Source organism: Rhodanobacter sp. ANJX3 (assembly GCF_014200755.1).
Lineage (GTDB): Bacteria > Pseudomonadota > Gammaproteobacteria > Xanthomonadales > Rhodanobacteraceae > Rhodanobacter.
This window is the reverse complement of the sequence record NZ_JACHCM010000003.1, coordinates 686908-736705: the sequence shown is the minus strand read 5'-3', so window position 1 is coordinate 736705 and position 49798 is coordinate 686908. Positions and strand designations below refer to the sequence as shown.

44 protein-coding genes, 1 tRNA gene and 1 riboswitch (1 of these 46 cut by a window edge) are annotated in these 49798 nt (G+C 62.7%); of the genes, 24 read left to right on the top strand and 21 right to left on the bottom strand.

What is annotated here, in order from left to right:
• Positions 1–216: 216 nt before the first annotated feature.
• Entirely contained in the window at positions 217–891 is a 675-nt protein-coding gene (locus HDE76_RS11790; RefSeq protein ID WP_179477900.1) for a hypothetical protein, read from the bottom strand.
• Between the two features lie 68 nt (positions 892–959).
• Positions 960–3488: a penicillin-binding protein 1A gene (locus HDE76_RS11785; protein WP_179477899.1), complete on the bottom strand. Its 2529-nt coding sequence runs from the start codon at positions 3486–3488 to the stop codon at positions 960–962.
• Positions 3489–3736: 248 nt separating this feature from the next.
• On the opposite strand from HDE76_RS11785, the gene HDE76_RS11780 reads away from it, so the two are divergent.
• The 11 genes from HDE76_RS11780 to HDE76_RS11730 all read left to right on the top strand — a co-directional run bounded on the left by HDE76_RS11780 (position 3737) and on the right by HDE76_RS11730 (position 16189).
• A complete protein-coding gene (locus HDE76_RS11780) occupies positions 3737–4795 on the top strand; it encodes a pilus assembly protein PilM (protein WP_179477898.1) in 1059 nt (352 codons plus the stop codon).
• Complete coding sequence (locus tag HDE76_RS11775; RefSeq protein WP_179477897.1) at positions 4795–5439, top strand: PilN domain-containing protein; 645 nt, start codon at positions 4795–4797, stop codon at positions 5437–5439. The genes HDE76_RS11780 and HDE76_RS11775 overlap by 1 nt, the downstream gene beginning before the upstream one ends.
• Positions 5436–6101, top strand: a complete 666-nt coding sequence (gene pilO, locus HDE76_RS11770) for a type 4a pilus biogenesis protein PilO (RefSeq protein ID WP_179477896.1) — start codon at positions 5436–5438, stop codon at positions 6099–6101. The genes HDE76_RS11775 and pilO overlap by 4 nt, the downstream gene beginning before the upstream one ends.
• Complete coding sequence (locus HDE76_RS11765) at positions 6098–6640, top strand: pilus assembly protein PilP (RefSeq protein WP_179477895.1); 543 nt, start codon at positions 6098–6100, stop codon at positions 6638–6640. Before pilO ends, HDE76_RS11765 begins: the two co-directional genes overlap by 4 nt.
• A gap of 55 nt (positions 6641–6695) precedes the next feature.
• Positions 6696–8855 carry a type IV pilus secretin PilQ gene (pilQ, locus tag HDE76_RS11760; RefSeq protein WP_179477894.1) on the top strand — a complete coding sequence of 720 codons (2160 nt, stop codon included), beginning with the start codon at positions 6696–6698 and terminating at the stop codon, positions 8853–8855.
• 173 nt (positions 8856–9028) lie between these two features.
• Entirely contained in the window at positions 9029–10024 is a 996-nt protein-coding gene (locus tag HDE76_RS11755; RefSeq protein ID WP_179477893.1) for a MoxR family ATPase, read from the top strand.
• An 8-nt stretch (positions 10025–10032) separates the two neighbouring features.
• Positions 10033–10953 carry a DUF58 domain-containing protein gene (locus HDE76_RS11750; RefSeq protein ID WP_184507669.1) on the top strand — a complete coding sequence of 307 codons (921 nt, stop codon included), beginning with the start codon at positions 10033–10035 and terminating at the stop codon, positions 10951–10953.
• Positions 10950–11501, top strand: a complete 552-nt coding sequence (locus HDE76_RS11745; protein ID WP_255457686.1) for a DUF4381 domain-containing protein — start codon at positions 10950–10952, stop codon at positions 11499–11501. The genes HDE76_RS11750 and HDE76_RS11745 overlap by 4 nt, the downstream gene beginning before the upstream one ends.
• Entirely contained in the window at positions 11498–12487 is a 990-nt protein-coding gene (locus HDE76_RS11740) for a VWA domain-containing protein (RefSeq protein WP_179477891.1), read from the top strand. Before HDE76_RS11745 ends, HDE76_RS11740 begins: the two co-directional genes overlap by 4 nt.
• The gene (locus tag HDE76_RS11735; protein WP_184507666.1) at positions 12480–14489 is read left to right on the top strand and encodes a tetratricopeptide repeat protein; all 2010 of its coding nucleotides are present in this window, start codon (positions 12480–12482) and stop codon (positions 14487–14489) included. The genes HDE76_RS11740 and HDE76_RS11735 overlap by 8 nt, the downstream gene beginning before the upstream one ends.
• Positions 14489–16189 (top strand): BatD family protein, encoded by a 1701-nt coding sequence (locus HDE76_RS11730; protein WP_179477889.1) that lies wholly within the window; start codon positions 14489–14491, stop codon positions 16187–16189. The genes HDE76_RS11735 and HDE76_RS11730 overlap by 1 nt, the downstream gene beginning before the upstream one ends.
• Here HDE76_RS11730 and HDE76_RS11725 read toward each other — a convergent pair.
• Positions 16176–16697 (bottom strand): O-acetyl-ADP-ribose deacetylase, encoded by a 522-nt coding sequence (locus HDE76_RS11725; RefSeq protein WP_179477888.1) that lies wholly within the window; start codon positions 16695–16697, stop codon positions 16176–16178. The genes HDE76_RS11730 and HDE76_RS11725 overlap by 14 nt on opposite strands.
• 56 nt (positions 16698–16753) lie before the next feature.
• On the opposite strand from HDE76_RS11725, the gene HDE76_RS11720 reads away from it, so the two are divergent.
• A complete protein-coding gene (locus HDE76_RS11720) occupies positions 16754–17215 on the top strand; it encodes a MarR family transcriptional regulator (RefSeq protein WP_255481553.1) in 462 nt (153 codons plus the stop codon).
• A 93-nt stretch (positions 17216–17308) separates the two neighbouring features.
• Here the strand turns inward: HDE76_RS11720 and HDE76_RS11715 are convergent, their stop codons facing one another.
• The 3 genes from HDE76_RS11715 to HDE76_RS11705 all read right to left on the bottom strand — a co-directional run bounded on the left by HDE76_RS11715 (position 17309) and on the right by HDE76_RS11705 (position 20109).
• Positions 17309–18748 carry a M20/M25/M40 family metallo-hydrolase gene (locus HDE76_RS11715; RefSeq protein WP_184507663.1) on the bottom strand — a complete coding sequence of 480 codons (1440 nt, stop codon included), beginning with the start codon at positions 18746–18748 and terminating at the stop codon, positions 17309–17311.
• Between the two features lie 143 nt (positions 18749–18891).
• Complete coding sequence (gene mscL, locus HDE76_RS11710; protein WP_343205696.1) at positions 18892–19311, bottom strand: large-conductance mechanosensitive channel protein MscL; 420 nt, start codon at positions 19309–19311, stop codon at positions 18892–18894.
• A 111-nt stretch (positions 19312–19422) separates the two neighbouring features.
• Entirely contained in the window at positions 19423–20109 is a 687-nt protein-coding gene (locus HDE76_RS11705) for a fumarylacetoacetate hydrolase family protein (protein ID WP_184507800.1), read from the bottom strand.
• A gap of 271 nt (positions 20110–20380) precedes the next feature.
• Here HDE76_RS11705 and HDE76_RS11700 point away from each other — a divergent pair, with 271 nt between their 5' ends.
• The 4 genes from HDE76_RS11700 (at position 20381) to HDE76_RS11685 (ending at position 24930) form a co-directional block, all read left to right on the top strand.
• Entirely contained in the window at positions 20381–21640 is a 1260-nt protein-coding gene (locus tag HDE76_RS11700; protein ID WP_184507660.1) for an efflux RND transporter periplasmic adaptor subunit, read from the top strand.
• A gap of 71 nt (positions 21641–21711) precedes the next feature.
• Positions 21712–22413: an ABC transporter ATP-binding protein gene (locus HDE76_RS11695; RefSeq protein WP_179477884.1), complete on the top strand. Its 702-nt coding sequence runs from the start codon at positions 21712–21714 to the stop codon at positions 22411–22413.
• A 10-nt stretch (positions 22414–22423) separates the two neighbouring features.
• Positions 22424–23590 carry an ABC transporter permease gene (locus HDE76_RS11690; protein WP_184507657.1) on the top strand — a complete coding sequence of 389 codons (1167 nt, stop codon included), beginning with the start codon at positions 22424–22426 and terminating at the stop codon, positions 23588–23590.
• Between the two features lie 11 nt (positions 23591–23601).
• On the top strand, positions 23602–24930 hold the full coding sequence (locus HDE76_RS11685; protein ID WP_184507655.1) for an ABC transporter permease: 1329 nt from the start codon (positions 23602–23604) through the stop codon (positions 24928–24930).
• Positions 24931–25016: 86 nt separating this feature from the next.
• Here HDE76_RS11685 and HDE76_RS11680 read toward each other — a convergent pair whose 3' ends face one another.
• The 3 genes from HDE76_RS11680 to HDE76_RS11670 form a co-directional block, all read right to left on the bottom strand.
• A complete protein-coding gene (locus tag HDE76_RS11680) occupies positions 25017–25388 on the bottom strand; it encodes a hypothetical protein (RefSeq protein WP_184507652.1) in 372 nt (123 codons plus the stop codon).
• Positions 25389–25589: 201 nt separating this feature from the next.
• The gene (yedA, locus tag HDE76_RS11675) at positions 25590–26507 is read right to left on the bottom strand and encodes a drug/metabolite exporter YedA (protein WP_184507647.1); all 918 of its coding nucleotides are present in this window, start codon (positions 26505–26507) and stop codon (positions 25590–25592) included.
• A 130-nt stretch (positions 26508–26637) separates the two neighbouring features.
• The gene (locus HDE76_RS11670; protein ID WP_184507644.1) at positions 26638–26916 is read right to left on the bottom strand and encodes a hypothetical protein; all 279 of its coding nucleotides are present in this window, start codon (positions 26914–26916) and stop codon (positions 26638–26640) included.
• Positions 26917–27016: 100 nt separating this feature from the next.
• Here HDE76_RS11670 and HDE76_RS11665 point away from each other — a divergent pair, with 100 nt between their 5' ends.
• Positions 27017–27373 carry a Rieske 2Fe-2S domain-containing protein gene (locus tag HDE76_RS11665; RefSeq protein WP_184507640.1) on the top strand — a complete coding sequence of 119 codons (357 nt, stop codon included), beginning with the start codon at positions 27017–27019 and terminating at the stop codon, positions 27371–27373.
• 24 nt (positions 27374–27397) lie between these two features.
• On the opposite strand, the gene HDE76_RS11660 is transcribed toward HDE76_RS11665, so the two are convergent.
• Both HDE76_RS11660 and trmB read right to left on the bottom strand, forming a co-directional pair.
• The gene (locus HDE76_RS11660) at positions 27398–29215 is read right to left on the bottom strand and encodes an SLC13 family permease (RefSeq protein ID WP_184507796.1); all 1818 of its coding nucleotides are present in this window, start codon (positions 29213–29215) and stop codon (positions 27398–27400) included.
• Positions 29216–29409: 194 nt separating this feature from the next.
• Positions 29410–30123 carry a tRNA (guanosine(46)-N7)-methyltransferase TrmB gene (gene trmB, locus HDE76_RS11655; protein WP_184507637.1) on the bottom strand — a complete coding sequence of 238 codons (714 nt, stop codon included), beginning with the start codon at positions 30121–30123 and terminating at the stop codon, positions 29410–29412.
• Between the two features lie 230 nt (positions 30124–30353).
• Here trmB and HDE76_RS11650 point away from each other — a divergent pair.
• Positions 30354–30427: transfer RNA gene (locus tag HDE76_RS11650), tRNA-Gly, on the top strand.
• A gap of 175 nt (positions 30428–30602) precedes the next feature.
• On the opposite strand, the gene HDE76_RS11645 is transcribed toward HDE76_RS11650, so the two are convergent.
• Positions 30603–31205, bottom strand: coding sequence for a hypothetical protein (locus tag HDE76_RS11645; RefSeq protein WP_184507635.1), 603 nt, complete (start codon positions 31203–31205; stop codon positions 30603–30605).
• A 498-nt stretch (positions 31206–31703) separates the two neighbouring features.
• Here HDE76_RS11645 and HDE76_RS11640 point away from each other — a divergent pair, with 498 nt between their 5' ends.
• From HDE76_RS11640 to HDE76_RS11625, 4 genes are all read left to right on the top strand, one after another.
• Positions 31704–32219 carry a RimK/LysX family protein gene (locus HDE76_RS11640; protein ID WP_184507632.1) on the top strand — a complete coding sequence of 172 codons (516 nt, stop codon included), beginning with the start codon at positions 31704–31706 and terminating at the stop codon, positions 32217–32219.
• Positions 32216–33097 (top strand): 30S ribosomal protein S6--L-glutamate ligase, encoded by an 882-nt coding sequence (gene rimK, locus HDE76_RS11635; protein ID WP_179477854.1) that lies wholly within the window; start codon positions 32216–32218, stop codon positions 33095–33097. Before HDE76_RS11640 ends, rimK begins: the two co-directional genes overlap by 4 nt.
• 325 nt (positions 33098–33422) lie before the next feature.
• Positions 33423–34109, top strand: a complete 687-nt coding sequence (locus HDE76_RS11630) for a response regulator transcription factor (protein ID WP_179477853.1) — start codon at positions 33423–33425, stop codon at positions 34107–34109.
• Positions 34093–35379, top strand: a complete 1287-nt coding sequence (locus HDE76_RS11625; RefSeq protein WP_184507629.1) for a HAMP domain-containing sensor histidine kinase — start codon at positions 34093–34095, stop codon at positions 35377–35379. The genes HDE76_RS11630 and HDE76_RS11625 overlap by 17 nt, the downstream gene beginning before the upstream one ends.
• 87 nt (positions 35380–35466) lie before the next feature.
• Here HDE76_RS11625 and HDE76_RS11620 read toward each other — a convergent pair whose 3' ends face one another.
• The 5 genes from HDE76_RS11620 to ahcY all read right to left on the bottom strand — a co-directional run bounded on the left by HDE76_RS11620 (position 35467) and on the right by ahcY (position 40246).
• Positions 35467–36384 carry a branched-chain amino acid transaminase gene (locus tag HDE76_RS11620; protein ID WP_184507626.1) on the bottom strand — a complete coding sequence of 306 codons (918 nt, stop codon included), beginning with the start codon at positions 36382–36384 and terminating at the stop codon, positions 35467–35469.
• Between the two features lie 97 nt (positions 36385–36481).
• Positions 36482–37078 (bottom strand): DUF4124 domain-containing protein, encoded by a 597-nt coding sequence (locus HDE76_RS11615; RefSeq protein ID WP_184507623.1) that lies wholly within the window; start codon positions 37076–37078, stop codon positions 36482–36484.
• Between the two features lie 22 nt (positions 37079–37100).
• Complete coding sequence (gene metF / locus HDE76_RS11610; RefSeq protein WP_179477847.1) at positions 37101–37925, bottom strand: methylenetetrahydrofolate reductase [NAD(P)H]; 825 nt, start codon at positions 37923–37925, stop codon at positions 37101–37103.
• Between the two features lie 125 nt (positions 37926–38050).
• Positions 38051–38578, bottom strand: coding sequence for a DUF4142 domain-containing protein (locus tag HDE76_RS11605; RefSeq protein WP_184507619.1), 528 nt, complete (start codon positions 38576–38578; stop codon positions 38051–38053).
• Positions 38579–38803: 225 nt separating this feature from the next.
• Positions 38804–40246, bottom strand: coding sequence for an adenosylhomocysteinase (ahcY, locus tag HDE76_RS11600; protein WP_184507616.1), 1443 nt, complete (start codon positions 40244–40246; stop codon positions 38804–38806).
• 36 nt (positions 40247–40282) lie between these two features.
• Positions 40283–40356, bottom strand: a riboswitch (S-adenosyl-L-homocysteine riboswitch).
• A 78-nt stretch (positions 40357–40434) separates the two neighbouring features.
• On the opposite strand from ahcY, the gene ppc reads away from it, so the two are divergent.
• Positions 40435–43179, top strand: a complete 2745-nt coding sequence (gene ppc / locus HDE76_RS11595) for a phosphoenolpyruvate carboxylase (protein ID WP_184507613.1) — start codon at positions 40435–40437, stop codon at positions 43177–43179.
• Between the two features lie 113 nt (positions 43180–43292).
• Here the strand turns inward: ppc and HDE76_RS11590 are convergent, their stop codons facing one another.
• Both HDE76_RS11590 and HDE76_RS11585 read right to left on the bottom strand, forming a co-directional pair.
• Positions 43293–44657, bottom strand: coding sequence for an ectonucleotide pyrophosphatase/phosphodiesterase (locus tag HDE76_RS11590; protein WP_184507610.1), 1365 nt, complete (start codon positions 44655–44657; stop codon positions 43293–43295).
• Between the two features lie 116 nt (positions 44658–44773).
• Positions 44774–46654, bottom strand: a complete 1881-nt coding sequence (locus tag HDE76_RS11585; RefSeq protein WP_184507607.1) for an ATP-binding cassette domain-containing protein — start codon at positions 46652–46654, stop codon at positions 44774–44776.
• 268 nt (positions 46655–46922) lie between these two features.
• On the opposite strand from HDE76_RS11585, the gene HDE76_RS11580 reads away from it, so the two are divergent.
• Entirely contained in the window at positions 46923–48131 is a 1209-nt protein-coding gene (locus tag HDE76_RS11580) for a D-alanyl-D-alanine carboxypeptidase family protein (protein WP_255481548.1), read from the top strand.
• A gap of 103 nt (positions 48132–48234) precedes the next feature.
• Here HDE76_RS11580 and metK read toward each other — a convergent pair whose 3' ends face one another.
• Both metK and metE read right to left on the bottom strand, forming a co-directional pair.
• Positions 48235–49461 carry a methionine adenosyltransferase gene (gene metK / locus HDE76_RS11575; RefSeq protein WP_184507604.1) on the bottom strand — a complete coding sequence of 409 codons (1227 nt, stop codon included), beginning with the start codon at positions 49459–49461 and terminating at the stop codon, positions 48235–48237.
• A 291-nt stretch (positions 49462–49752) separates the two neighbouring features.
• Positions 49753–49798, bottom strand: the final stretch of a protein-coding gene (metE, locus tag HDE76_RS11570; protein WP_184507600.1) for a 5-methyltetrahydropteroyltriglutamate--homocysteine S-methyltransferase. The gene runs 2246 nt beyond the window's last position; 46 of the gene's 2292 nt are visible here — the last part of the coding sequence; the start codon falls outside the window, past its right edge — the gene reads right to left on this strand; its stop codon occupies positions 49753–49755.

Genomic DNA, 49798 nt, shown 5'->3' with positions numbered 1-49798 from the left:
GCGCGACTGGCTGAACTCAGGGCCGGAATCGGCAACCTGTTTCTGGATAGACGACCTCGGCCTTCCACGCCGAGGTCCGTCAAAATATCCAAGACGCGCTACCCCGTGAATCGAAAGGCTGCTCCGCTTAAGTGAACAGCATTACGGGTTCGCCCGGGCTTTTTTATGCCGCTTTCCAGTTGATGGGTTTCTTCGATAGGCAGCCGGTTCAGCGGCTCAACGCAGGGCAGCAGAAAGCCGCTGCTCGAATGCATCGTCGTCGTTTTCCGCCAGCAGCATCTCGACCTGCGTTAGCGTGGCGCGCCGCATCGGCGTGTCGTCGGCGCGGCGGTCCAGCGGCGCCTGCCGCAGCGAGTCGCGGGGCAGTACCGTCAGATCGAACGGCAGCTCGTCGGCGGCAAACAGCAGCACGGGAAATTCCGACTGCTCCTCGCGCGTGGTGCGCAGCCGGCGCGTCTGGGTTTCGATCGGCACGCCGTTGTCGAACAGATAGCGGCCTACGGCCTCGGGATCGTCGCTGAAAACGTGCAGGCAGACGGCCGAATGGGTGTCGGCCGTGCCTTCGAGCACGGCACCGACAAGGCGTGGTTCGAAGGCGGAGAGAAAGCGCATGGCTTCCACCGCCGCCTCGCGGCGTTGCCGCAGCGATTTGGGCTGGCTATCGCCCAGAAACAGCCGCTGGTGTTCGCGCAACGCTTCCTCGATTTCCAGATTGCGCGGTAGTGCCTGGGTATCGAGAATGCCGAGCCGTTCGGCTGCTTTGAGTTTGGCGTGGTGAAAATCGCGGATGCCGTGCTCGCTCATCAGGCGAGCGGCTTCCTGGGCTATGCGCAGACGGGTGCGCTGCAGCCGGTCGTGCGCGTGGATGCGGTGGTGTTCGCCTCGGGACATGACACGCTCCTCATCGTTGGATGGCCTGCCGCTCGGCGCCGATGGCATGGCGCAGGCAGCATGGCGATTTAGAAAATATCGTAGGCGTGCTGCTGGTCCTCTTCTTTCTGCTGTGTGGCCTGCGTGCGCAGGCGGTCGACATCCTCCACCTTGAAAATCTCGTTCATGCCGTTGGGGTCGTCCGGCGTGGTCGGCAAGCCGCTGTCGCGGTTGATGAATACCGTACTGATCCCTGGCGGCATTGGCAACGTGTTCATCGGCAGGCCTTTGAGCACCTCGCCCATGTAGTCCATCCAGATCGGCAGCGCGGCCTTGGCGCCGAATTCGCCGTGGCCCAACGAGGCGTAATCGTCGAAGCCCACCCATACCGCCGTGGAAAGGTCGCCGTTGAAGCCGACGAACCAGGCGTCGCGGTGATCGTTGGTGGAGCCGGTCTTGCCGGCTAGATCGGTGCGGTTGAGCGATCTGGCCGCCGAGCCGGTGCCGCGCAGGATCACGTCCTTCATCAGCGAGGTAAGCAGATAGTCATTGCGGATGTCGATGACATGCGGTGCCAGCACCGGCGGGTGCGCGTTCTGGTTGTGTACGTCGGCCGGCAGCACGGCGATGCCCACGCCGTCCACGCTGCTGCCCGAGGCGGGCGCTGCGCTGGTCGCCACGGGAACATCGTTGGCCGGCGTCTTGAGCATGTCGGCCGGCGGCGGTCCGGGCGGGCTGGTGTCGAGCAGGCGTTCCTGGCAGCCGCCGCAGGCGCGGGCCGGATTGGCCAGGTACACCGGTTTGCCGCTGCGGTCGTCGATTTCGCTGATGAAGTAGGGCGTGACCAGATAACCGCCGTTGGCGAACACGGCATAGCCGCGCGCCATGCTCATTGGCGACACCGAGGCCGTACCCAGGGCCATCGACAGATTGGGTGGAATCGCGTCGAGCGGGAAGCCGAAGCGGGTCACGTAGTCGCGCGCATAGCGCACGCCGATGGCGTCCAGCAGGCGCACGGAAACGAGGTTCTTGGACTGCACCAGCGCCTCGCGCAGGCGCATCGGGCCGGCAAACTTGCCGTCGTCGTTGGACGGCGTCCAGATGCCGCCGGGGCGAGAGGGATCGGGCAACGCCAGCGGTGCGTCGTTGATGATCGAGGACGGGGTGAAGCCACGTTCGAAGGCGGCAGAGTAGAAATAGGGCTTGAAGCTGGAGCCCGGCTGGCGCGCTGCCATCACTGCGCGGTTGAATTTGCTCAGCGAAAAGTTGAAGCCGCCGACCAGCGCACGAATGGCACCATCTTCCGGACTGATCGAGGTCAATGCGGCCTGCGCGCGGGGAATCTGGTCCAACTGCCATTCGCCCTTGTCATTGCGCGACAGGCGGATCACGTCGCCGCGCTTGAGCACCTTGCTGACGGTGGTGGGCGCCGCGCCGACGCGATCGTCGTCAATGTGTGGGCGAGCCCAGCTCATCGCGGCCAGATCGAGTTTGACGTTCTGGTGGTCGGCTAGATACACGGTCGCTTCGGTCGCGTCCGCGGCGGTGACCAGGCCCGGCTGCATGCCGGAGATGCTGAAGTAACTGGACAGCACACGGTCGTAATCGGCCTGGCCGGCATCGGCGGCCAGATCCTGGTGCGCCTCGGGTCCGCGCCAGCCGTGGCGATGGTCGTAGATGCTCAGTCCATCGCGCAGCGCGTCCACAGCCGCCTTTTGGCGATCGCTTTGCAGGGTCGTTTTGACCACGTAACCTTCGGTCAGCGCCTCGTTGCCGAGCCGGTCAAGCGCCTGTCGGCGCACCATTTCGGCGAGGTAGGGCGCGTCGACCTCGATGGTCTGCTCGTGCGGAAAGGCGTGATTCGGTTCGTTGATGGCCTGCTCGTAAACTGGCTGCGTTATGTAGCCGTGCTTGAGCATCTCACCCAGCACCCAGTTGCGTCGGGCAATGCCACGGGCGGGGCTGTTGATGGGGTTGACCACGGAAGGCAGCTGAAAGGTCGAAGCGAGCAGGGCGCACTCTGCGACGGTCAGCTGATCCAGCGTCTTGCCATAGTAGTACTCGGCGGCAGCGGCCACGCCGTAGGCGCGATGGCCGAGAAACATCTTGTTGAGGTACAGCTCGAGGATTTGATCCTTGGTCAGCTCATGCTCGATACGCAGCGCGATGAAAATCTCGGTCAGCTTGCGCGAATACAGCTTTTCGGGGCTCAGAAAGATATTGCGCGCCACCTGTTGGGTGATGGTCGAGCCGCCCGGGCCCTTGTCACCGCCGGTGGCGATCACGTGCCAGCCGGCGCGGGCCAGGCCGTGCCAGTCCACGCCGGGATGATGGTAAAAATCCGCATCCTCGGCCGACAGCACGGCGTGCTTGAGCTGGTCCGGCACATCGGCGATGGCGACCGGGATGCGTCGCGTCTCGCCGAAGCTGGCGATCAGCTTGCCGTCGGCGCTTAGCACGCGCAGCGGCACCTGCATGTGGTAATCCTTCAGCACCGCCACCGCCGGCAACCGCGGCGCGATCAGCCAATAGGCCACGCCCACGGCGAGGACGGCAAGCAGCAGGCCGGAAAAAGCCAGGATCAGTGCCCAGCGCAACAATCGCTTCAGAATTCGCATGGTCGGATGGCGAGACCTAAGTCAAAACGTGCCAGAGTATAGATGTAGCGGTATTGTCTGGACGCGCAGGGCTCGGACCCGGCGGGGTTCGTCCCGGATAGCCCCATCCCGCCATTGTGGTGGACATCACGACAATTAGTTGAGAAAGTTCACGTAGACCGTTGCCATTGCGTTAATTTTTCGATTTAATGCCATTGCGCATCCCTCCAGGTTTCTGGTCAGGGGCGCCAGGGTCAGGGGGAAACACCGTGGGGCTTTTTACACCCAAGAAGCCGGCACTGATTGGTGTCGACATCAGCTCGACCGCCGTCAAGCTGCTGCAGCTCAGTCAGGCGGGCGGGCGTTTTCGCGTGGAACACTACGCCGTCGAGCCTCTGCCTCCCAATGCCGTCGTTGAAAAGAACATCGTCGAGGTCGAGGCGGTAGGCGACGCCATCCGCCGCGCGCTGGCCCGCTCCGGCTCCAAACTCAAGTTCGGGTCGGCCGCCGTGGCTGGCTCGGCGGTGATTACCCGCATCATTCCGATGGCCAGCGATCTGTCCGAGGACGACCTCGAAGGTCAGATCCAGATCGAAGCCAACCAGTACATTCCCTATCCGATCGAGGAAGTCAGCCTCGATTACGAGGTGGTCGGCCCGGTACGCGACAACCCCGATATGAACAACGTGCTGCTGGCCGCGTCGCGCACCGAGAACGTCGACATGCGCGTGGCGGCGCTCGAGTTGGGCGGTCTGACCGCCGGCGTGATCGACGTCGAGGCCTTCGCGATGGAAAACGCCTTCGCCATGGTCGCCGACCAGCTCAGCGTCGGTCGCGATGCATTAGTGGCGGTAGTGGACATCGGCGCCACCATGACGACGCTCTCGGTTCTGCGCAACCAGCGCACCATCTATTCGCGCGAGCAGGTCTTCGGCGGCAAACAGCTGACCGACGAGATCATGCGTCGCTTCGGCCTGTCCTACGAGGAAGCCGGCCGCGCCAAGCGCAAGGGCGGCCTGCCGGAGTCCTACGAAAGCGAGGCGTTGGAGCCGTTCAAGCAGTCGCTGACTCAGCAGATCAGCCGCCTGTTGCAGTTCTTCTTTGCCGGCAGCGAATACAGCAAGGTCGATCAGGTGGTGCTGGCCGGTGGCTGTGCCTCGATCGAAGGCTTGGGCGCCATGCTGGAAGAACAGCTTGGCGTGCCGTGTATCGTCGCCAATCCGCTGGCGCGCATGTCGCTGTCACCGCGCGTGCAGGCGCAGTCGCTGGCTCAGGATGCGCCGGCCTTGATGATTGCGGTCGGTCTCGCGCTGAGGAGCTTCGACTGATGGCACACGTCAACCTACTCCCGCATCGCGCTGCGCGACGCAAACAGCGCGAACGCGAGTTCTATATCCAGCTGGGCGTCGCATTTGCCGCGGCCGTCGTCTTTCTGCTGCTCTGGGGCTTCTGGATGGGCGAGCGCATCGACAACCAGAACGAACGCAATACCATGCTGCAGAACGAAATCACCCAGATCGATGTGCGGATCACCAAGATCAAGGATCTGGAAAAAGTGCGCGATCATCTTTTGGCGCGCAAGCAGATCATCGAACAGCTGCAGGCCGATCGTTCGCAGATGGTTCACCTGTTCGACGAGCTGGTCAAAACCATTCCCTCGAGCGCGCGCCTGACTGGCGTCAAGCAGGATGGGCAGTCGATGTCGCTCGACGGCGTATCGCAGTCCAACGCCAGCGTCGCCGAGTACATGAAAAACATCGAGGCCTCGCCATGGCTCGGTCATACCGAGCTGCGCAAGACCGAGAAAAGTGCGGAGGCCACGCGCATGCCTTACACGTTCGGCCTGGATATCGCGCTCAGCCGTCCCAAGGCCGATCAGGTGGCCGATTCCGGCGCTCCTGCTGGTGCGAGCACCGCGGCAACGCCGGCCAAGCCTGCCAGTACACCGGCGCAGGCGGGAGCGAAGCCATGAGTTTCTTCAATGACCTGCGCAATCTCGACCGCAACAACGTCGGCGGCTGGCCGCAGTCGGTCAAGTTGTTTTTCACCGGGCTGCTGTTTGCCGTCATCGTGCTGATCGGGTGGTATTTCTTCATCGGCGATCAGCAGGACAGCCTCACCACGCTGGCCGCCAAGGAAGACGCGCTGAAGCAGGAGTTCTCGACCAAGCAGGCCAAGGCGGTCAATCTCGAGGCGCTGCAGCAGCAGCTCGACGAAATGCAGGACATGTTGCGTCAGCTGCTGCGCCAGCTGCCCGGCAAGACCGAAATGCCCGAACTGCTGGTCGATATCTCGCAGACCGCGCAGAGCGCTGGCCTGGTGAACGAGCTGTTTCAGCCGGGTCCGGAAACACCGAAAGACTTCTACGCGGAAAAGCCCATCACCCTGCGCATGACCGGCACCTATCATCAGTTCGGCGCCTTCATCAGCGGTGTGGCTTCGCTGCCGCGCGTGGTAATTCTGACTCTGCATGATGTGTCGCTGACGCCGAAGAACGCGGGCAAGGCGGGTGCCGCGGGCGACGGCCAGCTGGTGCTGCAGGGCACGGTGAAAACTTATCGCTATCTTGACGACGAAGAGAGCTCCACCACCATCAAGGCTTCAGGCAGTACCCCGCCGGGAGCACAGAAATGAAAAAGTTCGCTGCCCTCAACTCGACCCGGACGGCGCATATTCTGCTGATGCTGGGCATTGCCCTGGTCGTCAGCGGCTGCACCCGCGGCACGTCCGATCTGCGCGACTGGATCGCGCAGGAGAAGGCCAAGAAAGGTGCGCCAATCACGCCGCTGCCGGTCATCAAGACCTTCGAATCGTTCAAGTACGACGATCAGGACAAGCGCGACCCGTTCAGTCCGAGCCTGGCCGAAAGCGAACCCAGCACGGCCAACAGCGGTCCGCGGCCGGATGCCAATCGCGCCAAAGAACCGCTGGAGATGTTCTCGCTGGATAGCTTGAAGATGGTCGGTACCGTCGGCACAGGTGCCGGCACCGAGGTGCTGATCAAGGATCCTGGTGGCGTGATCCACCGTATCCACAAGGGCGAATACATGGGCCAGAACTATGGACACGTCATCGCAATCAGCGATGACCATATCGATCTGGTCGAGCTGGTATCTAACGGTAATGGTGGCTGGATGGAACGTCCCGCCAGCATCGCCCTTGCCGGGCAATAGGAACACAGGGGCTGATGCAATGACCAATCCAATCCAATCTTTCCGGGGCCGTGTCATGCGCCATGCAAGTCACTACATCCTGATGGGCTTGCTGCTCGCCGGCGCCAGTTGGACCGGCGCTGCCTCTGCCGCCGGCACCACGCTGAAAAACATCAGCTACGAAACGCGGCCCGGCGGCAATGTCGAGCTGAAAATGGATTTCGGCAACGGCCCTGTTCCGCAACCGAAGATCTTCACTACGGGCACCCCGCCGCGCATCGCGGTGGATTTTGCCGATACCGACAATGCTTCGGCGCGGCACATCACCATCGGTCAAGGCTCCACCGCCGGCGTCTCGGCCGTTACCGCCGGTGGCCGCACCCGCGTGGTGGTCGAACTGATGCGCGAGTCCACCTATCGCTCGCGCGTCGAAGGCCACAGCCTGCTGTTGACCATCAACAACGGCACGGCCGACCAGTCGGTGACCACGGTCGCGACGATCGATCCGTCGAAGGCGCTGCCGTCGTCGATGAATGGCCCGGCCATTTCCAATATCGATTTCCGTCGCGGTCCGAACGGCGAGGGCCGCGTGCTGATCAGCTTCAGCGGTAGCGGTGCGAATGCCCAGATGACGCACAAGGGCGACCTGATCACCGTCAATATCGATCACGCTAACCTGCCACCGAATCTTGCGCAGCGCCTGGATACGCTGGACTTTGCCACGCCGGTGCAGTCCATCGTCACCAAGGTTGGCATGGGTGGCGGTGCGCATATCGAGATTGCCGTCAAGGGCAGTGTGGACACGTCGGGCTATCAGACGCCCGATCAGTACGTCGTCGAAGTATCGGCCAAGAAATCGGACGACAAAGCCGAGCGCCTCACCAAGGACGGTCAACAGCTGCCGGTCTACAGCGGCAAGCGCGCCACGTTCAATTTCCAGGACATTCCGGTGCGTTCCGCGCTTCAGCTGATCGCCGACGAATCCGGCCTCAATCTGGTCGCTTCCGACAGCGTCACCGGCGGCGTCACGCTGCGGCTGGACAACGTGCCATGGGATCAAGCGTTGGACGTGATCCTGCGCGCCAAGAGCCTGGACAAGCGTCGCGACGGCAACGTGGTGTGGATTGCGCCGCAGGCCGAACTGGCGAAGTACGAGCAGGATATCGCCGACGCGAAGCTGAAAGCGCAGGATACGGCTGAACTGATTACCGATTATGTGCCCATCAGCTATGGCAAGGCCTCAGATATTGCCAAGTTGCTGACTACCGGTAGTCTTCAGTCAACGGGTGGCGGCACCAGTACCAACGCGCAGCACGGCTTTCTGTCACCCCGTGGCAGCGTGGCTTTTGATGTCCGCACCAACACGCTTTTGTTGAATGACACGCCCGAAAAGATCAAGCAGCTACGCGATCTGATTGCCGTCTTGGACAAGCCTGTACAGCAGGTATTGATCGAATCGCGTCTTGTCGTTGCGAACGATAGCTTTACTCGCGATCTAGGTGCTCAATTCGGTATCACTGGCTCACGCCAGGTGGGAAATAAACAGGTGATCGTTGGCGGAGGCATTCCAACCACCAGCAGTGGTCAGGATTTCAATAGTGCTCCAGGTACCACTTACACCACAAACGGGCTCAACGTAAACCTTCCTCTATCCAATCCTGCCGGTAGCCTTGGTATTGGAATCATTGGAAAGAATTTTGCACTTGATCTGGAACTACAGGCAGCGCAGACCGAAGGCCGCAGTGAAGTGATTTCCAGCCCACGCGTGATCACTGCAAACCAGCAAGAGGCTGTGATCCGCCAGGGTCAGGAGATTGGCTACGTGACCTATCAGAATTCCGTCGGCGGCGGCGCTAGCGGTACTGCAACGGTGGCTTTCAAGGATGCGGTTTTGGAGTTGAAAGTTACTCCGACGATTACCGCAGACAATCGCATCTATTTGCTGATCAACGTGACCAAGGATGCGCTTGCTGGCTACATCACCGTGCCTGGTAGCGGCCAAGTGCCGACCATCAATACCAGCTCGGTGAACACTTCCGCCCTGGTCGACAACGGTCAGACTGTTGTGCTTGGCGGCATATACGAAATCAATAATTCCAATACGGTGACGAAGGTGCCGGGCTTGGGCGATATTCCTGGAATTGGCGTCTTGTTCCGAAATACCGATCGTACCAATACCAAGGCAGAACTGCTGATCTTCGTCACACCGCGCATCCTCAGCGAAACGTTGCAGTAGGGTATTCAAGCAATCAATCAGAAGAGGCGGCTCGGGCCGCCTCTTTTTTTGCGTCTATTTTTTCCTGTCGACTAAACTTACGGCGAGCTTGATTGTCTGAGAGCCACCGTCTGCCATCGCGTCGATAGCTTGTATCGACTGGCAGCCGGGTTTGTCGAGCAACCGGAATGATCATGGATACCGCTGAAACATCGTCAATAAATCGCCTGCAGCAGTCGTTTTCGCTGCTTCGCCAGGATCTGCAGCGCGACATCATCGGACAGCCGCATTTGATCGACTGTCTGCTCGTGGCCCTGCTGGCCGACGGGCATTTGCTGGTCGAGGGCGCTCCTGGCCTGGCGAAGACTACGGCGGTGAAGGCGCTGGCGGCGCGAATCGAGGCCGATTTCCATCGAGTGCAGTTCACGCCGGACCTTTTGCCCGCGGATCTGACCGGAACCGACGTGTTTCGCCCGCAGAGCGGCGCGTTCGAATTCGAGCGCGGGCCGCTGTTTCATAACATTGTTCTGGCCGACGAGATCAATCGGGCGCCAGCCAAGGTGCAGTCGGCGCTGCTCGAGGCGATGGCCGAGCAGCAGATTACGGTGGGGCGAAGCACGTGGCATTTGCCGGAACTCTTCATGGTTATGGCGACCCAGAATCCGATCGAGCAGGAAGGCACGTTTGCCTTGCCCGAAGCGCAGCTCGATCGGTTTCTCATGCATGTGACCATCGGCTATCCGGATGCAGCTTCCGAGTTGGCCATCTTGCGCCTCGCACGCGAACAGGCCAGTCGACGCGGTCAGACAAAAGCGGTTTCGCCGGCGCTGATGAGCCAGGCGGATGTTTTCGCGGCGCGCGAAGCGGCCATGGCGGTGCATATGGCGCCGGCGCTGGAGGAATACCTGACCCAACTGGTGCTGGCCACGCGTGACGCGGGTCGTTACGGGCCGGAGTTGAAGCGCTGGATTGCCTGGGGTGGCAGCCCGCGCGCCACCATCGCGCTGGATCGCTGCTCGCGTGCGCGGGCGTGGCTGGCCGGTCGCGACTATGTTCTCCCCGAAGACGTGCACGGCATCGCGCGCGAAGTGCTGCGCCATCGTGTTTTGCTCAGTTACGAAGCGGAAGCCGAAGGCGTGCGCCCGGATCGCGTGATCGATCGCCTGCTGGATCTCGTGCCGCTGCCGTGAGCGTCTTGATGTCGCAATCAGGCGATGGCGATGGTCGTACTCAAGTGTCGCTGGCTGAGTTGATCGCGCTGCGCACCCGGGTCGGGCGAGCCAAACTCGCGCCGTTGGTCAGCCGGGCGGCACGCAGTGGCCACCAGTCCAGCCGTCTATACGGCCGCGGTATGGATTATGCCGAATCGCGCGTGTATCAGGCTGGCGACGATGTTCGCCGGCTGGATTGGCGGTTGACCGCGCGCAGCGGCAAGCTGCACACCAAACTCTTTCAGGAAGATCGCGAAGGTTCGCTGCTGATTCTTGTCGATACGCATGTCAGCATGCGTTTCGGCACACGCGTGCGTTTCAAATCCGTGCAGGCGGCTAGAGTTGCCGCCTGTGCCGCGTGGTATGCCGCCCGCGCCGGTGAGCGCTCCGGCGTGATGGCGTTTGGCCAGATCGATTCGCTGCTGCGCCCGATCGCCGGCTCTCGCGGCGCGCTTTCCGTGTGTGGCGCGCTCGCCGAATGGGATGCTCGCCGGCCGGCCGAACGCACCGAGTCGCTCGTCGATGCGCTGACGCGCGTCAATCGCCTGCAGCACGGCGCCAGCCGGGTGTTGCTGATCAGCGACGGTTTTTGTGCAGAGGCCTCGGCGCGGCAACGGCTTCTCGATCTCAGCCGGCATGCTGCAGTGGGCGTGCTGGTCGTTGCCGACGCGCTGGAACTGGCGCTGGTGCCAGCGGGCCGCTATCCGCTCGAGCATGGCGGGGAGCGCGAGGAAGTGGTGCTGCAATCCGAACGCCAGCGCCGTGACTTTCAGCGTGCCATCGGTGCAGGGCCTGCGCAACTCGGTGAGCTGGCGAAGTCGCTGGGCCTGCGGTGCAGCACGATCGACACCGTTGCCGATCCGTTCGATGCGGTGGTCGGCGTGCTTGGCGCGCGGAGGTCCGCATGATGCAAAGCCAGCCCTCTGCGTCGTCCAGTGCTCCGGCCGCGCAAGGACCGGTTCTGCGGGATATCCACCTGCCGCCTGATCCCTCGTGGTGGCCTCCGGCGCCCGGTTGGTGGGTTCTCGCCGCGCTGGTGGTGACCGCCGTTTCGATCAGTGCGTGGATATGGCGCCGGCACCGCAAACAGGGCCGTCAGCGCGAGCGCGTGCTGGCCGAGCTTGACGCGTTAGAGCAACAGTACGCGAACGATGGGAATCACTCCACCCTGGCCAGCGGCATGCACCAGCTGCTGCGGCGCGTAGCGCGTCGACACGACGCGCTGGCCGCGCAGCAGCGTGGACAAGCGTGGCGAGCAACGCTGTCGCGCGTGCCGGTCGATGCCACGACGCTGGATCTGCTGATGGCGCTGGAACAGGTGATATATCGAGCGCCTTCGTCGTTTGATCAGGCTGCAGCATCCAAAGCGGTTCGGCAGTGGTTGCGGCTGGCATTGCAATCGGGCAAGTGGAAGCGCGACGCAAAAACACAAAGCGGGAGAGGGGCGCGCGCATGACGACTTTTGCGTGGCCGTGGATCGTCGTGCTGCTGCCGCTGCCGTGGTTGCTGTGGCGCTGGTTGCGGCCGGTAGAGCCAGGGCAGGCGCTGCACCTGCCGCAGCCGGGTATGCGGCTGGCAAAGGTGAACGGTCGACCGGCGCGTGGCGCCGGCCCGTGGGTGCTGGGGCTGGGCTGGCTGTGCCTGCTCGCGGCGGCCGCGAGGCCGCAGTGGATCGGTCCGCCGGAAGCGCAGCAGCACAGCGGGCGTGCACTGATGTTGGCGCTGGATCTGTCCGGCAGCATGCGCACTGAGGATATGAATCTGGCCGGCCAGCCGGTCAGCCGCTTCGGCGCGGTGGAGGCGATTGCCGGTGACTTCATCAGCCGCCGTCGCGGCGATGAAATGGGTCTGATCCTGTTCGGTACGCAGGCGTTTCTGGTCACGCCACTGACGTTTGACTTGTCCGCCGTGCGTGCGCAGCTGGAAGGGGCGACGGTGGGCATTGCCGGTACCGAAACGGCGATTGGCGATGCGATTGCCGTCGCTGTGAAACGCCTGTCGGCTCTGCCACAGCAGGCGCGCGTGCTCGTACTGCTCACCGACGGCGTCAATAATGCCGGTAGCATCGCACCACGTGAAGCGGCGCGCGCGGCCAAGGCGGCGGGCGTGCGTATTTACACCATCGGCATCGGCGCCGATCAGATGCGTGTGCAGGGATTTTTCGGCAGTCAGATGGTCAATCCCTCGGCCGATCTGGACGCCGACATGCTGACAAGCATTGCCACGGAAACCGGTGGGCGTTTCTTTCGCGCTACCGACAGCCGTGCGCTCGCCGACGCATATCGCGCTATCGATGCGCTGGAGCCGATGCCGCAGCACGGTCCGACGCTGCGGCCCAAACGCGAGCTGTTTCGCTGGCCACTCGGCGCGGCGATTGCGCTGTTGCTGATCGCCATCGTGCCTCGTCAATTCGGCGACATGCGAGGCCGCACGCATGACTGAGGCGCTGTATCAGTTTCATTTTCTGCGGCCACTCTGGCTGATCGCGCTGGCCGCCTTGCCGCTGCTGTTCTGGTGGGGCGTGCGGCGCAGCTCGGTGCCGGCCGAGCTGTCGCGGCTGGTCGATGCCGAGCTGTTGCCGCATCTGCTGCGCGGTCATGCGGTCAACCGCTATGCGCCGTCGGGATTGTTCGCTTTGGGCTGGACGTTGTGTGCGCTGGCGTTGGCCGGCCCGACCTGGCATCGCATAGCTCAGCCGCTGTACGCCAATCGCGCGGCGCAGGTGGTGGCGATATCGCTGTCGCAGCACATGCTCTCGCGTGACGTCACGCCAAGCCGGTTGGATCGCGCGCGTTACAAGGCGCACGACCTGCTGGCACGCAACCGCGATGGGCTGAACGCGCTGATCGGTTACGCCGGCGAAGCGTTCGTGATCGCGCCGTTGACCTCCGACGCGGACAGCCTCAGCGATCTGCTCAATGCGATGAGTCCGGATACCATGCCGGTGGATGGCGACAACGCGGCGGCGGCGATTCAGCGCGGTGCGGCGTTGATTCACGATGCCAACGTATCGGGCGGTTCGCTGGTGCTGATCACCGATCAGGCCGACGCGTCGGCGGATGCCGCCGCCCGTGCGGCCCATGCCGTGGGCGTGCGCGTATCGGTGCTCGGCGTGGGCACTTTGCAGGGCGGTCCGATACCGCAGGCGAGTGGCGGCTTTTTGCGTGACGAGCAGAACCAGATTGTTCTGGCCCGTCGCGACGATGCCACACTCGCTGCGCTGGCAGCAGCCGGCGGCGGACGCTACGCGCCGATGACGACGGATGCTGCCGACATCGATACTTTGAAGAGCGAGCTGCGCGCCGGGCCGTCGGTCGAGGCGGCCGGTCAACTCGGTGACGAATGGCAGGATCGCGGCCCTTGGCTCTTGCTGCCGCTGCTGCTGGTGGTCGCGCTCGGGTTTCGCCGCGGCTGGCTTCTGCTGCTGCCGCTGATCCTGCTGCCGCTGCTGCCCGGTCGCGCCTCCGCGAGCGACTGGCGTGACCTGTGGCAGCGCCCCGACCAGCAGGCTGCGCAGACCCTGCGACAGGGCGGTTCGGCCAAGCAGGCGCAGCAGCTCGCGCGCGATCCGGCATGGCGTGGCGTGGCGGATTATCGCGCCGCGGATTACGCCGCCGCGGCGAAAACCTTGCAAACGCTGCCAGGCAGCAACGCGGCGTATAACCGCGGCAATGCGCTGGCGAAGCAGGGGCAGTACAACGAGGCCATCGACGCGTACAAGCAGGCGCTCAAAGCGAATCCGGCCAACGCCGACGCCGCCGCGAATCTAAAGGCGGTACAGGACTGGTTGAAACAGCAAAAGCCGCAGGATCAAAAACAGCAAGGACAAAGCCAGCAAAACAAGGACCAAAAGAAACAGGATTCCTCGAACTCGAAAAATCAGCAGGGTGGTGCTGGCAAAGATCAGCCCAAGCCCGGCGAGCAGGGTAAGGATGGGAAGTCCGATCCTTCGCAAAAGCCGAACGATAAGCCATCGCCGGACGCGGGCAAGACGTCGGATAAACCGGGGCAGACCGGCCAGGGCGATGCGCAGAAGCCACCGTCGCAAGATCCATCCAAACCCGACGCATCCGATCCGTCGAAACAAGATTCGTCCAAACAGGATCAGCCCGGAAAAAATTCGTCGACGAATGATCAGTCGCCAAAACCGCTGACACCGCAGCAGCAGGCCGAACAGAAAGCCAGTGCCGACAAGGCACAGCAAGCCTTGCAGAAACAGATGGATCAGGCGCTCACCGGTCAGCCGAAGGACCAGCAAAGGCCGCCGGCCACGCATCAGCTGGGCGAGATGTCGAAAGACGATCCGAACGCCAAGTTGCCGGCGGATTTACGCCAGGCGATACAGCGGGTGCCGGACGATCCCGGCGCACTGCTGCGGCGAAAGTTTCAGCTGGAATACGAGCAGCGCCACGGTGGCGTGCCGAACGAGGATGATCAGCCGTGATGCATCGACGACTTATTGCATGGTGTCTGCTTGCCCTGTTGCTGATCCCGTCGTTCGCCAATGCCGCCGAGGTGCAGGCGACGCTAGATCGCAGCACGGTGGTGCTGGGTGAAACGGTGACCTTGAACCTGCATATCGAGGGTAACGCGGGCAATATCGCGATGCCCGATTTGAGCGTGCTCGGCAACGATTTCGACATGCTCGGCACGTCGCAAAACAGCAGCGTCAGCATCGTCAACGGTACAGCCACCTCGGAGTTGATCCTTGGTGTGGTGCTGCGTCCGCTGCATGCCGGCATCTTGCAGATTCCTTCGCTCAATGTTGCCGGCAGCCAAACCGCGCCGCTGCAGGTTGAGGTGACGGCTGGCAATCCCGCGGACGCCGCGGCGGCGCATCGCGACGTCTTTATGGAGTCGCAGATCGAACCGAACCACGGCTACGTCGGGCAGCAATTGAGCTATGTGGTGCGGTTGTTTTTTGCCACCAGCATCAGCGACGGCTCGCTCGAGGCGCCGCAGCTCAACGGCCTGCAGTTCAACAAGATCGGGGACGACGCCAACTATTCGGTCGAGCGCGGCGGTCGGCAGTATCACGTGCTCGAGCGGCGTTATGCCGTAGTCCCTCAGCATGCCGGTCATGTGGAGATTCCGGCGCTGAATTTTCAGGGTGTTGCCATGGATCCGTCCGACCCGGACAGCTTCTTCGGCGCTCGCAAGCCGGTGACGGCCAGCGCGCCGGCGGTGTCGATCGATGTGAGGCCTATGCCGGCGGACTGGGGTGGCACCGCCTGGTTGCCGGCGCGCCAGCTGAGCCTGACGCTCGATGGCCTGCCTGATGCGCAAAACCCGGTACGCGTCGGCCAGCCGCTGAATCTGACGATGAATCTGCAGGCGACCGGTCTGCCGGCAGAAACGTTGCCGGCGCTGAGCCTGCCGCCGTTGGATGGCGCCACCGTCTATCCGGACAAGCCTGCGACGACGAGTCGCAACGATGGTCCGTGGATCGTCGGCCAGCGGCAGGAGGCTTTCGCCGTCGTGCCCAATCGCGCCGGTACGCTGACCATACCCGCCACGACGCTGAAATGGTGGAATGTGTTGACCGACCGCATGGAAGTTGCGCAGATTCCCGCGCACAGCTTTACCGTGCTGCCGGCTACCGGTAGTTCGGACATCCAGACGGCCAAACCTGCGGAGTCTTCGACTGTCGCCTCGGCGATCGCTTCAGCCCCGGTGACAGCGGCGGCAACGAATGCGCCATGGCGCTGGATTGCGCTCGGCAGCATCGCCCTGTGGCTGGTCAGCGTGCTGGTGTGGCTGCTGTGGCGCGGCGGTCGACGCAAGCCTTCGCCGACCGTCGTGGCAGCAGACCATCTCAATGTATCGGCACGCGAACGGCAGCAGGCGTTTCTCGCCGCGGCCCGCAGCAACGATACGACTGCGCAGGTGCGCAGCCTGCTGGCCTGGGCTAGGGCGGAGCGCCCCGCTATCCAGCACCTCGGCGATTTGCGTGTGCTGCTCGGCGACGAAACGCAGCGTGCGGCGATTGCGAGATTGCAGCAGCGGCATTACGCCAACCCGTCATCGGCGGCGGCCGATACAAAGCTCGCGGACGTATTCAAACGCGGCTTCGTCTGGCGCGTCGATGGCCATGGCGAAGAAGTTAGCGACCTTCCACCGCTGTACCCATTCAAGCTGCACTGAGTGCGCGCTGGAATGTCGCCCGCATCGCATCGCTGTAGCAGCACAGGATCACGTCGATGGACACGTCGTTAGCTAGCTCCTCGTGCAGTGCGGCGACGGCGGTCGGTGCGGCGAGTTCGGCAGGGTAACCGTAAACGCCGCAGCTGATTGCCGGAAACGCAATGCTGCGCAAGCCGTACTCGCGCAGCCGCTGCAGCGATTGGCGATAGCACCGACTCAACAACAGCGCTTCGTCATCGTTACCACCGCGCCAGATTGGCCCGACGGTGTGAATCACGTAACGCGCAGGCAGTTCGAAACCGGGTGTGACGCGCGCCTCGCCGGTGGGGCAGCGTACCCCGGGGCGGGTTTCCGGCAGCTGGCGGCAGGCCTGCAGCAGGGCCGGTCCTGCGGCGCGATGAATCGCGCCATCCACGCCACCGCCGCCCAGTAACGCGGGCGCGGCGGCATTGACGATGGCGTCCACATGCAGCCCGGTAAGGTCGGCGGTGATGGTAGTGATAGGCATGGCTTCAGTTCGGGTAGCGTCTTATGCTTCGATCTCTGATGGAGTGGCAACAGCTCATGAAGATTGAAGATATCTCCTTTGGCTACCCGCTGAGCGACGTGACCTTGCTCGTTCGCAAGCACTTCGATCGGCGCGCGTCGAAGTTCGGTCTTACCCGCGCGCAGTGGCGCGCGGTGAAAGTGCTGAACCTGCGCGAAGGACTGCGGCAAACCGAACTGGCCGACTTTCTGGAAATGGAGCCGATCGCCGTCGGCCGCGTGATCGATCGATTGCAGGCCGCCGGCTTCGTCGAACGTCGGCCCGATCCCGCGGATCGCCGCGCATGGCGTCTGCACACCACCGAGCAGGCGCGCAGCGTGGTCGACGATATGGAGGTCATCGCTCGCGGATTGCGCAAGGATGCCACCGCCGGCATTTCAATCGACGAGCTGCAGCAGGCGCTGGCGGTGATCGCCCGGATCAAGGAAAACCTGCTGGCGCTCGAGCAGGACGAGGCAGGCATTGCTGCCTCGTCCTGAAAGGGTCGGTATATTGTTGAACGAGAAAGCTCGTTGGACATCTCAAAAGAAACGGCCTGCAGGCCGTTTCTTTTTTCCAAATGCTCCGCGGATTTATTCGCCGGCGCCGTCGTTCTTGAAGGCATCCGGTGCGGAGCCGAAATCGCCCTTCGCCTCGGCGGCCATATAGGCATAGGCCGCATACACCGCGACGTTTTGTGCGAGCTCCTTCGGGTCGATCTTGTCCAGCGTGTCGTTGGCGTTGTGGTGGTAGTCGAAGTACATGGTGCCGTCCTGGGTCAGCGACAGCGCGGCCATGCCCTTGCCGTGCATCTGCGAGAGGTCGGAACCGCCGCCACCCGGGCGTTTCTCGTCGTAGGCCACGCCGAGCGGTGCGAGCACGCTGGCGATCTGCGCGATCGCGGCGCGGGCCTCGGGTTTTACGCTGGCGCTCATGCGCCAGACCGGGCCGGAGCCGAAATCCGATTCGGTGCCGAGTTGGTGATTCGCCACGTCGTCGGCGTGTTTGTCCGCATACGCGCGGCCGCCGAACAAACCCATTTCCTCATTGGCAAACGCGATCACGCGCACCGTGCGATCCGGCCGCTGCGGGAGGTCGTGGATCAGCTTGCCGGCGGCCATGGCTATGGCCACGCCGGCACCGTCGTCGATCGCGCCAGTACCCAGGTCCCACGAGTCCAAGTGGCCGCCGATGTCGACGATCTGTTTAGGATGCTTGCGCCCGGTGATCTCGCCGATCACGTTGGCACCGGTAAATGTGCCGGTGATGCCGCAGTCCAGATCGAGCCGCACGCTGACCGGTTTGCCGTAGGCGAGCACGCGTTCCAGCTGATCGGCATCGGGATTGGACAGGGCGGCGGCAGGAATCGCCTGGGTCGAATCCTTGAAAAGGGTGACGCCGGTATGCGGCGTGCGGCTGTGCTCGTCGGTGCCGGCCGAGCGCAGGATGAATCCGGCCGCCCCTTTGCCGGACGCGATGGCCGGGCCGCCGGTGCGGATGGCCGAGCCCATGCCGTAGTCGTGCCCATCCTTCTGCCGGCTCATGCGAAAGCCGATGTAGACGATCTTGCCTTTCACGCTGGCCGGATCGGCTGCCTTCAGCGCGTCGAGGCTGTCGAACTTCACCACTTCTGCGGTGAGGCCGCCCGCCGGCGTGCCGGCGGAAAAGCCCAGCGCGGTCAGCGCCAGCGGCTGCGGAAACGGCGCCACGATGGCGCCGTGCTCGCTGCGACGCTGCCACAGCGGATAGGTCACCGCTTCGGTATAGACCTTGTCGTAGCCGAGTTCCTTGAACTTCGCTATCGCCCAGGCGCGCGCGCGTTCGTCGTTGACGCCACCGGCAATGCGTGGGCCGACTTCGGTGGTGAGCGAACTGACGATCTTGTAGCCGGTGTCGTCGGTGAGCGCCTTGTCACGCAGCTGTTCGGCCGCTTTTACGGCCGCGTCGGGAATGCGCGTGTCGGCGGCATGAGCATGGCCGGCACCGGCAAGTAGCAGGCTGGCAGCGAGAAGCGAGAGGGGCAAACGGCGCATGACGGGATTCCTGATGGGAAACCACGATTATGGGACCATCGCGTTTCCGTGCTTGAGCCAAAAGTCATACGAACTGCCATAAAGGCAAATGGCCGCGCATCCTTGCGGTTGCGCGGCCATCGATCCATCCGGATAGCTGCGATCTACGGCTTGTTCTTCAGCAGATCGCGGATTTCCGTCAGCAATACCACGTCAGCTGGCGGTGCGGCCGGTGCGGCCGGTGCGGCGGGCTGGCGACGGCTCAGCTTGTTGATCGCCTTGACCACGATGAAGATCGCGAAGGCGATGATCACAAACTGGATCAGCGTATTGATGAACGCCCCGTACTGCACAGCCACCTCGGCGACCTTGTGCGCGGGGTTGCTGGCGTCCGCCGGCTTGAGTACCCATTTCAGGTCGGAAAAATCGATGCCGCCGGTAACCATGCCAATCAGCGGCATGATGATCTGGTCGACCAGCGAGGTCACGATTTTGCCGAAGGCCGCGCCGATGACCACACCGACGGCCAGATCGATCACGTTGCCACGCATGGCGAATTCTTTGAATTCCTTGAGCATGCTCACGTTTGCGTCTCCCCGGGTTAGCGGCCTCGGTGCGAGGCCTTGTTTTGATATCACCGATCGACTTTAGCGCAGCGCCACCGCAGACGGTATCCGTGTCGCGACGTTTCGCCGTTAAACGACGCGTCCACTGAGTTCGGCAACGCCCTGCAGTTCGGCATGGAACGTGTCGCCCCGCTGCAGCGCCGCCACGCCGGCAGGCGTGCCGGTAAAGATCAGGTCACCGGCCTTCAGTTCGAACAATGCCGATAGCGCCGCGATGATTTCCGGCACGCTGTGCACCATCTCGCCCAGCGTCGTGTGCTGGCGCCGGCTACCGTTGACGTGCAGCTGCAGCGTCGTGCTCGCATCCATGACGACATCCGCAATCGCACGCAAAGCGGAAACCGGCGCGGAATGGTCGAACGCCTTGCCGGTATCCCAGGGATTGCCCTTGGCCTTGGCCTGCGCCTGCAGATCGCGCCGGGTCAGGTCGAGACCGACGCCGTAACCCCAGATCAGAGCGGAGGATTGCTCGGGCTTGAGATCGCGGCCGCCGCTGCCGAGCGCCACCACCATTTCCACTTCGTGGTGCAGGTCGTCGGTGGCTTGCGGATACGGCACATCGGCACCGTCGCTGACCACGGCATCGGCCGGTTTGCAAAAAAAGATCGGCGCCGCCTTGTCCACGGTCGAGCCCATTTCCTTGGCATGGTCGGCGTAATTGCGGCCGATGCAGAAAATGCGGCGAACGGGAAAGCGCTCATCGCTGCCCATGACCGGCAGGGTGGTCGTTTCAAGAGTGGAAATAACGGTTTTCATAGCGACAAGGGTAACAAACCCGATCGACGCCGTCGTGTGATTGCAGCGCAACATGGCGCTACTTCTTAGATGGGGGATAATCCAAGACGGGGAAACATTCAAAAGATTAAAAGAGCAGGACGCCGCCGGCCGCATGACATCTGTCATCGACGATGGCTGATGCTGCGCTCTGACCGTTCTGGGAGCGATCGGTCAATCTTGCATGCAACGGGCTCGTATTAGCCAGCCCGCACTCAACAAATGGCCGGCATCGCCGGGCTGGGGAGTCAGGGTGAGCAACGCGGATCTATTGAAGGAACTGCGCATCGATCGCAGCCAGCGCGAGGACCATGGACATCACGGTTCGGGCCACTGGCCGTGGATTTTTGCCGCGACTGTCATTGTGCTGGCGCTGCTCGGCGGCGTTGGCTGGATGCTGTTGGGTCATCAGGCCATCGTCGTGCAAACGGCGGTTCCCGTGTCGCCGGCCAACGACAGCGAGGCCGGTGCCGTGCTGCAGGCGACCGGCTACGTCACCGCGCGACGCCAGGCCACGGTATCGGCGCAGATCACCGGCACGTTGACCGACGTCATGATCGAAGAGGGTGACCGGGTCAAAAAGGACCAGGTGCTGGCGCGATTGGACGATAGCGGCTATCGCGCCGCGCTCGATGCAGCGAAAGCCGCTGCCGGCGCAGCGCATGCGCTGGTTGCACAATATCAGGCGCAGCTGGCGCAGAACCTGCGCGATGCCGAGCGTGAGAAGAGTCTGGCTGCCCAGGGTCTGGTGGCGACCCAGCAGGCCGAGCAGGCGCACACGTTGGCCGACAGCACGCGCTCGCAGCTCGTTTCGCAGCAACGTCAGGCAGTGTCCGCCGATGCCCAGGTGACCGAGGCGCAGGTCAATTTCGACTACTGCGTGGTGCGTGCGCCGTTCGATGGCGTGATCACCACCAAGGACGCACAGGTGGGCGAAATCATCTCGCCGTTCTCCGCCGGCGGTGGCTTCACTCGTACTGGCATCGGCACCATCGTCGACATGGATTCGCTGGAAGTCGACGTCGACGTCAACGAGGCCTATATCGGCAAGGTCAAAGCGAACATGCCGGCGGAAGCCGTGCTCGACGCGTACCCCGACTGGAAAATTCCCGCGCACGTTATCGCTATCGTGCCCACCGCCGATCGCGGCAAGGCGACGATCAAGGTGCGCGTGGCGCTGGAGCACAAGGACGTCCGCATCGTGCCCGATATGGGCGTGAGGGTGTCGTTTCTCGACGTAAAACCACAGGTCGCCACTCAAGTGCCGCAAGGCGTGCTAGTACCGGCTACGGCGATCGTGCAACGCAATGGGCGCAGCGTGGTGTTCGTTCTCGCCAACAAAGCCAACGATCACGGCAAGGTGCAGCAGCGCGTGGTCACGCCTGCCGTGCAGGCGTATGGCGATCTGCGCCTGCTGCCGGCCGAGGTGGCCACGGGCGATAGCGTGGTGGTCGATCCGCCGCCTGAGCTGCAAGACGGTTCGGACGTCCGTATCAAACCGGCATCGCCGTAAGTTTTTATGGAGCAGGCCGCCTTTCGCGAACAGCAGCAGAAAGACACGCAGCAATCATCGGGAGAACGAGCATGAGCACATTGATCGACAACACTTTGATCGAGATCAGGGATCTGGCCAAGGTTTACGAGCGCGGCAAGCAGAAAGTCGAGGTGCTCCACCATGTCAACCTGGCCATTGCCGAGGGCGACTTTCTGGCGCTGATGGGGCCATCGGGCTCCGGCAAGACCACCTTGCTCAACTTGATCGGCGGGCTGGATACGCCGACTGCGGGCAGCATCACCGTCGGCGGTCAGCGCATCGATCAGCTCGGCGGCGGCGCGCTGGCGAAGTGGCGCGCGTCGAACGTCGGCTTCGTCTTCCAGTTCTACAACCTGATGCCGATGCTCTCGGCGCATCGCAACGTGGAGCTGCCGCTGCTGTTGACCAAGTTGTCCGGCGCGCAGCGGCGCAAGAACGCAGCGATCGCGCTGCAGCTGGTCGGTCTGGCCGAGCGCGGTACGCACAAGCCGAGCGAACTGTCCGGCGGTCAGCAGCAGCGTGTCGCCATCGCCCGCGCCATCGTTTCCGATCCCACGCTATTGGTTTGCGACGAGCCGACCGGCGATCTGGATCGCCAGTCGGCCGAAGACGTGCTGGGACTGTTGCAGCAGCTCAACCGCGAACACGGCAAGACCATCGTGATGGTCACGCACGATCCGAAGGCAGCCGAATACGCCAGCCATACCCTGCATCTGGACAAGGGCACGCTGGTCGCGCCAGCCATGGCCTAAGGAGACGACGATGAAATACCTTCATCTGATCTGGGCCGCGCTGTTCCGGCGCAAGACCCGCACGATACTGACGCTGATTTCGATACTCACCGCGTTTCTGCTGTTCGGCATGCTGGACGCGGTGCGTACCTCGTTCGATCAGGCGGGCAAGAGCGCGAATGGGGCGGAGCGGCTGCAAACCGGTTCGAAGCTGTCGTTTATCCAGACGCTACCGCAGTCGCTGGAGCTGCCGATCAGCCGTGTGCCGGGGGTCAAGGCCGTGAGCTATGCGAACTGGTTTGGCGGCGCCTATCAAGACCCACACAACCAGATTTTCAGCTTCGCAGTCAGCCCGAACTATATCGATCAGTTTCCCGAAATCGACGTCAGCGCGGATCAGCGCAAGGCCTATGACAACACCCGTACCGGGGCGCTCGTCGGCGAACAGCTGGCGCAGAAATATCACTGGAAAGTCGGCGACAAGCTGCCGTTGCAGTCGACCATTTTTCCGACCCACGACGGCACCAAGAACTGGCAGTTCGACATCGTCGGCATCCTGCATCCGAAGGACAAGAGTGCGGGAGGCATGTTCAACCAGCTCATCTTGTTGCATTGGAAATATTTTGATGACAGCACGCCGTACAACCGTGGCGCGGTGGGCTGGTATGTGACTCGGGTCACCGATGTGAATCAGGCCGATCGTGTGGCCAAGGCGATCGATGCGATCTCGGCCAACTCCGATCACGAGACGCGCACGCAGACCGAGCAGGCCGCCACGGCGAACTGGATCAAACAGTTGGCGGATATCGGCTTGATTGTCGGCTCGATCATGGGCGCGGTGTTCTTCACGTTGATGCTGCTGTCGGGCAATACGATGATGATGGCCGTGCGCGAACGAACGTCGGAATTGGCGGTACTGAAAACCATCGGTTTTTCCAGTCAGAGCGTGCTCTGCATGGTGTTGGCCGAGTCGGTGCTGATGCTGCTGATCGGCGGCGTGCTGGGGCTCGCTTTGGCCACGGTGCTGCTGCCGCTGGTCGGCGGCGCGAGCGGTGGAGCGCTCAATCTTCCGCCGGTCAATGCCAATAGCTGGATGCTCGGTATCGGCTTGATGGTGGTGATCGGGCTGCTGGTCGGTGCACTGCCGGCCGTGCGCGCGATGCGTCTGAATATCGTCGATGCACTGGCCGGGCGCTGAGGAGAAACGACATGCGCAAGTTGAAGAATTTCCTGATCGGTTTGGGGTTGGTAATTTTGCTCACCATCACGCTGATGCTCTGGATCAAGCTGCCGTGGCAGGGTGCAGCAGCCCTTGTCGTGCTGTTCGCCCTGTGGATGGCGCTTACGCGACGCGGGCGCCAGGCAGCATCGGTGACGATGGTCGGCATCAGTACTTTGCGTCAGCGGCTGGGTTCGTCGTCGGTCATCGTGATCGGTATTGCCGGCGTGGTCGGCGTACTGGTGGCGCTGCTTGCCATGGGCGAGGGTTATAGCGAGACGCTGCGCAAAACGGGCAGTGCCGATACCGCTATCGTCATGCGTGGGGCATCGGCGTCGGAGGTGATGTCCGTGCTGGAGCGCGACAACGTAGTGATCATTCCGCAGGCCAGGGGCATCGTGCACGATGCGCAAGGCAAGCCGGTGGCTTCCGCCGAGCTGGTGGTGGCCGCCAATCTGCCGGTGAAGGGCGGCGGCCCGGACGATGTGGGCAGCGTGCAGCTGCGCGGTGTCGGCGATCAGGCGTGGGCGGTACGACCCGGCATCAAGATTGTCGCGGGCCGTAAATTTACATCGGGCATGCGCGAGCTGCTGGTGGGACAGGGCGCGCAGCGGCAGTTTGCCGGATTGAATGTGGGCAGCGAGGTCAAGCTCGGCAATCAGAGCTGGACCGTAGTCGGCGTGTTCGCTTCCGGCGATGCGCTCGACTCGGAGCTGTGGGCCGATAGCAACGTGGTAGCGGATATCTACCGTCGCGGTGGCAGCCGCGCATCGGTGACGGTACGGCTGGCCAACCCGCAGGCGTTCGATGCGTTCAAGGCCGAACTCGAAGCCGACCCGCGGTTGAAGGTCGATGTCAGCACCACCTACGACTACTTCAGCAAGCAGTCCGAAGGCACCAGCAAGATGATCGAAGGCATCGGCATTACGGTCGGCTTGATCATGGCGATCGGTGCGATCTTCGGTGCGCTCAACTGCATGTTTGCCGCGGTAGCGGCGCGTGCGCGCGAGATCGCCACGCTGCGTGCGATCGGCTTCCGCGGCGGTCCGGTCGTGGTGGCCATCATGCTGGAGACGATGCTGCTGGCGTTGCTCGGCGGATTGCTCGGCGGCGCGTTGGCTTGGCTGATCTTCAACGGCTATACCGCATCCACCCTGGCGGCGGGTTCGGTCGGCAAGTTGAGTTTCGAATTCAGTGTGACCCCGGCGCTGTTGTGGAGCGGCCTGAAATGGGCACTGGCGATCGGCTTTATCGGCGGCCTGTTTCCGGCCGTACGTGCGGCCCGTTTGCCCGTGACGACGGCCTTGCGCGAGCTGTGATCGACTCGTGCTGCGGTTGAATGACCGACACACGGATAAATGGCTTGCCCGTGCGTCGATAGCGGGCGCGGTAGCGCCGCATTCGATTAATTGCGGCACGCCGCCGTGGCATCGGCGGCGATGGCTGTTTTGGAACGGCCCAGTGCCAGCGATAGCAGGGCTGTCAAAAGCAATACCGTGATATTGCAGTACAGACCTGTGCTGAAGGCATGGGCATGGGCGTCGTCATGGCCGCCCAATGCGCTGTAGAAAACCCCACCGATGATGGCCACGCCAAGCGCGGCACTGATTCGCAGTACGGTAATCACCATGCCAGAGGCCAGTCCGGCATGACGGCTGCCCATACCGCCGATCACGATCTTGATCAGCGATGGCAAGCCGATGCCGTAGCCGAGCCCGGCAATAAGCCGGCCGGATATCAGTGCCGGCGTCGGCGATCCGTTTTGCACAGAGGTCACCGTCAGGCCGAATCCAACCGCTTGCGCGACGAGGGACAGGGTCAGTGCCCGTGTACCGAATCGCTGTACTGCCCTGGCCGAGCCCAGCGACGCCAGAAAAAAAACCGATGGCGAACGTCGCGATGGCGAGCGTTTGTTCATTGCGCGCGGCGATCGTGGGTTAGGTATGGAACCCACGGCTTCGACACGGCCCATGGCGCGTCATGCGTGCCGCCGTTGACGGGCGAAGGTGATGACCCCGACGCCCAGCAAGATGATCGCCATGCCGGCGAGGTCATACGGCCCCACGTGCTCGCCGACGAGCAGCAGGCCGAACAGCACGGCGACCGGCGGATTGACGTAGGCGTAGCTGGTCGCCAGCGCCGGCCGCACGTGTTTGAGCACGTACAGGTAGGCGCTGAACGCAATAATGGAGCCGAACACGATCAGGTAAGCCACCGCCAGGGTGGCGTGTAGATTCGGGTGCGCAGGCAGTCGTTCGCCAGCGCTCAGCGCGACGATGATCAGCGCCACGCTGGCGCACAGCATTTGTGCGGCGGTATTCATCGGACCCTTCGGCATGTCCTGACGCTTGCTCCACACCGAGCCAAGCGCCCAGCACATGGCGGCCAGCAGCAGTGCAGCTGCGCCGAGCCGTGAGGCGGACAGGCCGTTGCCGAGATTCAATACCACCACGCCGATAAAGCCGATCGCCAGGCCGAAGCCCTCTCGCGGCGTCGGCCGTTCGCCATACAGGCTGGAAAAGAGTGCGGCAAACAGCGGCATGCTGGCCACCGCTACCGCGGCGATACCGGAGTTTACGCGCTGCTCGGCAAAGCACACCATGCCATTGCCAAAGCCCAGCAGCAGCACGCCCGTGATCGCGGCATTGCGCCACTGCCGTACGCTCGGCATGGCGACACCGCGAAGCCGCAAAAAGCCGAACAGCAGTACACCAGCGATCAGAAAGCGCACGCCGGCCAGGAGAAACGGCGGGTAGCTTTCCAGCGCGTAGCGGATCGCCAGATAGGTCGATCCCCAGATGATGTACAGCGCAAACAGCGATAGCGGAATCAACAGGCGCGGATCGTTGAGCGACCGCGGCGCTTCGGCCGCGGCAGGAGCGGAGCGATTAGGCATAAAGGCGCAGGCCAAAAGTGGAATTGCGGATTATCCGCGAGCGGGCCGGCGGCAGCGAGCCCTATCAGTCATCGGCGATGACGACCGTGATTTGTCGGCTCGCTGCCGACGTGTTTAACCGAGCGATTGCTTACTGCGTTGCACTGCGCCCGCGCTGCACGACCACAAATTCGCCTTCCAGCACGTCGGGTTTGTGCGCGCGATTGGCCGCTGTCGAACCGACACGCGCATCACTGCTCCGCGTCGGTCGGCGCAAGGCCAGCAGTACAAAGCCACCGACCAGCAGCACACCGGCGACCACCAGTCCAAAAACCAGCATCACGCCGATCACTGCGATACCGATCAGCAGCGAAAGAATGCGGATCAGCGGATTGCGCGGATGGCGCATGGAGGGCAGTGAAAAATGCATGTGTTAAAAATCCGTATGGTAGATTTGTCTACTAAAACTAACAGCTGCAACGACTTACGATGATCACCATGGCGCTAACGCGTCCGCGAGGCAAGTGCCGATGGATACAGTGACTTCCGCCGTTTTGCCATCGGGGCAGGCCCTGTGCGCGCTGCAAGACGTTCCGGACGGCGGTGCCGTGGCGGTCGATGCCATGCTGTCGGATGGCGAGGAAAACATCATCCTGCTGCGACAGGGCGGGGAGGTGCGCGCCTATTGCAATATCTGTCCGCATGCCGGACGCCAGCTGGACTACGCGCCGGGCCAGTTTCTTCTCAGCAAGGGCACGCTGATCTGCGCGGTGCACGGCGCCAGTTTCGATCAGACGAACGGCCTTTGTATCGGCGGCCCCTGCAAGGGCGAGTCGCTGCGTTCCGTCGCGGTGCACGTGCACGCGGACAAAATTTTTCTGGCGTAAGCAATAGCAGGTTGCACTGCGCGATCAGTGAAACATCAGATTGATCGCGAGCAAAGTCACCACCAGCACGATAAAGGTCAGCGGCAGACCGACGCGCAGAAAGTCCTGGCTACGATAACCGCCGGGGCCGGTGACCATCATCAGGGCGGGGTGGCCGGAGCTGAGCAGGAAGGTATTCGACGAGGACACCGCCACGATCAGCGCATATGCCGAGGGATTTCCGCCGGTGGCTACGGCCACGCTGATCGCCACCGGCACCATCATCACCGTCGCACCGACGTTGGACATGACCTGCGAAAACAACAGGGTGAGGACGGCCAGCGCCAGCTGCAGCAGCCAGTGCGAGTGGCCGCCCAGATGTTGCAGCACCTCCTGCGCGACCCACGCGGCGGTGCCGGTGGAATCCATCGACCAGCCCAGCGGAATCAGGCAGGCGGTGACGAAAATGGTCTTCCAGTTGACCGCTTTATAGGCCTCGTCCATGTTCAGTACGCCGGTCAGCAGCATGCCGATGGCGCCGGTCATCATGGCGACCGACAGGTCGAGCTGGGTAAACAGCGCCAGGCATTTGGCCAGCACGAAAAAGCCGACCGCCTGCCAGATCTTGCCGGGTCGCTGCTCTTCTTTCGGAATATCGGTGACGACGACCAGGTCCTTGTCTTCCGAGGCCAGCGACAGATCGCGCCAGTTGCTGTGCAGCACCATGGTGTCGCCCGCGCGCAGCGTGACGGCCCGAACGTCATCGCGGAATACCTGGTCGCCGCGCGTCACCGCCAGTACCGAAATGCCGAAGCGTTTGCGCAGGCGAAGATCGCCGATGGTCTGCTTGATGAAACGCGAACTCGGCGGGATCACCACCTCGGAAATGCCGGCGCGGGTCGGGTTGAACAGCTCGCCGAGCTGACGCATCCGCGTCGACAGGCGGCACAGCTGGTTGTTGGCGAACTGGGTCAGCTGCTCGCGCGGCCCCAGTACGCCGAGCACCGAGCCGACCCAGATCACGTGATCGACCGGCGGCGCCATGCGCGCGTCGTTGCCGCTCTTGATCGCCAGAATCATCGGCGAATCGTGCAGCTGTTCCACTTCGCCGATGCTCATGCCGACCAGCGGGCTTTCCGCGGTGACGGTGAGCTCGGCGGTTTCGCCGCCGATGCCGTAGGTTTCGGCGAAGTAGCTTTCGGTGCGGCCGGGGGTCACCTTGAGTCGCTCGTCCTCGTGACCGGGCAGCAGCTTGCGGCCGAAGAAATAGAAATACAGCACGCCGACCACCGCCAGCGTCAGGCCCACCGGCGTCACGCTGAAGAGGCCGAATTTCGGAATCGTGTGCGCGCCCGGCAGCAGGTTGGCGTTGGCGCTGGCGATCAGATCGTTCAGCACGATCAGCGGCGAGTTGGCGATCAGCGTGGTGTTGGTGGCCGTGAGAATACAAAACGCCATCGGCAGCAGCAGCCGCGACAGCGGCACGCCGGTGCGTGCGGACAACCGGCTGCTGACCGGAATCATCAGTGCCGCCAGCGCCTGGCTGGGGATGATGGCGCTGAACAGGCTGGCGACCATATTGATGACCAGGCCAAGGCGCGACTCCATGCCACGCGCCATGCGCATCACAAAGCGTGCGGTGAGATTCAGCACGCCGGCGCGGTCCAACCCTTCGCCCATGATCATGATCGCGATGATGGCGATCACCGCGTTGCCGGCGAAGCCGTTGAACACGCGTTCGGAGGGAATGAGGCCGGTCAGGCCGATGGTCACCACCACCAGCAGCGCCACCATGTCGGCGCGAATCCACTCCAGCACCAGCATCAGCATGGTGAAGCCCACCAGGCCGAGCACCAGCATCATGTCGGGAGTAAGCGTCAGTCCCACTGGCCGGCGTTCCGCAAGGGTGGCTGGCTACGGTCGATAGGAGTGTGCAGTGGATGCTTCACGCTGCGTCGATTCGTCCCTGGCTGGATCGCGCAAGTATAAGCGGCCCAGCCTGACTGCTGCGCATCGATATCACGCGTCAGCGCAGAGCCTAGGCCCTTTTGCGCGAATCAACGTTTTCGATACAGCAGGTCCCATACGCCATGGCCGAGCTTCAGGCCGCGCCGTTCGAAATGGGTCTCGATGCGCCAGTCCGGTTTCTCGGCATAGCTACCGGGTGCGATGTCGTTGCGCCAGTCGGATGCCGACTCCATGACTTCGAGCATGTGCTCGGCGTACGCCTGCCAGTCGGTGGCCAGGTGCAGCAGACCGTTGGGCGCCATGCGCGAAGCGAGCAGTGCGACGAAGGCCGGCTGGATCAAGCGGCGTTTGTTGTGCCGCTTCTTGTGCCAGGGATCGGGAAACCAAATGCGCGCCTCGGCCAGCGTGCCCGGGCCAATCGCGTGTTCAAGTACTTCCACCGCGTCGTGCTTGTACAGCCGCACATTGTTGGCATCGCGCTCGGCAAGGGCATTCATCAGCCGGCCGACGCCGGGGCCGTGCACTTCGATGCCGATGAAATCGCGCGCCTGATCGTGCTCGCTGGCCCACGCCAGCGCCTCGCCGTTGCCGAAACCGATTTCCAGAACGATCGGCGCTTCGCGTCCGAAACTGGCGCGCAAGTCGTGCGCAGCGGCGCTGTAGTCGATGCCGTAGCGCGACCAGTGCGCCTCGAACGCATGCTGTTGGGCGGGCGTCATGCGGCCTTCGCGCAGCACGAAGCTGCGGATACGGCGCATATAGTCCGGTGTCTGCGCGTCGTCCTGGTCTTGCGTGTTGCTCATCAATGGCGTCTCGGGAATACGTTGGCGGAGGATACTGCGTGGCAATCGAGTTCTGACCGGGTCTAGTGTAGTGGCCGCTGTTTCGACTCACGGTGCCGAGCCGAGTGGATGAGGGCCGTCTTTGTTCAGCAAACGCAGCGCGCGCCCGCTCGCTTGTGGCCGCGCCATTAAAATCGTCGCCTGACACGGTTCCAACCGTCGGTATCCCGGGTTACCATCGTGCGGCCGATGCGGGTGTAGCTCAATGGTAGAGCTGTAGCTTCCCAAGCTACTGACGAGGGTTCGATTCCCTTCACCCGCTCCAAAATTTGAGCCATAGCAGGCTAAGTGATTGTCTTAAATAAATTTAATGGCAAAGAGGCGTTGCTTAAAACGGCCTGCTGGGTACGGTCTTGGGTACTGTTTCGATGCCAAAGCCTCTCTTTTTGAGCCACCCTGCCGGCTCTACGTTCGCTTCCTCATTCCCCAAGATCTTCGGGTCACCGTGGGCGGCCAATATGTTGCCCGTCCACTCCATTGCCCACGGGCGACCGAGCGCCGCTCGTATCGAGGTAAAGCCGCTGCGCTCGCGTCCGTAGGACGCGTGGTGACGCCATGCGTAAACCCTCGGGGAAGTGTTCAATGAACTCAACGCGAAGACGAGTGGAGGCTTTGCCGTCAGTCCAACAAACGCGTACACCGTCCAGAAGATAGCTTTTCCACGCCTCGTATTCTTTTCTTCGTCCATCACGCTCAAGCTCCTCGAAGCCGGCTTGATACAGTGCCAGAGCCTCTAACGCTCGCAGTCGTTCTGGCCATGGATTTTTTAGGTGGCCACGTATGCGGAGCACGAATTCGCATTTCACATGCCAGTCTTGTAGCTTCAGGATCGCTACATCGCAGTGCATATCAATGTTGCCGTTCTCAAGGGTGATCCGGCGTAGCTCTTCTTCCATTTCGTAGTCGACATAAAAGCTCCGATCAGCCGTCATAAATTCGAACGGCTGGGGATAAGTGTCGAGGAACGTCGGAGCTATCCGAATCGTCGTCTGCGTATCTGCGTCGAACGCTGATTGACTTTGTTTGTCATACAGAAAAGCCATGAAGCCTCATTTTTGCCGCAAGGAAATGTTTCAGGCTAGTTGCAGAGATGTCAGCTCGGGTTGAAACGAACATCTCGGCTTAGCCTAAGCCCTGACATCTAGATTTGGGTTCGCGATTCATGTCATCGAGAAAGCTTCAGGGCCTGCTTTAACACCACTTCACGACCGGCGCGAAAGTCTTGTAGGGTCTGACTAACGAGTACATCAAGATTCATGCGTCGCAGGTGGAATCATGTGACGCCGTCATGATGCGTCACTCGTAAGTGAACAGTGTGCGCCGCTACAAATCAGCTGATGCCGGAAAAACAAGCTCAAGTAGCTTGCCTTTGCGAACATTGAGGCCTTTCGGTCGTTTCTGTATTCTTGAAAGCCGTATCGAGATTCGGTTCGGTTTTTCAGTCTTGTTCGTCAATCATGAGATGGACGAAGGGCTGGCGACATCATCGTACTTTCACTTGCACCCCATTCTCGATCCCCAGCGAGCCTGACCGACGTCCCATGACGGATCTCATCGTTTCTGATCTGGTCGTGCCCGACTCGGCGGTGCCTGGCGACGCCGTCTCTCGTGTCGCCACGACGCTCGGCTGGCGCGAGCGATTGGCTCTGCCCGAGTTGGGTATCGGACTGCTCAAGGCCAAGCTCGATACCGGAGCGCGCAGCAGTTCGCTGCATGTCGATACGCTGCAGACCTTTCAGCGCGACGGCGTGACCTGGCTGCGATTTTCGCTGAGCATCCGCCGCCGTCACCCGTTTGAAGTCAGCTGCGAGGCTCCCGCCCTGGATAGGCGTGTCGTCACCGACACCGGCGGGCGACGTACGGAACGCTGGTTTATTCGTACGCAGGTCATATTGGCCGGGCAGTCTTTCAGCGTCGACGTCAACCTCACCGATCGGCGGCATATGCTGTTTCCACTGTTGCTCGGTCGCAGCGCCCTGATGGGACGGTTTGCGGTAGACCCGGCGCTTTCCTATACCCAATTACGATCCGCTTCGACCGTTACGGACATTTCATGAAAATTGCGATTCTTTCGCGTAACGCTCGCCTGTACTCCACCCGGCGACTGATCGAAGCGGCGCGCGAACGCGGGCACGTCGTGCGTGTTCTCGACCCGTTGCGCTGCTATGTGCGCATCGCGCCGAAAGACGTCGCCATCCGTTACAAGGGCAAGGATGTGCGCGATATCGACGCGGTGATTCCACGCATCGGCACATCCAGCACGTTCTATGGCACGGCGGTACTGCGTCAGTTCGAGATGATGGGCGTCTACACGCCCAATCCGTCCGACGCGGTGCTGCGCGCGCGCGACAAGCTGCGCTGCCTGCAGATACTCGCGTCGCAGGGTCTGGACATGCCGGTCACCGTATTCGGCGACAACCCGGACGATACCAACGACGTATTGGCGATGCTGGGCGATCCGCCGCACGTCATCAAGCTCAACGAGGGCAGCCAGGGCACCGGAGTAGTGCTGGCCGAAAAGCGCAGCGCCTCGCAGAGCGTGGTCGAAGCCTTCCGCGGCCTGTACGCCAATTTTCTGGTGCAGGAGTTCATCGCCGAAGCCAAGGGCAGCGACCTGCGCTGCTTCGTGGTCGGCAAAAAAGTCGTAGCTGCCATGCAACGCGTCGCCAGCCCCGGCGAATTTCGCGCCAACCTGCACCGCGGCGGCAGCGCGATCAAGGCCGATCTGAGCGCCGAGGAAAAGCGTATCGCGATTCGCGCGGCGGGGGCTCTTGGACTGGGTATCGCCGGCGTCGATCTTCTTCGCTCTAACCGCGGTCCGCTATTGCTTGAGGTAAACGCCTCGCCCGGGCTGGAAGGTATTGAAGCGGCCTCGGGCGTGGACGTGTCCGGTGAGATTATTCGGCATCTGGAGAAGCAGACGGCAAAAATTTGAATATTTGTGTCTTCCGATCCGCGTCTGTCCTGTTCATCGCACAGCGGTACGCGTTAACTCTTGCGTAACCGAGCAGCATTTATAACGTGGCCATCATTTATCGGCTCGGCCTATCGACTCTCAAGAGCGCTATGCCAACTGATGATGGTATCGGGGCGGTAGCTTGGGCCCAGATGAAGCGACGGCGAGTCGCGCATCTGGGCCTTTTTCTTGTCCTGACGGTGCGGCGTTCAGTTTCGTACTGCAACGGGCAGGATTCCCGCCACCAAGCTTGTTAAGCTTGCAGTCCCAGCCGTTCCGTGCAACGGCTGCGCAGGAGTGATGCATGCGCGTTCTGGTGATCGAAGACAATAGCGATATCGCGACCAACATCGGCGATTATCTGGAAGACCGCGGCCATGTGGTCGATTTCGCTGGCGACGGCGTGACCGGCCTGCACCTGGCGGTCGTTCACGATTTCGACGTGATCGTGCTGGATCTCACCTTGCCCGGCATGGACGGTCTGGAAGTGGCCCGCAAACTGCGCCACGAGGCGCACAAGCAGACGCCGATTCTGATGCTGACGGCGCGCGATGCGCTGGAACAGAAGCTGATCGGTTTCGAATCCGGCGCCGACGACTATATGACCAAGCCGTTCGCCCTGCAGGAAATCGCCGCGCGGCTCGAAGTGCTGGCGCGCCGCGGCAAGGGCCCGCAGAGCCGCGTGCTGAAAGTGGCCGACCTCACCTTCAACCTCGATACCTTGACGGTGAACCGCGAAGGCAAGTCGATCCAGCTCAACCCGATCGGCCTGAAACTGCTGCAGGCGCTGATGGAGGCCAGCCCGTCGGTGGTCACGCGGCAGGATCTGGAGCAGCGCGTATGGGGCGAGGAACTGCCCGACAGCGACTCCCTGCGCGTGCATATCCACGGCTTGCGCGCGGCGATCGACAAGCCGTTCGAGAAGCCGCTGATCCACACCCGGCACGGCATTGGCTACCGGATGGTCGAGCCGGATGCAGTCCAGGCGTAAGCTTCGTTTTCGATTGATTGTCTCGTTCGCGCTGTTCGGCTTCGGCCTCAGCGCGACGTTTGCCGTGGCGGCGTTGTACGTGCGCGCCAGGGTTGAGAACCAGCTGATCAACGACAGCATGCAGAACGACGTTGATCAGGCTGTCGATAACGCCATTGAGCACCCGGATCGGCCGTTTGAATCGGAGTTGATCGAGGGTTGGGTCAAGAGCGATAGAACGCTATATAAAATGCCGCTTTCCTGGCAAGACTTGGGCAGCGGTGTTCACGATATTCAGGAGACGGATGCCAGCGGTAAAAGCAAGCACTACAAGCTGGCTGTGCGCCGAAAGAACGGCATTATTGGATTTACCCGCTATGACATTAGCCGCGAAGATCTAGGCAAGCGGCAGCTGATTACCTCGTTGATCGGTGCTGTGGTTATCTTCAGCCTGTTGTCGCTGGGTATTGGTCTTTGGCTATCGCGTAAAGTCCTCAAGCCGGTGACCGAGCTTGCGCAGCGACTGCGCGGTTTTCGTAAAGCCGGCAAGGCAGAGCCTCTGGCGGAGCATTTTGCCGACGACGAGGTTGGCGAGCTGGCGCACGCGCTGGACGAATACTCCGACCGCCTCACCGCCATGGTCGAGCGCGATCGCGAATTTAACTCCGATGTCAGTCACGAGCTGCGCACACCGCTGGCGGTGATCGCCAGCACCACGGAATTGCTGCAGGGCTCGCCCGATCTCACCGAGAAGATCAGCGAACGTTTGAAGCGCATCGAGCGCGCGTCGCGCCAGGCGACCGAGCTGATCGAGGCGTTGCTGTTGCTCTCGCGCGCGGAGCGGCGCGGACCCACGCGGGGCGAAACGACCGAGGTCGGCAAGGTCGCCTCCGACGTCATTGAAAGCCAGCGCCCGCAGATGCGCGGCAAGCCGATCGAGATCGAGCTCAGTGTCAACGATGCGGTCACCGTGAATGCGCCGGCTTCGGTGCTCTCGGTGGCGTTGACCAACCTGATCGGCAACGCGATCAAGTACACGCTGGAAGGCAGCGTTCGGGTCGAAGTGGGCAAGGGCCGTATCGAGGTGATCGACACGGGTCCCGGGATCAAACCGGAAGATGCCGAGCGGCTGTTTCAGCGCGGCGTTCGCGGTGAAGGCGCCGGCGGCAGCGGCGCCGGTCTGGGTCTGGCCATTGTTCGCCGCCTGTGCGAACTCTACGGCTGGGATGTGTCCATGCGTCCGCGCAGCGATGCCAACGGCGCGATCGCCTGCATCGTGTTCGGAGGATAGGGTCGAGAGGCGAGCAGCGAGAAATACGAAGCTCTCTCGCGTCAGCGCAAGCCCTCGACTCTCCTCATCCCTCGCCCCTAGAAAGAATCACACCGGTTCCAGCCAGCCCCAGCGATCGTTGGTGCGACCGTCGAACAGGCCGAAGAACAGTTCCTGCAGGCGACGGGTCACGCGCCCGGCCTTGCCTGCACCGACCTGCTTGCCGTCGACCGAACGGATCGGCGTGATTTCAGCGGCTGTGCCGCACATCAGGATTTCGTCGGCGAGGTAGAGATATTCGCGCGGGATGTCGCGTTCGACCACTTCGATGCCGTCTTCGCGGGCCAGCGTCTTCAGCGTATCGCGCGTAATGCCGGCCAGGATCGAGGCGCTGGCCGGCGTGGTGTGCAGCACGCCATCGAATACCAGGAACAGATTTTCGCCCGCGCCTTCGCTGAGGAGCCCGGTCGAGGCCAAGGCGATGCCTTCGCCGAAGCCCAGCCGGCGCGCTTCGCGCGCGATCAGCTGACCGGACAGGTAATTGCCGCCGGCCTTCGCACCGGCGGGAATAGTATTGGGCGCAAAACGCTGCCAGCTCGACACGCACGCGTCGATGCCGTTTTCCAACGCTTCGGCGCCGAGGTAAGGGCCCATGGGCCAGGCCGCCACGGCGACGTCGATCGGTGTTTCGGCGGAGAGGCCGAAGCCGCCCAGTCCGCGATACGCGACGGGGCGCAGATACGCGGCGCCAAGCTCGTTCTTCTTGATCACGTCGCGGCAGGCGGCGGCGAGTTCATCGGCAGTATGCGGCAGTACCATATCGTAGATGCGTGCGGACTGGTAAAGCCGATGCAGATGGTCGGTGAGCCGGAAAATGGCGGCACCGTCGGGCGTCGTGTAGCTGCGAATGCCCTCGAATACCGACGAACCGTAATGCAGGGCATGCGACATCACGTGGGTGGTCGCTTCCTTCCAAGGCTTGATCTCGCCGTTCTGCCAGATCCACTCCGGGTACTGCTGCGCCATGACGGTTCTCCAATGGGGACCGCACATGATAGCTGCTGGTGGCTTGCGCGGCATGGTGGGGCGGCAGCGTGCTGTTCAGCGACTGGCTCAGCTCCGGTCAGTCGCCGTGGCTCAACCACAGGCACCCGTAGCGATGCACGATGCCGTAGCGCAGCTCGCGCGGGTTGCCGCTGCTGTCGGTTCCAGCCAGATGCAGCACCAGCTGGCCGGCTGCGGCGGGTTCCGGAGGTGAGTCGTCGCCGGACCCCGCGTCCGAATTGTCGGAGCGTGATGCCGCCGCGCTATCGGGTGGCCCGGCGTCGAGCAGCGGCAGCTGCATCAGCACACTCAGCGCACGAATATCGGCAATGGCGGTCGAGCTGGCGTAGCCGTTCCACAGCATCAGCCCCGCCAGCCGGTTTGCGTTGTGGTTGGCGAACGCATCGATGACGCTCTGGCGCAGTTCGTTGAAGCTGCCCGCGCAAAGAATCGGCGGCGGTTCGGTCGGCGTGGCGGCCAGCGTAGCCACCGGGGTCACGTCGTCGCTGGGTTTGGGCGCGGCATGAACTGCGGTGGCCTGCATCGACGCGCAGGTCTGATCGGTAAACAGCGCACGGCCACTGGCGTCGATGCAGCGATGGATATCCGTCTGCGACCTGCCGGGCACGGCCCACAGGATCAGAGCGAACCACAGCAATAGTTTCAGCGGGCGCATGACTGCAGCATAGCCGCTTGGCTCAACCCAGCTGCTGCAGCACCGACTGCGTGGCCTTGGCGCGATTGAGCGTATAAAAGTGCAGCCCTGGCGCACCGCCATCGAGCAGGCGACGGCACAGCTGCGCCACCACCTCGGTCCCCAGCGCACGCACCGACTCGGCGTCGTCGCCGTGGGCCTGCATGCGCTTGGCGATCCAGCGCGGAATTTCCGCCCCGCACATCTCCGAAAAACGCCTGAGCTGGCTGTAGTTGGCGATCGGCATGATGCCGGGCACGATCGGTACGCTCACGCCCAGCTTGCTGGCGTCGTCGACAAAGCGGAAATACGCGTCCGCGTTGAAAAAATATTGGGTGATCGCGCCGTTGGCACCCGCGTCGACCTTGGCTTTGAAGTGCAGCAGATCCTTCAGCGCGCTGTCCGCCTGCGGGTGGGTTTCCGGATAGGCGGCAACCTCGATATGGAAGTGATCACCGCTGTGCTGGCGAATGAAAGCCACCAGCTCGGCGGCGTAACGAAAGTCGCCAGGCGTCGCCATGCCGGAAGGCAGATCGCCGCGCAGCGCGACGATTCGCCGATAACCGGCGTTCCGGTAATCGTCCAGCAAGGCCGACAGTTCGGCGCGACTGCCGCCCATGCACGAGAGATGTGGCGCGACCGACAATCCGTGAACCTTGTTGAGATGCTGCACCGTTTCCGTGGTGTAGCTCAGGGTTGATCCGCCTGCGCCGAAGGTGACGGACGCGTATTCCGGCTGGTGAGTTTTCAGTGACGCGGCGGCGCGATCCATCTGCGCACGCTGTTCGTCGGTCTTCGGCGGAAAGAATTCAAAGCTGATCGCAGGCATTGCGTCGTTTCCTGAGAGGTGCGCAGAGGGCAAGTATATATCTCTGTCTCGCGATGAAGGGATATTAGCCGCAACATCCCGCCGACATCGAAGTCTGAAGCCGGTGGCCTCGATGTCGGCACGGATCAGCTCTTGCCGCTAACGCCGTGCAGGGCGCCGATATGGCGCTTGACGATCAGCACCGTCTCGGCGGCGAAAGCTTTCAGATCCGCGTTTTGTCCGGTCTTGGCCTCCTGAGCGAAAGCCGCACCATCCAGCGCGTGAATGGTCTTCATCTCCGCGATATAGGCATCGTCGAATGCCTTGCCGGAAAGCGCGTTGAGCTTGGCGACCCTGGCGGTGAAGCCTGCATTGAGATCGGTGGAAAAATCGTCGCCGTTCGACGAAGCGATCGACTTCAGCTTGCTGCCGACCAGCTCGTGATCGTGAACCTCGGTACTGGCCTGGTCTTTGACGTCCTGCGCGCTGGCCTTGTCTTCGGCGACCTTGCTCGCGGCGACTTCGAACATGCCGCCCTGCGAAACCTTGGCCACAAAGGCCTGGTCGCCCTTCGAGAGCGCGGGAGTGTCGGCAAAGGAGACTGCGCTGGCGATCAAGCCGAATGTGAAGACGACACCAGCGAGCGTGGCGATTTTTTTACGGGATGCGTTCATGGGTCTTTATCCTTGGCCGTGGGAAGGGGGCTTGCTCAGTGCTTGCGCGGAAAAACGATACGCACCGTATTGTTCGCACCATGCGTGTGAAAAGCGCCGCATGTCTGGTCCGCGCCCCGGAATTCGGTTGTCTCCAGGCTCTCCGCCGTACTCCCTGCGACTTGTTGCCCATAAAAAAGCCCGCCTTTTCAGGCGGGCTTCATGCCTCTCACGAACAGGCAGAGATCAGTAACGGTAGTGCTCGGGCTTGTACGGGCCGTCCTTGTCCACGCCCAGATACTCGGCCTGTGCGGGGGTCAGGGTGGTCAGCACCACGCCGATCTTTTCCAGATGCAGGCGAGCGACTTCCTCGTCGAGCTTCTTCGGCAGGATGTAGACCTTCGCCTCGTAGTTGTCCTTGTTGGCCCACAGATCGATCTGCGCCAGTGTCTGATTCGAGAACGAGTTGGACATGACAAAGCTCGGGTGGCCGGTGGCGCAGCCGAGGTTGACCAGGCGGCCTTCGGCCAGCAGGAAGATCGCGCGGCCGTCCTTGAAGGTGTACTTGTCCACCTGCGGCTTGATGTTGAGCTTGACCACGCCCGGGAAGTTGTTGAGCGCGTCGACCTGGATCTCGTTGTCGAAGTGGCCGATGTTGCAGACGATGGCCTGATCCTTCATCTGGCTCAGATGCTCGATGGTCAGCACGTCCTTGTTGCCGGTGGTGGTGACGTAGATGTCACCGCGGCCCAGCGTGCTCTCAACGGTATTGACCTCGAAACCTTCCATCGACGCCTGCAGCGCGTTGATCGGGTCGATCTCGGTCACCACGACGCGCGCGCCGTAGGCACGCAGGCTGTGGGCCGAACCCTTGCCGACGTCGCCGTAGCCGCAGACCACGGCGACCTTGCCGGCCAGCATCACGTCCATCGCGCGCTTCAGGCCGTCGGCCAGCGACTCGCGGCAGCCGTAGAGGTTGTCGAACTTCGACTTGGTCACCGAGTCGTTGACGTTGATCGCGGGCACCAGCAGCGACTTGGCCTCGACCATCTGGTAGAGGCGATGGACGCCGGTGGTGGTTTCTTCGGAAACGCCCTTCCAGTCCTTCACCACGGTGGTCCAGAAGCCCGGACGCTCTTTCGCCACGCGCCTGAGCAGGTTCTTGATGACGCCTTCCTCGTGCGAGGAGGCCGGTTCGTCGACCCACTTGGAGCCTTTCTCCAGCTCGTAGCCCTTGTGAATCAGCAGCGTGACGTCGCCGCCATCGTCCACCACCAGCTGCGGGCCGAGAAATTTGCCGTGCCCGTCCGGAAAGCTGACCGCTTCCAGCGTGCAATCCCAGTATTCCTCCAGCGTCTCGCCCTTCCAGGCGAACACCGGGGTGCCGGTGACAGCGATCGCGGCGGCGGCGTGATCCTGAGTGGAAAAGATGTTGCACGAGGCCCAGCGCACGTCGGCGCCGATGTCCTTCAGCGTCTCGATCAGCACGGCGGTCTGGATGGTCATGTGCAGCGAGCCGGTCACGCGCACGTTCTTCAGCGGCTTGGCGGCGGCGTATTTTTTGCGGATCGACATCAGGCCCGGCATCTCGTGCTCGGCGATGTCCAGTTCCTTGCGGCCCCAATCGGCCAGGGAAAGATCGGCCACTTTATAGTTGGCCACTTCGATTTCTTTGCTGACAGCGTTCATGCATTGTCTCCGGTTAGTGCGAATGCCTTCGCGTGTGTTAACCGGGCGCCGTTGTGAAGCTTGCCGCACCGAGCCTGGCCGTTTGAACGGTCGCAGCGCCCCTCGGCGGACAGGGAAGTTTTTTATTATAGCCGACCACAGCGCGGCGTTGGGTTGGTAGTCTGGTCACCTACTGAACGGAGTTGTCCATGCAAGAAGGCCGCAAAACCGAACCTCTGCCGCACGACGGCCCCCTGCACGACGACGTGAGCCGACTGGGTACGCTGGTCGGCCAGATGCTGGCCGAGCAGGGTGGCGATGCCTTCTTCGAGCGGGTCGAGTCGGTGCGTCAGGCCGCGATACAGCGCCGTCGCGAGGGTGAGTCGGTCGACGCTCTGGCCGGCACGCTGGCCGGCCTGCAGCCGCACGATGCCGAAGCCCTTGCGCGCGCATTCGCCACGTATTTTCAGGCAGTAAACATTGCCGAACGCGTTCACCGCATTCGCCGCCGTCGTGAATATCAGCGCGATGGCACATTGCCGCAGCCTGAGTCGCTGCTGGATGTGCTGACCCGGCTCAAGGAGCAGGGCGTCGGCGCCGACGAGCTCCTGGGCTGGCTCGATCACATGCAGGTAGAGCCTGTTTTCACCGCGCATCCGACCGAAGCGGTGCGCCGGTCGCTATTGGAAAAAGAGCAGGCGATCGTGCGGGCGCTGATCGACAATTTCGATCCCACGCGCACGCCGCAGGAGCGCCGCGAGGACGACGACCGTATCTACATGGCGCTGTCGTCCGGCTGGCAGACCGCCGAAGCCTCGCCGGTAAGGCCCACCGTGCAGGACGAGCACCACCACGTCGGGTTTTATCTGGCCAATCCCATCTATCGCATCGTGCCGGCGGTGTACGAATCGCTGGCGCAAGCGCTGAAGACGGTCTACGACGTGGAAACGCCGCTGCCGCAGCTGCTCAGCTTCGCCACCTGGGTCGGCGGCGACATGGACGGCAATCCCAACGTCGGCGCGACCACCATCGCCGCCAGTCTGGCCACGCAGCGCGCCCATGTGCTGGAGCATTACGTGGAAGATCTCGGCACACTGGCGCGCCTGCTCAGTCAGACCGACCAGCGTGTGCACGTCGACGCGGCGCTTGCGCAGCGTCTGGCGGATTATCGACAGCGCTTTCCGCAGGCGGCGGCAAGCATTCGTCCGCGGCATGCCGACATGCCCTATCGCAGCCTGCTGATTCTGATGCAGGCACGCCTACGGGCAACCGAAGACGATGTGCATTCGGAAGGCTATACGTCCCCGAAAGCATTGCAGGACGATCTGGAAATCATCGCAGGCAGCCTGATCGATCATCGCGGGGTGCATGCAGGTGCGTATGCTGTGAAGCGGTTGATTCGGCGTGTGCGCACCTTTGGTTTTCATCTGGCGCGGCTGGACGTGCGGCAGGATTCGCGCGTGCACGACGAGGCTCTTGCTGCACTGTTCAACGATCCCGACTGGCTCTCGCGCGATGTAGCCGATCGGGTGACGCGACTACAGCCGTTCGCCAGCGGCGAGCGTTCGTTCGGTGTGAGCAGCGACGCCAACGCGCAAAGCCTGCACGATGTGTTCGACACCTTGCGCGATGCGCGCACGCGTTACGGCACCGACGCGATCGGGCTGTACATCATCAGCATGGCACGCTCGGCCGCCGATGTGCTGGCGGTGCTGGCGCTGGCTCGCTATGGCGGCCTTGTCGCTGCGTCCGATACATCGCCGGAACATGCGCGTGATGGCAAAACGCCAAACGTGCCCATCGATATCGCACCCCTCTTCGAAACCGTCGACGACCTGAAAAACGCGCCGGCCACCTTGCGTGCGCTGCTCGACGATCCGCTATACCGCGAGCATCTGGCGGCACGCGGTAACCGACAGTGGGTGATGCTGGGCTATTCGGACAGCGGCAAGGATGCCGGTACGTTGGCTTCGCGCTGGGGCCTGCAGCGCGCCCAGCTGGAGTTGCTGGAACTGGCGCAGGCGGCCGGGATCCGGCTGGCGTTCTTCCATGGCCGCGGCGGTTCGGCCAGCCGTGGCGGTGCGCGCATCACCCCCGCGTTGATGTCGTCGCCGCGCGGTTCGGTGGCCGGTGTGCTGCGGGTCACCGAGCAGGGTGAGGTGATTCATCGCAAGTACGGGATCCGCGCGCTGGCGCTGCGCAATCTGGAACAGACGGTGGGCGCCGTGCTGCGTGCCAGTTTGCGTCCGCGCGAAACGGAGTTGCGCGAAGATCGGTGGATTGAACAGATGGGGCGGCTTTCCGTGAAAAGCCGCCAGGCCTATCGCCAACTGGTTGATCGCGAGCATTTTGTCGAGTATTTCCGCACGGCTACGCCGATCGACGTGATCGAGCGCATGACGTTGGGCTCGCGCCCCGCCAGCCGTCGCAGCATGCGCGGTGTGCAGGATCTTCGTGCGATTCCCTGGGTGTTCGCATGGACCCAGTGTCGCTCGATCATCACCGGCTGGTACGGTCTGGGCTCGGCCCTGGAAAGCGCAGCGGAAGAGTTCGGCGAGGAGGCCCTGGTCGAGATGGCGCGTGACTGGCCGTTCTTCATCAACATGCTCGACGATGTGGAAATGGTGCTGGCCAAGTGCGACCTGGATATTGCCGAAGCCTTTTCGCAGCTTGCCGGTCCGCTGCACGATGATTTTTTCGGCTTGATACGCGCCGAGTTCGAGTTGACGCGCCGCTGGCTGCTTCGCCTCAAGGGCAGCGACGCGCTGCTCGATCGTGCGCCGCGGCTATCGCGATCGATTCGCCTGCGTAACCCCTATGTGGATCCGATGAGCCTTATGCAGGTGGACCTTTTGCGGCGCTGGCGCGCTAGCGACCAGCAGGACGACACGCTGCTGGCAGCATTGGTCGCCTGCGTCAACGGCGTTTCGCAAGGTCTGCAGAACACCGGTTGATGACCGGTCCCCGGTATTTCCTGTACAGTCGGCTCGATGCCGCAGTAACGTTCGGCGACAGAGCGCTATGCCTCGCCGTCCGGCTTTTTCGAGCGTTTCGCGCGCGGGATCGATCAGAGCAGCGGCTTGCCGGTGGCCTGCGGCAGCTGTACGCCGAGCAGCGTGGCCAGGGTCGGCGCGATGTCGCGCATGTCGATCTGGCCGAGCGATTTGCCGGCGGGGATGCCGGGGCCGGCGATCAGGAAAGTCGCGTTCATTTCGGGATGCTGACGCAGATAGCCGTGGGTGCCTCGCTCATGCGGCGTATCGATCAGCGGAGAAAGTGGGGTGCTGGCGCTCTCATAGCCGAGTTTCATGCCGACATAGAACGATGCCTGCGGATTGCCGCCCTGTTCGGCGATCTCTTTCGCATCGAGGATGCGCTCGATGCCGAGCCGCGGATCGGCCGCCAGTTTGTCCAGCAGCGCGCGTACCCGTGCCTGCAAGGCCTTGTCTTGCGGATGGTGCAGCACGATCGCGTAGGAGCCGCCGTTCGGCCACGGGGTAGCCTGCCAGTCGGTCACGATCGGTTTCGCGTCCGGCTCGCCCGGCTTGGGCTTGGCCAGCGTGATCAGGCCGGCCTGGATGAACGGCTGGAACAGGTTGATGTCGTGCTGCACCGACGCGAAACCGTGGTCGGATACGATCGCGACCACGGTGTGCGGGTCGCTCTGCGTCACCGCGCGACGCAGCTGCCCGATGACCTGGTCGAGTCGGCTCAGGTCCGCGTTAGCCTGTGGACTGCCGGGGCCGTATTCGTGTTCGACGGCATCGAGCGAGTTGAGGTGAAGGGTCAGCAGCTGGGGATGTTTGTGCTGCCAGATCCAGGCGGCGTATTCGGCGCGGCGCGCGTCGTCCTCGGCAGTGTAGGACTTCACTTGTGGGTAGACCCCCAATGCCCGGTCGGCCTCGTCCAGCAGGCCCGGTGTGGAAAGTGCGCGCAGCAGCTTGCGGTCGTCGTCGGCACCGGATCGCCACAGCTCCGGCAGGTTGTAATCGACTGGCGCGCCCACGCTCACCGGCCACATCAGGCTGGCCGTCTTGCCGCCCTTGTCGTGCACGGCCTGCCACAAGGTGGTGACATGGATATCTTGTGCGTACCAGTTCCAGCCGTGATCGTTTTTCCACTCGGGGTCGAAGGCGTAGTTCGAGTAAATGCCGTGCACCGCCGGAGCCACGCCGGTGACCAGGGTGGTATGGCTCGGATACGTGACGGTTGGCGTGACGCCGGTAACGCCGGTCGCATAGCTGCCTTCGTGCAGAAAGGCGGTCAGCGCGGGCAAGCTGAGCCCGCGCTGTTTGGCCTGCAGCACATCATTGGCACGCAAGCCGTCGATCGACACCATCAGCACCGGAGCGTCGGCGATCGCGGCGGTACTGATGAAGACACCGACAACGGCGAGCAGAGACAGAAGACGGCGATGCCGGCGTGGATGCATATGAATTCCGTGACGGTTGGTCGAGTTGCCCGCTCGCATCGGGTGCGGGCAAGGCCAAACCGCCATTGCATCAAAGCCATGTGACAAGGTGGTGAAGCCGAATGGCTTCGGCGTTTCTAGCTGTCGAGTTCCGTCCAGCGTTTGTAGGCCGCATCCAGTTCCTGCTGCATCTTCGCGACGGCTTCGTTGGCCTTCGTGATAGCTGCACTTTCCTGTTTGAAATAGTCGGCCTCTGCCATCGCATCGCTGTGGGCAGCAATGCCGTTCTCGAGTTGCTCGATGCGCAGCGGCAGCTGCTCCAGCTCGCGCTGTTCCTTGAAGCTGAGCTTGCGTTTTGGCGCACCTGAAGCGGCAGCGACCGCAGCCGGTGCCGCTGCCGGCTTGCCCGCAGCGGGCGCGGACGTTTTCACGCCTGCGCGCTGTCGCAACCAGTCGCTGTAGCCGCCGACGTATTCGCCGATCTGACCCTGGCCTTCGAGCACCAGCGTGCTGGACACTACGTTGTCGAGAAACGCGCGATCGTGCGATACCAGCAGCAGGGTGCCCTGATAGTCGGTGAGCAGCTCTTCCAGCAGTTCGAGCGTTTCCACGTCGAGGTCGTTGGTCGGCTCATCCATGATCAACAGGTTGGATGGCTGCGCGAACAGCTTGGCCAGCAGCAGGCGGTTGCGTTCGCCGCCGGAGAGTCGGGTGATCGGCGCTCGCGCTCGCTCGGGCGAAAACAGAAAGTCCTGCAGATAGCCGACGATGTGCTTGCGCTGGCCGTTGAGTTCGATGAACTCGCGACCCTCGGCGACGTTGTCCAGCGCGTTGAGCTTGTCGTTGAGCTGCACCCGGTGCTGGTCGAAGTACGCGATCTGCAAACTGGTGCCCAACTCGGCCGTACCGCGTTCGGGCTTCAGGTCGCCGAGCATGATCTTCAGGAGCGTGCTCTTGCCGGCGCCGTTGGGGCCGATGATGCCGATGCGGTCGCCGCGCATGATGGTGGTGCTGAGATCGTCGATCAGCACGCGGCCGCCGAAGGACTGATGCACGTGTTCCAGGTCGATGACCTTTTTGCCGGAGGATTGCCCGGTCGCCAGCGCCATCTTGGCGTTGCCGGTGAGGTTGCGCCGCTCGGCGCGCTCGTTGCGCAATGCCTTCAACGCGCGCACGCGGCCTTCGTTGCGGGTGCGACGCGCCTTGATGCCCTGGCGGATCCATACTTCTTCCTGCGCCAGCTTTTTGTCGAACAGCGCGTTGGCCTGCGACTCGGCGTGCAGGCGCTCCTCGCGGCGGCGCAGATAGTTGTCGTAGTCGCCCGGCCAGTCGGTCAACGCGCCCCGATCGATTTCGACGATGCGCGTGGCCAACGCACGCAGAAAGCTGCGGTCATGCGTGACGAAGATGATGCTGCCGGCGAACTGCTTGAGAAAGCTTTCCAGCCAGCCGATGGCTTCGATATCGAGATGGTTGGTCGGTTCGTCCAGCAGCAGCACGTCGGGCTTGCGCACCAGCGCCTGCGCCAGCAGCACGCGGCGCTTCATGCCGCCGGAGAGGGCGGAAAAATCGGTGTCGGCCGGCAGTTCGAGCTTGGTCAGCACCTCGGTGACGCGGCGATCCAGGTCCCAGCCGTGCTGGGCCTCGATCTGCGTCTGCACCTCGCCGAGCGCGTCGAAATCGGCCTGGGTGTTCAGCTCATGCAGCAGGTGGTGGTAACGCGCCAGCAGATGACCGAGATCGCCGAGCCCCTCGGCGACCACGTCGAACACGCTGCCGGAAGTATTCTGCGGCACTTCCTGCGCCATGCGCGCGATCACCACGCCGCTCTGCACGCGCACTTCGCCGTCGTCGGCATGCAGCTCGCCGGCGATCAACTTCATCAGGGTGGATTTGCCTTCGCCGTTGCGGCCGACGATGCAGACACGCTCATTCGCCTCGATCGACAGATCGACGTGTTCGAGCAGGAGAGGGCCGCCGATGCTGAAGTCGACGCGTTGCAATTGGATAAGTGACATGCCCCATTGTAGCTGCAGCGCAACAAACACGGCGGTTGGATCTTTCGGACGAACCGGGAATTTGCGCCGGGGCGAGCATTCGAGCGTGCATGCCGCATCGGCGGCAGCGAATTAGCACACCTGAACCTGGCGAATGTTATAAATTTATATCTAACAGCCACTTGGCCGGCTTACCTCACGCACTGCTTCTGGATATTGCGGCCGCTTGCCTATACAGTTACCTCACGCGGGACTTCGCCGCGGCTCTTAATTCAGTGGGGAAGCCACGTTGTCCATCGCATCCGAAAAATCAGGCCGGTTGTTCCACCGGCTGCGGGGAAGGGTTGCGGCGACGGCATTTGCCGCACTTGCCATGGTTGCCGGTGTGGTCCATGCCGGCGGCTACGGAGCCATCGTCATCGATGCGACGACCGGCAAGGTGGTGGAGTCGGTCAACCCCAACGACCAGATTCACCCCGCGTCGTTGACCAAGATGATGACGCTGTACTTGGCTTTTCAGGCGTTGCAAAACGGCAAGCTGAAGATCGATCAGCAACTGCCGGTTTCTTCGTGGGCAGCCAACAAGTCGCCGACCAAGCTCGGACTGCGCAATGGTGAAACGGTATCCGTCGAGGATTGCATCCTGGGCATGGTGACCAAGTCCGCCAATGATGCTGCCACGGTGGTCGCCGAAGGTCTCGGCGGTTCCGAAGCCCATTTCGCCGAAATGATGACCGCTCAGGCGCGCCTGCTCGGAATGACGGACACGTATTTCAACAATGCCTCGGGCCTGCCCGATCCGGATCAGCTGACCACGGCGAACGACATGGTCAAGCTGGCCATGGCCCTGTATCGTGATTTCCCGCAGGACTCGCATTACTTTGCCACCAAGGAATTCGTGTTTCGCGGGCAGATCGTGCACGGTCACAACCATTTGATGGACCGCTATCCCGGTATGGACGGCCTGAAAACCGGCTTCACCGATGCGTCGGGCTTCAATCTCGCCTCGACCGCCGTCAGGGATGGACACCGTCTGTTCGGCGTGGTGCTCGGCAGCCGTACTGCTGCCGGTCGCGATCAGTTGATGGCTCGCCTGCTGGACGACGGTTTTGCGAACCAGCAGACGCCGGCGACTCTGGTCGCGCAGGCGGCGGGTGTGCGCGAGAACGCGGCGATGAAGATGCTGGCGGCGCTGTCGCCCATCTCCACGGCGCAGGCCGATACCTTGCCGGCGACGCGTTCGCTGCCAAAACGCAGCCGGCATGGTGCGAAGAGAGCTCCTGTCGCGCTTGCACGTCAGGATCGCCGTCACGGCAAAGCGGCGCCGACAGTGCTCGCCCGCCGCAGCGGCACGAGCCGCGCGGCAGCGGCGTCAACCTGTCCGCGCCGCGGCGCGCATTCGCGCAGCAACTGCCCGCAGCAGCGTCGCAGCACCGGTGGCACAAAACTGGCCTACCGCAACGGCGGCAAAAAAGCGCCGAAGCTGGCCCAGCTCTAGTCCAGATCGAGTCGCGCGAATCGCCGGCGACATGGCCGACTGAAATAACAAAAACCCCGCGGTTGCCCGCGGGGTTTTGTTTTGGCGAACGCGCCGCGGACGATTACTTGCGGCGGGCGACGGCCACTTTCTTGTCCAGGCCTGCGTCGGCGCGCAGCGCCTCGGCCTTGTCGGTCTTTTCCCACGAGAACGTGGTGTAGCTCTCGCCGTCCGCGCCCTTGACCAGCTGCGGGATGCGGCCGAAGTGGCCGTTGCTCGCGGTCTGCTGGTACATCGGGTGGATCAGGTCGAGCATTTTGATGATGCCGTAAGGGCGCAGGTCGAAATGCTTGCGGATCAGCTTTTCGATCTTGTCGTCACCGATCTTGCCGGTGCCGAAGGTGGTGACCGAGATCGAGGTGGGCTCGGCCACGCCGATGGCGTAGGACACCTGGATTTCGCAGCGGTCGGCGAGGCCGGCGGCGACGATATTCTTGGCGACATAACGCGCGGCGTAGGCGGCCGAGCGATCGACCTTGGACGGGTCCTTGCCCGAGAACGCACCGCCGCCGTGGCGAGCCCAGCCGCCGTAGGTGTCGACGATGATCTTGCGGCCGGTCAGGCCGCAGTCGCCCACCGGTCCGCCGATGACGAACTTGCCGGTCGGGTTGATGTGGAACTTGGTGCCTTTGTGCAGCAGCTTGGCCGGCAGCACGGGCTTGAGGATCAGCTCGCGCACGCCTTCGATCAGGTCTTTCTGCTTTACGCTCGGGTCGTGCTGGGTCGACAGCACCACGGCATCGATGGCGACGGCGACGTCGTTCTCGTAGCGCAAGGTGACTTGGCTTTTCGCGTCCGGGCGCAGCCACGGCAGCGGTGAATTCTTCTTTTTACGCACCTTGGTCTGCTGCTCGACCAGGCGATGCGCGTAGTGGATCGCGGCCGGCATGTACTCGCTGGTTTCGTTGGTGGCGTAGCCGAACATCAGGCCCTGGTCGCCGGCGCCCTGTTCTTCGGGCTTCTTGCGGTCCACGCCCTGGTTGATGTCCGGCGACTGCTTGCCGATCAGGTTCAGCACGCCGCAGGTTTCGCCGTCGAACCCGACATCCGAGGAGTTGTAGCCGATATCCACGATGACCTTGCGGGTCAGTGCTTCCAGATCGATCCATGCGCTGGTCGTGATTTCGCCGGCAATGATCGCCACGCCCGTCTTAACCATGGTTTCGCAGGCGACGCGGGCGCGCGGGTCCTGCGCGAGGATGGCGTCGAGGACGGCGTCGGAGATCTGGTCGGCGACTTTGTCCGGATGGCCTTCGGAGACCGATTCGGAGGTGAACAGGTGGCTGGACATCGGGTTTATATCCTTTCGTTCGGATAGAGAGATAAAAGAGGTCGAGCATGATACAACGCCAGGTACCTTTTTGCAGCCCGAGCCCGTTTAGCGCGCGGCGGGATTGGGCGCGTGTTCAGCCGTTTGGACGGCTGTTCAGCGTTTGGCGGAAACCCAGCGGCCATCTGTGCCGAAGAATAAGCGACATTGATGACAGGCGGCACCGCGGGGATTCTGCCATGCCGATGGCGGCGCCATGTGAAAAACAGCCTCCCGCCCGTAGGCCGGGCGGGAGGCTTGCATCGGCTACGCTCAGGCCAAAAGCTTCAACTCGGCACGCAGCTGCCTGGCACTGTGC

What these genes read in the sequence shown, in the direction of transcription:
- HDE76_RS11750 (WP_184507669.1), top strand. Translation starts at nt 10,033, where the DNA reads ATGTCGCAATCAGGCGATGGCGATGGTCGTACTCAAGTGTCGCTGGCT.
- HDE76_RS11630 (WP_179477853.1), top strand. Translation starts at nt 33,423, where the DNA reads ATGCGCGTTCTGGTGATCGAAGACAATAGCGATATCGCGACCAACATC.
- HDE76_RS11640 (WP_184507632.1), top strand. Translation starts at nt 31,704, where the DNA reads ATGACGGATCTCATCGTTTCTGATCTGGTCGTGCCCGACTCGGCGGTG.
- HDE76_RS11715 (WP_184507663.1), bottom strand. Translation starts at nt 18,748, where the DNA reads ATGCGCCGTTTGCCCCTCTCGCTTCTCGCTGCCAGCCTGCTACTTGCC.
- HDE76_RS11735 (WP_184507666.1), top strand. Translation starts at nt 12,480, where the DNA reads ATGACTGAGGCGCTGTATCAGTTTCATTTTCTGCGGCCACTCTGGCTG.
- rimK (WP_179477854.1), top strand. Translation starts at nt 32,216, where the DNA reads ATGAAAATTGCGATTCTTTCGCGTAACGCTCGCCTGTACTCCACCCGG.
- HDE76_RS11615 (WP_184507623.1), bottom strand. Translation starts at nt 37,078, where the DNA reads ATGCGCCCGCTGAAACTATTGCTGTGGTTCGCTCTGATCCTGTGGGCC.
- HDE76_RS11620 (WP_184507626.1), bottom strand. Translation starts at nt 36,384, where the DNA reads ATGGCGCAGCAGTACCCGGAGTGGATCTGGCAGAACGGCGAGATCAAG.
- HDE76_RS11765 (WP_179477895.1), top strand. Translation starts at nt 6,098, where the DNA reads ATGAAAAAGTTCGCTGCCCTCAACTCGACCCGGACGGCGCATATTCTG.
- HDE76_RS11790 (WP_179477900.1), bottom strand. Translation starts at nt 891, where the DNA reads ATGTCCCGAGGCGAACACCACCGCATCCACGCGCACGACCGGCTGCAG.
- HDE76_RS11670 (WP_184507644.1), bottom strand. Translation starts at nt 26,916, where the DNA reads ATGCATTTTTCACTGCCCTCCATGCGCCATCCGCGCAATCCGCTGATC.
- HDE76_RS11705 (WP_184507800.1), bottom strand. Translation starts at nt 20,109, where the DNA reads ATGAAAACCGTTATTTCCACTCTTGAAACGACCACCCTGCCGGTCATG.
- HDE76_RS11685 (WP_184507655.1), top strand. Translation starts at nt 23,602, where the DNA reads ATGCGCAAGTTGAAGAATTTCCTGATCGGTTTGGGGTTGGTAATTTTG.
- HDE76_RS11590 (WP_184507610.1), bottom strand. Translation starts at nt 44,657, where the DNA reads ATGCATCCACGCCGGCATCGCCGTCTTCTGTCTCTGCTCGCCGTTGTC.
- HDE76_RS11785 (WP_179477899.1), bottom strand. Translation starts at nt 3,488, where the DNA reads ATGCGAATTCTGAAGCGATTGTTGCGCTGGGCACTGATCCTGGCTTTT.
- HDE76_RS11690 (WP_184507657.1), top strand. Translation starts at nt 22,424, where the DNA reads ATGAAATACCTTCATCTGATCTGGGCCGCGCTGTTCCGGCGCAAGACC.
- HDE76_RS11605 (WP_184507619.1), bottom strand. Translation starts at nt 38,578, where the DNA reads ATGAACGCATCCCGTAAAAAAATCGCCACGCTCGCTGGTGTCGTCTTC.
- HDE76_RS11745 (WP_255457686.1), top strand. Translation starts at nt 10,950, where the DNA reads ATGATGCAAAGCCAGCCCTCTGCGTCGTCCAGTGCTCCGGCCGCGCAA.
- ahcY (WP_184507616.1), bottom strand. Translation starts at nt 40,246, where the DNA reads ATGAACGCTGTCAGCAAAGAAATCGAAGTGGCCAACTATAAAGTGGCC.
- HDE76_RS11660 (WP_184507796.1), bottom strand. Translation starts at nt 29,215, where the DNA reads ATGATGCTGGTGCTCGGCCTGGTGGGCTTCACCATGCTGATGCTGGTG.
- HDE76_RS11695 (WP_179477884.1), top strand. Translation starts at nt 21,712, where the DNA reads ATGAGCACATTGATCGACAACACTTTGATCGAGATCAGGGATCTGGCC.
- pilO (WP_179477896.1), top strand. Translation starts at nt 5,436, where the DNA reads ATGAGTTTCTTCAATGACCTGCGCAATCTCGACCGCAACAACGTCGGC.
- HDE76_RS11665 (WP_184507640.1), top strand. Translation starts at nt 27,017, where the DNA reads ATGGATACAGTGACTTCCGCCGTTTTGCCATCGGGGCAGGCCCTGTGC.
- HDE76_RS11725 (WP_179477888.1), bottom strand. Translation starts at nt 16,697, where the DNA reads ATGCCTATCACTACCATCACCGCCGACCTTACCGGGCTGCATGTGGAC.
- HDE76_RS11730 (WP_179477889.1), top strand. Translation starts at nt 14,489, where the DNA reads ATGCATCGACGACTTATTGCATGGTGTCTGCTTGCCCTGTTGCTGATC.
- ppc (WP_184507613.1), top strand. Translation starts at nt 40,435, where the DNA reads ATGCAAGAAGGCCGCAAAACCGAACCTCTGCCGCACGACGGCCCCCTG.
- trmB (WP_184507637.1), bottom strand. Translation starts at nt 30,123, where the DNA reads ATGAGCAACACGCAAGACCAGGACGACGCGCAGACACCGGACTATATG.
- HDE76_RS11625 (WP_184507629.1), top strand. Translation starts at nt 34,093, where the DNA reads ATGCAGTCCAGGCGTAAGCTTCGTTTTCGATTGATTGTCTCGTTCGCG.
- pilQ (WP_179477894.1), top strand. Translation starts at nt 6,696, where the DNA reads ATGCGCCATGCAAGTCACTACATCCTGATGGGCTTGCTGCTCGCCGGC.
- HDE76_RS11775 (WP_179477897.1), top strand. Translation starts at nt 4,795, where the DNA reads ATGGCACACGTCAACCTACTCCCGCATCGCGCTGCGCGACGCAAACAG.
- HDE76_RS11585 (WP_184507607.1), bottom strand. Translation starts at nt 46,654, where the DNA reads ATGTCACTTATCCAATTGCAACGCGTCGACTTCAGCATCGGCGGCCCT.
- HDE76_RS11720 (WP_255481553.1), top strand. Translation starts at nt 16,754, where the DNA reads ATGAAGATTGAAGATATCTCCTTTGGCTACCCGCTGAGCGACGTGACC.
- metF (WP_179477847.1), bottom strand. Translation starts at nt 37,925, where the DNA reads ATGCCTGCGATCAGCTTTGAATTCTTTCCGCCGAAGACCGACGAACAG.
- HDE76_RS11740 (WP_179477891.1), top strand. Translation starts at nt 11,498, where the DNA reads ATGACGACTTTTGCGTGGCCGTGGATCGTCGTGCTGCTGCCGCTGCCG.
- metK (WP_184507604.1), bottom strand. Translation starts at nt 49,461, where the DNA reads ATGTCCAGCCACCTGTTCACCTCCGAATCGGTCTCCGAAGGCCATCCG.
- yedA (WP_184507647.1), bottom strand. Translation starts at nt 26,507, where the DNA reads ATGCCTAATCGCTCCGCTCCTGCCGCGGCCGAAGCGCCGCGGTCGCTC.
- HDE76_RS11645 (WP_184507635.1), bottom strand. Translation starts at nt 31,205, where the DNA reads ATGGCTTTTCTGTATGACAAACAAAGTCAATCAGCGTTCGACGCAGAT.
- HDE76_RS11755 (WP_179477893.1), top strand. Translation starts at nt 9,029, where the DNA reads ATGGATACCGCTGAAACATCGTCAATAAATCGCCTGCAGCAGTCGTTT.